This is a genomic window from Lysobacter sp. M2-1, assembly GCF_022662495.1.
GTDB lineage: Bacteria > Pseudomonadota > Gammaproteobacteria > Xanthomonadales > Xanthomonadaceae > JAKPBU01.
Map to the genome: position 1 here is coordinate 115,343 of NZ_JAKPBU010000001.1, position 57,671 is coordinate 173,013.

The following is a 57,671-nucleotide window of genomic DNA, read 5'->3' on the forward strand; positions in this document are numbered from 1 at the left end:
GCGGGTCGAGCACCCGTGCGGTATGCCCACGCTCGCGCGCGGCCTCGACCAGCCGCCGGGTGGAATACAGCTTACTGTTGCGCGAAAGGATGGCGAGTTTCATGGTGTCCCGGGGAGTGCCGAGCCGCGTCGGACGAAGGAGCGTGCCGGATCGACGGTGAACGCGCCTTGCAGCGCGGTCCGCCCCACCAGCATCGGGAACAGCATGCCGCAGCGATCGGTCAGATTGATTTCAACCGTCCGCTCCAGGCCGGCGATGCGTAATGCGGTGCGGATGAAAACACGGCGCGTCCGGTGGCCGCCGGAATCGGCGACTTCGCGCTCATCGTGGATCGGCGCGATGGCTTCGTGCACGTGCGACTGCCGCCGCCGCGGCCGCAGCCGGAAGCCCACCCAGGGCGCGCCGGCTTCGACGAACCGCCACTGCGCATCGACGTGCAATGACGAACTGCGCGCACCCGTGTCGATCTTCGCCCGCAACGATGCGATGCCGAGTTGCGGAAGCGCAATCCGCTCCCGCCACCCGATGACCAACGGCAATAACCCGTCGGATGCAGCAGCAAGGCCGGGCGGCGCGATCGTGGACATGGCACCTGCCTCGGGCCGCGAGCGGCGCTGCGTTCGCGGAAAACAAAGGCAGCGGACCGTGTCGATGCCGCTGCCTTCGGGATGGAGCGGGTGATGGGAATCGAACCCACGCTAGCAGCTTGGGAAGCTGCAGTTCTACCATTGAACTACACCCGCTGAACCACTCACAATTGCAGGCGCGAGTCTATGCCCGCCCCGATCGGTTGGCAACCGCGCTCCGACACATTGTGGTTGCGTCTGGCGGCGCAAAAAACAAGGCCCCGCAGGGCCTTGTTTGTCCGGCGCATTTCGGTGCGAGGCGGTCAGAATCCGCCACGCAGACTCAGGAAGACACTGACATCGTCGCCGCCCTTGCGCCCGACGCTGACCGAGCTGCCACCGAGCAGTTGCATGCCCCACAGCCCGGCCCGGGCGCCAAGAGTGAGCGTTCCGAAACTGTCGTCGAACTCCACGCCCGGCACCGCGTAGGACAGCGATCCCGGGATCGACTGCGCCTGCGCGTGCGCCTGGTCGGCGTAATCCTCGAATTCGCGGTCCCAGGTCGCGCGCAGGAATGGGGCGAAGCTGTCCATCGCGTAACTCATCTGCCAGCCGGCACTGCCGATCAGCGAATCGAAGCTCTGTTCGGGAAAGGCGAGCGACGTGGATTGCGAAGGATTGTCTTCGGCGAAGCTGTCGATCTCGATGCGCTGGGCCACCAGACCCACCACCGGACCGTGTTGCAGCGCGCCGTCGCCGAAGTTCCAGCCGGCGCTGACCGCAGCGCCGAGGTTTTCGCCGTCGACCGAGGTTTCGTAGCTGCGCGTGGCAGAGCCCAGCCGCACCTTGCGATCCAGGTCATAACCGAGCTGCGTATAGCTGAGCTGGCCGCTGACCCAGGCGTTGTCGTTGCTCCAGCCGATGTAGCCGCCCAATGTGGTGTCGTCCTGGCGGAAGTCTCCGCGGCGCAGACCCCAGTCCATGATCTGGTGGCTGTAGCCACCGAACGCTCCGTAGACCAGGTTGCCGCGGGCCCAGTCCACGCCCACGGTCAACGCGCCGCCGCCGCCGTCGTACAGGTCGGCCGAAGAGCTCGGTCCGTAGCGCTGGGAGTCGTACCGGCCGCCGACCCACCAGCGCGCGGCGTCTTCGTCCTCGACCCGCGCAAGCATCGACTGGGTCGCGACCGTGTCCGCGCGCGAGCGACCCACGGTAGCCGCCACGTGCGGCAGGATCGCCACCTGGCGCGGTCCTTCGATCATGGACACGGCCAGATCCGCGACCAGTTCGTGCGCGCGGGTGGTCGGGTGCACGCCGTCGGCGAACAGATAGGTATTGGGCGCATCGGGGCTGACGTAGCTAGCCGGATTGCAGGTCAGCGACTGCGCGGTGACCTGCGGCTGGCAGGCAGTGCCGGTAATGTTGCTGAAGCCGTATTCGGCCGGACTGGCGGCGACCTCGCGCAGGAAGGTGAAGGTATCGACCGGAATCACGCTCAGGCCGCTCTGGGCCAGGCCGCCGAACAACGCGTTGTTGTATGCGGTGGACAGCGCGGTGCCGCCTGCCATTCCGGCCGGTCCCTGCGCACGGAAGGAAGGCGTCAGGCCCAGGTCGGGCACGGTCGGCACCAGCACGTACTGGGCACCGGCGGCCTGCAGCGCGCCGACGATCCCGATTTCCGCGGTGACCGCGCCGACCACGATCGCCTGCTGCTGCGCCGGGTCGGCCGTGGCCGCGGCCGCGAACAGGTCGTTCGCGCCGCCCCAGACCGAGTACAGCGCGTTGGCATCCGCCTGGCCACCGTTGGCAGCCAGATAGGCGTTCACCTGGGTGGCCAGCGACGGCGTGTAGCCCAGCCCGCCGATCGTGTCCTGGCCGACCCGCGCACCGCCAACGGCGTAATTGGTGCCCGTGCCCGGGGTGGGCGTCGCGCCGGTCGCGCCCCATGCCGTCGAGGCGTCGGTGCCGTAGTAATCGGCCAGGTATTCCGACCAGACCAGGCCCGGATTGGTGGTAAACCGGCCGAGCACGGCGGCGGCGGGATTCTGCTGCACCAGCAGTGGGCGGAAGAACCCGGCGTCGCTCAGGCTGTCGCCAAAAAACACCGTCTGCGAAAACGTGCCGTCCTGCGCCAAGGCAGGCGTTGCCGCCAGCGCAAGCGCTGCGGCCAGCAGCGAACGGATCGGCCGGAACTTCATTTGCATGTCCTACTCCTGAGGATTGATCTTGAAGATCGATCTGGTCCCGGCATGGATACGCCGCCGGATGGTCGCGCATGGTTTCACGAAAACATAACGTTCTCAATCGTGCAGTGCGTCATCCACAATGGTGCCCATGGACATCACCTTGAACGGCGAAGCCCGCCACTTCGATCGCAGCCTGCTCACCATCGCCGCCCTGCTCGACACCGAAGGCCTGGGCCAGCGCCGGGTGGCCGTCGAGGTCAACGGCGAGATCGTCCCGCGCGGGCGCCACGCGACCCATGCGCTGCAGGCCGGCGACCGGGTCGAGATCGTGCACGCGCTGGGCGGCGGCTGAGCCGTCCCGGAAAGCGGATGAGCGGGCAAAAAAGAACCCCGGCCTCGCGGCCGGGGTTCGAAAGCATTCAATGGGCTGTCAGCGGCCGGCGATGATGCTGGCCGGCGACACCGAGCAATGGCCCGGACCGGTCTTGCCCTCGTTGTAGCTACCGAGGATCCCGGCCAGCGCGATCGCGTTGCTGCGATTGGTCGCATTGCTCCACCAGGCGTCATTCGGGTTGATATGCGCCCGGAACATGGCTTCGGCCTGGGTGATCGCCGATGCCACCTGCGCGGTCGTCCCCGCACCCGCGAGCGTGTTGAGCTTCGCCGCGATGTACTGGTGCGCCAGCAGGTAGTAGGCGTTGCCCTTCGGCGGAGTCCACATGACCTGGATGTAGCTGTAACCGCTGTTGTAGGTCGCGTCGATGAAGGGTGCGTTCTCGTTCAACGCGCCCGCTCCGTCGATCAGGTCCCAGGTCTTGTCGCGCTTCCTGGCGAACTGGGGCTTGGGCGCGTACTTCACGTGGGTCTTCCAGTACCCCTGCGTGTAGGTGCAACCCGGCAGCTTGCACAGCTTGGGCACGTTGACGCTGATCATCGCCAGATCGTGCTTCTGCTGGTCGTTGGCGAAGTCGACGAACAACTCGTTCGGCACCTGGAAGCGACAGGTCATGTCGGCCACCTGCGCCGGCTTGATCCAGCTGGCGTGGATGTCCAGGCTGCCCAGGACGATGACTCCGTTGGTGACCGTCCCGGTCACGTAGCGGGTGGTCGTGGCGCAGATGTTGCTGGCCACCGTCCAGCCGAAGCCCGCACCCAGGTTGAGCCCCAGCGCGCTGTCGTTGAACAGATCCTTCATGGTGGCGCACGCGTCGGTCTCGGTGGGCGTCCCGTTGAAATTGAACGCCGCCTGGTTGGACGTGTAGATCGACGTCCCGTTGCACGCGCTCGGCACGCCAGCAGCGGTGTAGCACTGCCGCGGCCGGTTCAACTTCGCCAGGTTGTATCCACCCGTCTTGTCGGTCACCGCCGCGCTGTAACGGCAGGTCAGCGAAGTGGCCGCCATGGTGGTGCAGGTCGGCACGACCGCCTGCGTCGTCGCATCGCTGAAATGCAGCGTATCCGACGGCACTGCCGGCGAGAACACCGGTGTTGGCGCGCCCGCCATCCATGTGGCCTGGATGTCACCGTACACCCGGAAGTCGCTTTCGCTCTGCACCGTGCGCGTGGCCTGCAGCCGATAGACCGTGTCGTAGAAACCGGTCGGTTCCAGCGTGAGCACCGCGTTGTTGCATAGCGCGAAGCCGTTGTACGGGCTGCCGTCGCTGATCGGCGCTGCCAGGCAGGTGCCCGGGCTCTGCACCCGCGCGTCGGCCAGATCCACCACGACCTTCTTGTCCGCGCTCCAGTCGTAGTCGCGCTTGAAGCTGGTCTTGGCCGCCTTCTTGAGGATCACCGTGTGGCATTGCACGTCGACGCTCGCGCTGCGAACGATCGGCGTTGCGTTGCCATAGGTGCCGGTGGCGGTATTGTCGATCTTGAAGCCGTACTCGGCCTTCTTTGCCGGGTCGCAGGTCGCCGTGCCGGGGTAGTTCCATGTGCCCGAATCGGCGAACACGTGCTGGCCGGCCATGGTGTCGTCCACGGTCAGGGTGTCGCCGGTCACCACCGGTGCCGCAACCGTAAAGGCCTGGTCGAACGACAGCGGATAGGTCTTGCTGCTGTCGGCCTTGGTCAGTTGCACTTCGACATGGTTGGAGCCGTTGTCGAAGGCGACGTTGGGATAGGCCTCCGGATCGATGGTCACCGAGTAGGGGCACTTGAACACGACCCCGTCGCCGGCCACGTTGTCGGCCGCACACGCACCGACGGTCGCCGGGAACTGCGCGGCACCGAAGCTCACCACGTCGCTCACCACCGGCGCCAGGAATGCGCGTTCGGCGGCATCGCGGATGGTGATCACACCGGACACGGTCACGCTGTTGTCGGCTGCACTGCGCGTGGCTTCCACGGTATAGCTGAGTGCGTGGCTGTCGCCATCGAACAGGCTCACGGCCGTAGGCGTGACCACCTTGGTCATATCCCACGTGTACTTGCGCGTCGCCTTGCCCTTGGCGGTCTTGTCCACCGTCGGCAGGGCGAAGCAGCGCCAGTTGACCGCGGCGCTGTCGGACACCATCTTCGGGCCGGTCGCGCTGCTGTAGGTACCGAGCACGGTGTTGACGCGCTGGTTGTCGCCCGGGACCGGGCACGCGACATTCATCGGATAGCTCCACGGACCATCGGTCGGGAACGTATGGTCGGGGTTGGCACCGAGCAGGTCGTCGTCCACCGCAAGCGTGTCGCCGTAGCTGGCATTGGGAGCCGCCGCGAAGACCTTGCCTGGTGTGGTGTACGACAGGACGGTGTCGGCGCCGTTGAAGCTGAGCGTGACCTCGACCTCGTTGACCACGGTATCGCCCGCGGCGATGCCCGGATATGCCGCGCTCTCCAGCTCGATGGCGTACTCGCAGTGGTAGATCGCGCTGGTCGCATCGCTTACCGGATCGCAATCGAACACGCTGAACGGGCCGTCGTCGGCCAGGGTGGCGACGAATACGTTGCCATCGACAGTCAGCGTGTCGGTGACCGCCGCCAGGGCGTAGCCACGCTCGAGCGGGTCGGACACCACGATGTCGCCTTCCACCCGGAAGCGCTTGCCCTGATTGATCGGGGTTGCGACCACGTCGTACTGCACCGCGGCGTTCTCGCCCACATCCAGGTCGAAGCTCACCGACGGCTGCCCGTTGACGGTCTTGACCAGCTGCCAATCCTGCCAGCGCTTCCAGCTCAGGTCCGCCGACTTGGTGACGGTGGGCTGCGGGTCGATGCAGAAGTCGACATGGCTGATGCCCTGGGTGATGTTGGTCGGCGAATCGAGGTCATCGTCCTCGTCCGCGGGTCCGGTGTACTCGTTTTCCGGATTGGGCCAGCCCAGCGCCTGCAGCGAGGCCACGTTCGGCGGACGCACATAGGCATAGACGCTGGCGGTCTGCTTGTCGCCGCCGCTGCCGGCCTTGACGATGACCCCGTTGACACCGAAGGTCGAGGTGAAGTTGATCGAATTGCTGTCGCCCACCACGTCGGTCACCGTGATGGTGCCGGCGAAAGCGAGCGCGCCGCCCGGAGCGGGGCCTCCATGCGCCACGGCCACGCCGGTGCCCGTGCCCGACAGGGGAAGATAGATGTCCCACACGCCCACGCCCTTGTCGTCGAGGCGCACACCGATGGGATAACCAAGGCCGAGCGTCTGCGCGCCTCCCGCGGTGCATTCCACCGGGTTACCGGTTTCCGGCTGCAGCGGCAACGCGAAGTAGACCGGATCCACGTCCGGCCCGATGTCGCCCACGGCGGCTACGGCGCCGCCGAGTGCGGCAACGCCGAACGCCGCCCATAGGGCGGTCTTTCGCCAATTCGAACGCATTGAAGTTCTCCCGTCGATCGAGGCGTCTGACGACGCCCGATGTACGCCCCTCGGCGGCCCGGCCGTGCCTGACGGCACCCGTTGGCTTTGCGGCCCCGGCTCACGCCGGGTGTGCTCTGGACGAGACCCAGTTCGACGCGCCGACGGGCGGTCCCTGGGATGAATCGGCTGGTGCCGTTGGCCTGCCTGGCCGCCGCGAGCGCTGATGCGTCGGGCGTTCCACCAGCGGACCGTGGTCCGCAGACAGTTCGCTCACATGGCCCGACGTCATTCGCCCCGGCAACCGGCCAGCTTTTGTACGCTTTCCGCGCCCGCACCGATGGCAGGCCACATTTCGGCGACCGGCGGCACTGTTAAGATTCGTGCATGAATGAAGCGGCGCAACCTGACCCGGCGGACCTGCTGCACATCGCCGGAAAATCCTATGTCTCGCGCCTGTTGACGGGCACCGGCAAGTTCCGTGACCTGAACGAAACCCGTGCCGCGACCGAGGCTGCCGGCGCCCAGATCGTGACCGTCGCGATCCGCCGCACCAACATCGGCCAGAATCCGGGCGAGCCGAACCTGCTCGACGTGCTGCCGCCCGACCGGTACACGATCCTGCCCAACACGGCCGGCTGCTACACCGCCGAGGACGCGGTCCGGACCTGCCGGCTCGCGCGCGAACTGCTCGACGGCCATGCCCTGACCAAGCTCGAGGTCCTGGGTGATCAGAGAACACTTTTCCCGGACGTCGTGCAGACGCTCAAGGCCGCCGAACAACTGGTCGCCGACGGCTTCCAGGTGATGGTCTATACCAGCGACGACCCGATCCTGGCCAAGCGACTCGAGGAAATCGGCTGCGTGGCGGTGATGCCGCTGGCCGCGCCGATCGGCTCGGGCCTAGGCATCCAGAACCGCTACAACCTGCTCGAGATCATCGAGAACGCGAAAGTACCGATCCTGGTCGACGCCGGCGTCGGCACCGCCTCGGACGCGGCGATCGCGATGGAACTGGGCTGCGACGGCGTGCTGATGAACACCGCCATCGCCGGCGCGAAGGATCCGGTGCGCATGGCACGCGCGATGCGGCTGGCCGTGGAAGCCGGGCGCGATGCGTACCTGGCCGGGCGCATTCCGCGCAAGCGCTACGCCAGCGCTTCCTCGCCGGTCGATGGCATGATCGGGTGATGTCGTGGAAGCCGATGGCATGCAGTTGAACCGCTCCCGGCGATGACCGACCCGTTCTCCAGCCTGGGCGCCAAGGCACCACCCAAGCCCTTCACCGCCACGCCGGGCGAGCGCCGGATCCGGAGTTTCGTGCTGCGACAGGGTCGCTTCACGCCGGCCCAGCAACGGGCTTTCGATGCGCTGTGGCCGCGCTTCGGCCTGGACTACACCGGCGTCGCGCGCGATTTCGACGCCGTGTTCGGGCGTCACGCGCAGCGCGTGCTGGAAATCGGCTTCGGTAACGGCGAGGCGCTGCGTTTTGCCGCGCAGCACGATCGCGAACGCGACTACATCGGCATCGAAGTGCACGCCCCGGGTGTCGGACGCCTGCTCAATGCCTTGGCAGAGGACGGCAGCGACCACGTGCGGATCTACCACCACGACGCGGTCGAGGTGCTGACCCACGAATTTGCCGACGGCTCCGCGGATGCAAGCGGGGCGGATGCAAGCGGGCCGGCTTCAAGCGGACTCGACGAGATCCGGATCTACTTCCCCGATCCGTGGCACAAGAAGCGCCACAACAAGCGCAGGCTCGTGAACCCGGCATTCGCCGCCCTGCTCGCCCGCAAGCTGCGCCCCGGCGGTCGCCTGCACCTGGCAACCGACTGGCAGGACTACGCCGAGCAGATGTGGGACGTGCTCGATGCGACCCCCGGCCTGCGCAACATCGCCGGCCCGCGTGGACACGTGCCGCGCCCCCCCTGGCGGCCGCAGACCCATTTCGAAAGCCGCGGCCAGCGTCTGGGGCACGGGGTATGGGACCTGCTTTACATCCGGGATTCGGGATTGGGGATTCGGGATCCGGAAAGTCCTGACCGTGTCGGATCATCCGTCTTCACCAATCCCGAATCCCGAATCCCGAATCCCGCCGCCTGATGGACACCCTCATCCTCACCAGCGACATGAAGCTCGTGCTCGGGCTGGTGGCGCTGACGATGGTGATGTTCCTGTTCGAGCGCGTGCGCCCCGACCTGGTCGCGCTGGTGGTGCTGGTGCTGTTGGGCCTGACCGGCCTGGTCGGCGCCGAGGACCTGTTCAACGGCTTCTCGGGCAACGCGGTGATGAGCGTCATCGCGACGATGATCCTGGGCACGGGGCTGGATCGCACGGGTGCGCTCAATCGCCTGGCCGCGTGGCTGCTGCGGCGCGCCAAGGGCGTGGAGCAGCGGCTGCTGCTGTTCACCAGCGCCATCGCCGGGCTCAACTCTTCGATGATGCAGAACCCTTCGGTGATGGCGCTGTACCTGCCCGTCGCCTCGCGCCTGTCTTCGCGTACCGGCCTGCCGCTCTCGCGCCTGCTGATGCCGATCGCGGCGGCGATCCTGATGGGCGGCGGGCTGACCATGGTCGGCAATTCGCCGCTGATCCTGCTCAACGACCTGCTGGTATCGGCCAATGCCAACCTGCCCTCGGGCGTGGCCACGCTGGAGCCGATGAACATGTTCGCGCCGCTGCCGATCGGCGTGGCCCTGCTGCTGGCATCGCTGGCCTACTTCCATTTCTTCGGCGAGAAGTTGTTGGCCGAGGACGGCAGCGATGGCGGCGTGACCCCGGCGCGGACCCAGAGCTATTTCGCCAAGTCCTATGGCATCGAAGGCGACGTGTTCGAGCTGACGGTGACCGCCGACAGCCCGCTGGTGGGCATGTCGATGGGCGAGGCCGAGGCGCTACACGGCGCGCCGCTGCTGCTGGCGCTCAAGACCGGCAACGAGTCGCGTCTGGCACCGCCCGCCGACAGCCGCATCTGGGTGGGCAGCGTGATCGGCGCCATGGGCTCGCGCCAGCAGGCGCTGGATTTCGCCCAGAATCACTTCCTCAAGCTCAATTCACGGCTGCGCGAGTTCGGCGACCTGTTCAACCCGAGCCGGGCCGGCATTTCCGAGGCGGTGGTGCCACCCACGTCCACCTTCATCGGCAAGACCCCGGGCGAACTCGAGCTGCGCAAAAAGCACGGCATCAGCCTGCTGGCGATCAACCGCGACAAGGAAGTGCTGCGCGATGACGTGCGCAATACCAAACTGCGCGCGGGCGACATGCTGGTACTGCACAGCATCTGGCAGGATCTGGCGCGGACCGCGGCCAGCCGGGATTTCGTGGTAGTCACCGATTATCCGAAGGGCGAGCAGCGTCCGCACAAATTCAAGATCGCGATGACCATCTTCGCGATCACCATGCTCCTCGCGCTGTCCTCGCGGATCCCCGCCTCGGTCGCGCTGATGACCGGGGTGGCCGGGATGCTGGTCACCGGCGTGCTGAAGATGGACGAGGCCTACGCGGCGATCAACTGGAAAACCGTGTTCCTGATGGCCTGCCTGATCCCGCTGGGTTGGGCGATGGATTCCAGCGGCGCCGCGGCCTGGGTCGCGGGCCACACCATCGAGCGTTTGCCGCAGGGCCTGCCGGACTGGATCCTGCAGCTCGCCGTTGGCCTGCTGACGACCGCGTTCTCGCTGGTGATCAGCCATGTGGGCGCCACCATCGTGATGGTGCCGCTGGCGATCAACCTGGCGCTGGCGGCGGACGCGAACCCCACCGCGTTCGCGCTGATCGTGGCGCTGTCGGCGTCCAACAACTTCATGACCCAGTCCAATCCCGTGATCTCGATGGTCGCCGGCCCAGCCAACTATTCCGCGCGCGAACTCTGGCGCGTCGGCGGGCCGCTCTCGCTGATCTACACCGCCGTGGTCGTGGTGATGGTCAACATGCTGTTCTCGCAATGGTGGTTGCGGCTGTTTTCGTAGGTAGCGCGGTGGGCGATGCCGGCAGCAGCCGACCTGTTGAGGCGGCACAGCCCGCGCTACGGTTCCGACCCTGGTGCGGGCCCGCCCAGCCAGACCTGGCCGTCGTGCACTTCGACCGGCACCGCGCGCAAGGCGTCGCCGCGGCAGGGGCCGGCGACGCAACTGCCCTGCTCAAGCTCGAACGATGCGCCATGCGCCGCGCACACCAGCAGACCGTCCCGGCTGAGCAGGAATTGCCCCGGCGCCCAGTTCAGGCGGCGCCCGGCGTGCGGGCAGACGTTGAGCCAGGCGCGCACGGCGTCGCCGCGCCGGTGCAGGATCAGCGATTCGGCGTCGCCCCCGAGCACCGCTTCGACTTCGAGCAGGGCGCCGTCCTGCAGCCTGTCCAGCATTGCCAGCGGACACGATCCGGCCATCGGTTAACGAACTCCTTACATTCGGCGCGGGTCGCAGCCGGATACTGCGCATCCCGGCCCTGCGCCGATTGTGGCACCGCCCCCGCCATGTTTGCCCATCGCCTCCGTCCCGAGCACGTCGATGCCGTGCGCAATCTGTTCGCCCCCCGCAAGCCACGCCATCCGCTGCTGCGGATCGCCGTCGGCCTGGTCGGCCTGGCGCTGCTTGCAGTGCTGGTGGTGATCGGCCTGTTTGTCGGTGTGGCGATGCTTGCCGGCGGCCTACTGCTGCGGCTGCTGCGCACGCGCGGCCAGCCGATCGCCCGGCCCGCACGCGACTCACGCGCGGTCGAGGCCGAGTATCGCGTGGTCGGCAAGACCGCTCTGCCTTCGGGTCGCTGAGCCCGCGTGTCCGCCGACCGGGATGTCGTCCCGGCGCTACCGCTGCCCCGCGTGGCGGTGCGGGGTGGCGCCACTTTCCCCGTGCACCGCATCTACTGCGTCGGTCGCAACTTCGCCGATCACGCAAGGGAGATGGGCGCCAGCGCGCCGGCTTCGAAGGCCGACCGCGGGCAACCGGTGTTTTTCCTCAAGCCAGCCGACGCCCTGGTCGTCGACGGCGTGGTGCCCTACCCGCCCGGCACGGCTGATCTGCATCATGAAGTGGAACTGGTCGTGGCCATCGGAAACGATGCGCCTGCGGGCGTGCTCGATGCGGGCGATGCGGCTGCGCTGGTCTTCGGCTACGGCATCGGCCTGGACCTGACCCGTCGCGATCTGCAGGCGGCCGCAAAGGCCAAGGGATTGCCCTGGGATACCGGCAAGGCCTTCGACCATTCCGCGCCGGTCAGCGAACTGGTTGCAAAAGACGATATGCCCGCGCTCGCTACGTTGTCGATCACGCTCGAGGTCAACGGCGCGCGTCGCCAGCACGGCAGCCTGTCCGACCTGATCTGGGACGTGCCCGACATCCTGCACGAACTGTCCAGACTCTATGCGCTGCGTGCAGGCGACCTCGTGTTCATGGGTACGCCGGCTGGAGTCGCGGCATTGCAGCCAGGCGATGTCTTCATCGCCCGCCTGGGCGATGTCGTCGCGCTCGAAGGACGCATCGTGGGCCGTCCACAGCTGCTGTAGGCTACGATCCGGCCGCGATCTGCGGCGTCCCCCGGGAGAACGTTGCGATGGGCATGGTCAGCGAATTCAAGGAATTCATCGCCAAGGGCAATGTCATGGATCTCGCCGTCGGCGTCGTGATCGGCGCGGCCTTCGGCAAGATCGTCACCGCGCTGGTCGATGGCATCATCATGCCGCTGATCGGGCTGCTGACCGGGGGCGTGAGCGTTTCCGACTGGAAGTACGTGATTGCGCCGGCCCAGCTGGACGCATCCGGCAAGGAAACCGCGGCCGAGTCGGCGATCCGCTACGGCCTCCTGATCCAGACCGTGGTCGATTTCCTGATCATCGGCTTCGTCATCTTCCTGGTGCTCAAGGCCTACAACCGCATGCGCACGCCGGCGGCAGCGGCAGCACCGGCTGAAGAAGTGCTGCTGCTGCGCGAGATCCGCGATTCGCTGAAGCAGTAATCGTCGCGCGCAGGACTTCCTGCACAGCAGGCGCGTAGCCGCGGGCTGCTACGCTCGCGGCTTCGCCTTTTTGCGCCGAAGGAACCCCCATGCGTCTTGCGCCGTTGCTGCTTGCCCTGTTTGTTGCCTCGCCCGCCCTCGCGCAGACGCCCGGGCAAACCACCATTCCCGACGCAGCGCTGCAGGCCGCATCGCAGCTGCGCGAACAGGCGCTGGCCGACGACACCGCGTGGAAGGTGACCGAATCGCTGACCACCGAGATCGGTCCGCGCCTGGCCGGCAGCGAGGCCGATGCGCGCGCCGTGGAATGGGCCCGGCGCAAGTTCGAGGCGCTGGGCTACGACAAGGTCTGGACCCAGCCGGTGACCTTCCCGAAATGGGAGCGGCGCAGCGAACACGGCGAGGTGCTGGGCGCGTACGCGCAGCCATTGATACTGGCTGCGCTGGGCGGCAGCCCGGGCGGCACCGTCGAGGGCGACGTGGTGCGCTTCGATTCGCTCGAAGCACTGCAGGCCGCGCCGGCCGGTTCGCTCGCCGGCAAGATCGCGTTCGTTGATTTCGCGATGGAGCGGGCGCGCGATGGCCGCGGCTACGGCACCGGCAGCCGCGTGCGCGGCAGCGGTCCTTCGGCCGCCGTGCGCGCCGGCGCCAGTGCATTCCTGATGCGCTCGGCCGGCACCGATTCGCATCGCGTCGCGCACACCGGCATCACCCGCTTCGAAGAAGGTCTGCAGCCGATCCCCGCCGCGGCGTTGTCGGTGCCGGACGCGGCACAGCTCTCGCGGCTGGTCGCGCGCGGTGCCACGCGCGTGCGCGTCGCGCTCGATTGCGGCTGGGACGGCGAGTACACCTCGCACAACGTCATCGGCGAGATCACGGGCAAGCGCAAGGACGAGGTCGTGGTGATCGGCGGGCACCTGGATTCCTGGGATCAGGGCACCGGCGCGATCGACGATGCCGCGGGCATCGGCATCACCATGGCGGCGGGCCATCTCATCGGCCAGCGCAAGGACAAGCCGCTGCGCACGATCCGCGTGATCGCCTATGCCAACGAGGAACAGGGCCTGCACGGCGGCGAGGTCTACGCGAAGTCGCAGGCACAGAGCATCGCCAGCAACCAGATCATCGCCGAGAGCGACTTCGGTGCCGGGCGCATCTACGCGTTCAACACCAGCAGCGCCAAGGAAGGGCCCGCACAACGGGCGTCGGAACAGATCGCCGAAGCGCTGGCGCCGCTGGGCATCGCCTACACCCCGGGCGAAGGCGGCCCTGGCTCCGACGCCGGCCCCAGCGCGGCGCTCGGCGTGGCCTGGGCATCGCTACGACAGGACGGCACCGAGTACTTCGACCTGCACCACACCCCCGACGACACGCTCGACAAGATCGATCCCGAAGCGCTGGCGCAGAACGCGGCGGCCTACACCGTATTCGCCTTTCTTGCGGCCGAAGCGGACGGCGGATTCGGCAGCGAAGCCAAGCCGGTCACGCCGCCGGAGGAATGAGCACTGGATTCAGCGTAGCGAGAACGCCCGCACCGGCCCGCCTTGCTCCGCACCCCGCATCCATCCCAGCCAGCCGCCTGCCTCCGGGTCTGGGATCGCAATGCCGCGGGCGACGCCATCGGCGTCGACCAGAACCAACCTTGCCTCGTCGGATGCCGCATGGAAGCGCACGCGGCGACCGGGCGGTCCCAACAGGTTCATGACAGGATCGATCGACACGCCGGCGATAGGTACCGAATGTCGGCGAGATGAATAGATCGAACTGCCTAGCAATGCCGTTTCCGGCCAGGCAAACATCGCTGCACCGGCACCCTGGATCGCCGGCAGCACATGGATAAGTTCGCTCGGCGCGGTCTCGCCCAGTTCGAGCGTTGGATCCACTACGCCAACCGCAACGGCAACAGATGTGGTGTTCGCGACCTCACGCATGGACTCGCCGTGCCGCCACATCCAGAACTGGCTTGGCAGGAGGCCTGCGGCGATGACGAGCACGACGAGAATCACGTTTCGTGGTCGGGGCGCATTCGCAAGCGTCGCAATTGCCAGGCCCGCCCAGAACAAGCTGGACCAGACCAGGTAACGCTGGGCGAGCAACTGGTCGGGATGCAGGTCGAAATAGTGCAGTCGCCCTACCGCGACCATGCCACCGACCGCCAAGGCGAACCACGCCATACCGAGGCCCAGCATGCCCGGGCGCGACGTTCCGAGGCGCGCGCGCCAAGTGACCGACGCCAACCAGCAGATTCCGAGAACACCAACGAGCAAATGCGGCCACCGCGCGAGCATGACCGGACCGAAAGCCTCATGCCAGGTCCTCGCCATCCATTCGGCCAGCGTACGCAACGGGGTCGTTGGCACGTGCGCCGCCAGCGCGGGATCGGTCACGGGCCAGATTGCGTAGACCAAAGGGCCTGCGAGCCATCTCAGCAGGAGATCGAGCTGGGATAAAGGTGCGAACTGCAGCATGGCCGTCTCTATGCCGGCGTTGCTCCAGCGTCGCAGTATGATCGTGCCGGCGAGTGTCAAGCCGAGAACAAGGTGGACGATTGCTCGCGCGCGCAGCAGCAAAGCGACGACGAGTAAGGCGACAAACGCCGCCAGGCCGCTGCTGAAGCTGAAGGCGGCGATCACGCCAAGTAACGCTGCGGTCGCGGTTGCGCGCACGCTTGGCGGTTCTCCGCCCCGAGATCCCAGCATCGCGATCCCAAGCGTGACGCATAGCGTCACCAGATAAGCATGGACGGTCTCATTGGCATGGCCCAACGTACGGATGTTGCCCAGCCAACAGAGCCCAAGCACGGCGACGAGCATGGCAGCGGCACGCCGATCTGGCGCTGATATCACACGAAGAACGCTCCAGACGCACGCCAGCGTGGCCAAAAGCAGACCGATTCCAACGCCCACCTGCAGCCACTGCTGGGCATCGAATACGCGCAGTTCGAACATGCGCACGGCGTGCGGCAGAACCTCATGGTGCCCGTTGTCCTCCCTGAGAATCTCCCGTACGACAGGCTTGGAGGCGAAATGACCCAGGAAGCCCCAGCCATCCGCATAGGGCACCCGAGGTGCGTGCCACATCGCTGCCAATGCAACCGCAACGTAAAGGATTGCGAGGCCCCAGCTCGCGGCAAGCGCGGCCCGGATCGCAATGCCTGTCCGTGTTCTTGGCACGTCGATCCCTGACATGACGGTCTGCTCGAACGCTTCCAGACAGTATTGTCCACGTTTCCGCGGACAGTGTGCCGCCCGCAGTCCCGGCAGGGCTCCGTCAGGACAGCCGTTGGCGGACCATGGCGAACATCCGCAAGTCGTGCACGTGGCCATGCTTGGTCACCGCGCGGCGCAGCAGACCTTCTTCCACGAAGCCGTTCTTCTCCAGCACCCGCGCCGATGCGGGGTTGGAGTCGAGCACGGTCGCTTGCAGCCGTTCCAGGGCCAGCTCTTCCATCGCCCATGGCGCGAACATCCCAACGACCCGGGTCATGAGTCCGTGACCCCAGTGGCGCCGCCCGATCCAGTAGCCGAGTTCGGCGCCGATGCGGCGCTCGCCCTCGAGCGGGCGCACGCCGATCCCGCCACAGGCCTCGCCGTGGACCTCGATCGCGAACACGGGATTGCGCAGGTCGACCACCCTGCCGGCCAGAAACGCCTCGCCGTCGGCACGCGTGTAGGGATGAGGAAACCGGTCGCTCAGGCCGCGTTCGACCTCGGCGTCGTCGGCGTGGCGCAGCAGCGCTTCCAGGTCGTCGCTGCGCCAGCGGCGCAATCTAAACCCGCTGCCGCGCAGCTCCGCGGCGAAGCGCTCGTCCGCGGGGTCAGGCATGGCCCGAAACCGGTGGCGTGCGCTGTTCCAGCTGCTCCAGCTCGTGCGCCAGCGCCTCGGGCGAGTGCGTGTACTTCGCCAGCAACGCGTAGAAGGCCGGTACCACGAACAACGACAGCAGGGTGGAAAACGCCACGCCGAAGACCACCACGATGCCGATGGTGGCGCGGCTGGCCGAACCCGGACCGCCGAAGATCACCAGCGGCAGCGCGCCCATGATGGTCGCGATCGAGGTCATCAGGATCGGACGCAGGCGCACCGCGCACGATTCGATGATCGCCTCGTGGATGCTGCGGCCTTCATCGCGCAGCTGATTGGCGAATTCCACGATCAGGATGCCGTTCTTCGCCGCCAGGCCCACCAGCATCACGATGCCGATCTGCGAAAACAGGTTCATCGTGCCGCCGGTGACCGCCAGGCCGATCAGCGCACCGAGCACGCCCAGCGGTACCGTCAGCATGATCACCAGCGGATGCAGGAAGCTCTCGAACTGCGCCGCGAGCGCCAGGTACACGATCAGCAGCGCCAGCGCGAAGGTGATCAGCACCTCGCTCCCGGACTGCTGCAGCTCGCGCGACTCGCCCTTCCAGCTGATCTGGGCGTAGTCGGGCAGATTGGTGCGCGCGGTTTCCTGCGCCCATGCGACCGCCTCGCCCAGCGGATAGCCTTCGGCCAGGCGCGCACTCAGGGTGATCGAACGCAGCCGGTTGAAGCGGTTGTAGGTGCCCGGCTCGGCGATCTCACGCAGCGTGACCAGGTTCGACAGCGGCACCAGGGCCCGCGTCGTTCCGGATGCGGTGCCGGTGGTGCCCGCGGTGGCGCCGGCACCGGTGCTGGTACTGGCGCTGCCGGCCCGGACCTGCAGCGCGTCCAGGTCGGCAACCGACGCGCGGCCACTGCGTTCGGCCTGCAGCATCACGTCGTATTCCTCGCCGTTGTCGACGAAGGTGGTCACCCGGCGCCCGCCCATCATGGTTTCCAGCGCGGTGCCGATCGCGGTCGCCGACACGCGCAGGTCGGCGGCGCGCGCCTTGTCGATCACCACCCGCATCTGCGGCCGGGTTTCCTTGTAGTCGGAGTCCGGGCCCACGAACCCGGGGTTGGCCTCCATCCTCGCCAGCATGATGTCGCGCCACTGCGCCAGTTCGGCGTAATCGGGCCCACCCAACACCATCTGGAACGGCTGGCCGCGGGTGCGCACCAGACCACCGCCGACCTGGGTGCGCACGCGCACGCCGGTCAGGCCGGCGAACTTCTTCTCCAGTTCCGCGGCGACTTCAGCCGTGCTCTGCTCACGCTTGTCCCAATCGGCAAGGAAGATGCTAGCGCGGCCGGTATGCATTTCCTCGCTGACGCCGAAGCTCCCGGGCACGCGCGGGTTGGCGCGCACGATCGGCTTGTCCTCGCCGACTTCGCCGGCCAGGATCTTCTCGACCTGCTGCATCTGCCGGACGGTGTAATCAAAGCCGGCGCCCTCGGGGCCTTCCATCGACAGCTGGAACGAGCCCCGGTCCTCGGCCGGCGCCAGCTCGCTGGGCAGCATCCGGAACAACAGCACCAATGCCACCAGCGCAGCGATCATCAATCCGCCGAACAGCCAGGTGCGGTGCACGTTGCGGTCGAGCACGCCGCGATAGCCGGTGGCCACGCGCATGAAGCGCGCATTCAACCAGGCGCTGGCGCGGTTCTCCTTGACCGCGTGCGGGCCGGTATGCGGGCGCAACAGCTTCGACGCCATCATCGGGGTCAGGGTCAGCGCCACGAACGCGGAGATCGCCACCGCCGCCGCCAGCGCGACAGACAGCTCGCGGAACAGGCGCCCGGTGTTGCCCTGCAGGAATCCCACCGGCAGGAACACCGCGATCAGCACTGCGGTGGTCGCCAGCACCGCGAACGCCACCTGCGCGGTGCCGCGGCGCGCGGCAACCAGCGGCGGCTCGCCCAGGTCGACCCGGCGCTGGATGTTCTCCACCACCACGATCGCATCGTCCACCACCAGGCCGATGCACAACACCAGCGCCAGCAGGGTCAGCAGGTTGATCGAGAAACCGAAGGCGTAGAGCGCGATGAACGATGCGATCAGGCACACCGGCACCGTCACCGCCGGGATCAGCGCCGCACGCACGCTGCCCAGGAACAGCCAGATCACGATCAGGACCAGGACGATCGCCTCGATCAGCGTCTCGTAGACGCGCTCGACCGAGGCAGAAATGAAGGTGGTGGTGTCGAAGGCGACGTAAATGCCGGTGCCCTCCGGCAGGCTCGACCCGATACGCTCGGCTTCCGCCTTCGCTTCCTCTGCCACCTCCAGGCTGTTGGCGGTGGAGGTCTTGACGACGCCGATGCCGATCGCGGGCTCGCCGTTGCTGCGGTAGTAGGCGCGGCGTTCGGACGATTCCAGCGCCACCCGCGCCACGTCGCCGAGCCTGACGATGTAACCGTCCGCGCCCTTGGCGACGGGCATCTGCGCGAACTGCTCGGCGCTGGCGTAGTCGCGGGCCACGCGCAGGATGAAGTCGCGGTCGGCGGACTCGATCCGGCCGGCGCCCAGTTCCACGTTTTCCGCGCGCAGGGCCTGTTCGACATCGGCATTGGTCAGCCCGCGCGCCGCCATCGCATCGCCGTCGAGCCAGATCCGCATCGCGTAGCGCTGGCTGCCGCCCACGCGGACCTGGGCCACGCCCTGCAGGCTGGAGAACCGGTCGACCAGGTAGCGCTGGGCGTAGTCGGATAGCTGCAGCGTATCCATGGTCGAGGAGCGCAGGTTGAACCAGATGATCGGGTCCGAATCGCTCTCGACCTTGCTGATCTCGGGCGGATCGGCTTCTTCCGGCATCCGGTCGGCGACCCGGCTGACCGCGTTGCGCACGTCGTTGGCAGCGCCTTCGATATCGCGCGAAGCCAGGAATTCGATGCTGATCCGGGAGCTGCCGTTCTGGCTGCTGGAGTCGATGGTGTTGATGCCCTCGATGCCCGAAAGCGCGTCCTCGAGCGTCTGCGTGATCCGGGTCTCGACCACGCTTGCCGACGCGCCGGGGTAATCGACCTGCACCGACACGATCGGCGGATCGATCGCCGGCAACTCGCGCAGGGTCAGGCGCAGGAACGACATGATGCCCAGCACGATCAGCAGCAGGCTCATCACCACGGCCAGCACGGGCCGCTTGATCGACAGGTCCGACAGCTTCATCCGCGCGCCCTACCGCGCCGCGCTGCCGGCGGGCCGTGTCGCGGTCTGGAGTCCATTCGCGGCGGCAGCGGCCGGCGCACCTGCCGCGATCTTTGCGCCGGCCTGCAGTTTGCCCACGCCTTCGGTCACGATGCGGTCGCCCGCCTTCACTCCTTCGCGCAGCATCACCTTGCCGGGAATGCGCCCGCCCACTACGACGTCCGCCTTCTCGACGGTGCTGTCGGCCTTGACCCGCCAGACGAAGGTCTCGCTGCCGAGCTGCTGGACGGCGATCTCGGGCACCACCAGCGCCGGTCGCTGGCCGCGGGCCAGACGCACCTCGACCAGCATGCCCGGCTTGAGCGCGTGATCGGGGTTGGCGAAATCACCGCGCACGATGGCGGCGCGCGAGCCGGCGTCCAGGCGCGCGGAGACGGTGTTCACCGTGCCGTCGAACTCGCGCTCGCCATAGGTGCCGCTGCGTCCGGCCAACGCCTGTCCGGGCGCGACCCCTGCCAGCTCGGTTTCCGGTACCGGAAAGTCCACGTATACGCGCGATACGTCGTCGAGCGTGGCGATCACCGTGCCCGGCGTCACCAGCGCGCCGGGGCTGACCTGGCGGATGCCGAGTACGCCACCGAACGGCGCGCGGATCACCCGATCGGACAGATTGGCGCGGATCTCCGCCACCTGCGCGCGCGCTGCATCGCGCATGGCGCGCTGGGTATCCAGGGAGGCGCGCGCGATCAGCTGCTGCCGGGCCAGCTGGCTCTGGCGCTGATACAGCTGCTCGGCTTCCTTGGCCGCAGCCTCGGCCGAAGCGAGCGCCGCGAATTGCTGCTGGCCGCTGAGGGTGATCAGCGGCGCGCCGCGCCTGACTTCCTGGCCGCTCTCGAAATGCACCTGCTGCACGGTTTCGCTCACCTTGGCCGTGAGCGTGACCGATTCACGGGCCTGCACGGTGCCCAGCGCGCGCAGGCTGTCGATCCACGGCTGCTCGCGCACGGTTTCCACTACGACCGGAATCGGGCGATCGCGGTCCGCGCGCTGTTCTTGCGCGCCGGCAGCGCGGTCGCCACAGGCGCCCAGGGACAGCAGGGCCGCGGCCGCAACGGGCAGGAGCAACGTGCGGCGGACTCGGAAAACGGGCATGTGCAGCGCACGGCGTGAGTGAATCCCGGGATTCTAGCGGCCGCCCGTGGACGGGACGTATGCCATCCGACCTGCCCGTGGAACGCGGCATTGCGGTCAACCGCTGGCGCGCGCGCGCGTTACGCGGCACTCTGGCCTGTAACGGCGCTGCAACGCGTCTGAATGTCCGTCCCCCAACGGAGCCGACCATGGCCATCTACGACAGCATCCTCGACACCATCGGCCGCACGCCCGTGGTCCGCCTGAATCGCATCGCCCCGCCGGGCGTGACGATGTACGCGAAGGTCGAATCCTTCAATCCCGGCGGCTCGGTCAAGGACCGGCTGGCGCTGGCGATCATCCTCGATGCCGAATCCAAGGGCCTGCTCAAGCCCGGCGACACGGTGGTGGAAGCGACTTCCGGCAATACCGGTGTCGCATTGGCGATGGTCTGCGCCGCGCGCGGTTACAAGTTCGTGGCGACCATGGCCGAGACCTTCTCGATCGAACGCCGCAAGCTGATGCGCGCCTATGGCGCCAAGGTGATCCTCACCCCTGCCGCCGAGCGCGGCAGCGGCATGGTGCGCAGGGCCGAGGAGCTGGCGAAGCAGCACGGCTGGTTCCTCGCGCGTCAGTTCGAGAATCCGGCCAACCCCGCCTACCACCGTCAGACCACCGCGGCGGAGATCCTGCGCGACTTCGCCGGGCAACGGCTCGATCATTTCGTCACCGGCTGGGGCACCGGCGGTACGCTCACCGGGGTGGGCGAAGTGCTCAAGGTCGCGCGGCCGGAAGTGAAAGTGACCACCTGCGAGCCCGCCGCCGCACCGCTGCTGCAGGGCAAGGACTGGTCGCCGCACAAGATCCAGGGCTGGACGCCGGATTTCGTGCCGGCCGTGCTCAACCGCGACGCCGCCGCGCAGGTGTTGTCGATCGAGGATGCCGACGCCATCGCCACGTCGAAGCGGCTGGCGGCGGAGGAAGGGATCTTCGTCGGCATCTCCGCCGGCGCGACGGTGGCGGCCGCCTTGCGGGTGGCGGCGCAGGCGCGGGACGGCGACGTGATCCTCGCGATGCTGCCCGATACCGGCGAACGCTACTTCTCCACGCCGCTGTTCGAAGGCGTCAACGAAGGCTCCGACGACGACTGGCTGGCTGGCCTGCCTTAGCCAGCGGCGCCAGGGCGTTGAAAGCGGGCGCTCAAGCCGACACGAACCACCACACCAGCGCCGCGAGCGCCGCTGCGAGTGCGAGCAGCACGATCGCGTAACCGCCATGATCGCCCTCGGTAACGGTGGGCGGGCGCGTTGCCGTAGCTGATACCGAGCGGTGACGCACGGCATCGGCCGCGGTCTGCGCCGCTGCGCCGTGGCGCATCGCGTCGACGGCCGCCTTCGCGGGCCGGAGATCCATCGCGGGATTGGCTTCGCGCAATTGCCTGAGCGTGTCGATCACCTTGCCCTTGTGCAGGGCCGCGCGCATCGCGTGCAGGTCGGCTTTCGGACCTCCTCCGGTTTGTTGCGCGGACCAGGCCTCCACCGCCGCAAGGGTCTCCTTCAACCCTTGCCCGCCGACTTCGCGCAGCAGCCGCACGGCCTGGATACGGTCGCCGCGCATCAGCGCGGCAACCACCTGGCCAGGGAGCGGGTTTGCGGACGTCATGTGCGGCTCCGTAAACGCGGAGAAGCCTGCAGCATACGCCGACGCTGTGCACGCGGCCCCAACCTCCCTGGCGCCATGCTCGCGCCATGCGGATCCAGGTGCAGATCGCCGACATCACCACGCTCGAAGTGGATGCCATCGTCAATGCCGCCAACGCCACCCTGCTCGGCGGCGGTGGCGTGGACGGCGCGATCCACCGCGCGGCGGGACCGGGACTGCTGGCGGCCTGCCGCGCGCTGCCCGAAACCGCATCCGGGGTGCGCTGCCCGACCGGCGAGGCGCGCATCACCGCCGGCTTCGCGCTAAGCGCGCGGCACGTGATCCACACCGTCGGCCCGGTCTGGCGGGGCGGTGGCGACGGCGAGCCGCGGCAACTGGCGGCCTGCTATCGCAACAGCCTGCGGCTGGCCGGAGACAGCGGCATCGTCTCGATCGCCTTCCCTGCGATCAGCTGCGGCATTTACGGGTATCCACCCGAGGCCGCGGTCGCGGTCGCGGTGCAGGAAGCGCGGCATTGGGCCGGGCCGCGACCGCTGCAGCTGATCTTCTGCTGCTTTGACGCGACCATGGCCGATCGCTACCAGCGCGAGCTCGCCGCCTGACCAGGCGCTGTCGTTAACGCGCACTCGTGTGGGAGTGGGCTTGCCCGCGATTACGGTCCGACATTCGCGCGCGCATTCGCAGCAGGACTGTTCCTGCCATAGACACTCAGCTGCTGGGAGTTGACATTATGTGGGAGCGGCCTTGGCCGCGATTGCCTTTCGCGCCCAAGTCAAACGCAGTCGCGAGCAAGCTCGCTCCCACAGGAGAGGCCGGGATGTGGGCATGCACATGGATGTGCGGGCTATCATCGCCCTACCCCGCCCAGGAGTCGCGCATGTCCGCGCCGTCACGCCAGTTGGCTGTCCTGACGCTGCTGTGCATGCCCGCATTGCAGGCTGCGAATCCTGCGGCTGCGCAGGAAGCCCCACGCGTCGAGGGCGAGGCGCGGCTGCTCGATGCGGTGGTGGTCACGGCGACCCGCAGCGAAGCCGATCCGTTCGAGGTTCCGGCCTCGATCGACTCGGTGGACGTAGAAGAGGCGCTGCGCCTGGGCGCAAGCCCGGCCGAACTGCTCGACGGCGTACCCGGCGTGGTGGCCCGCGACCGGCACAACTACGCCCAGGACACGCAGATCGCGATCCGCGGGTTCGGCGCACGCTCGACCTTCGGCATCCGCGGCGTGCGCCTGTACACCGACGGCATCCCCGCGACCCAGCCGGACGGACAAGGCCAGGTCTCGCACTTCAACTTGGATTCGGCGGCCCGCATCGAGGTGCTGCGCGGTCCGTTCTCGGCGCTTTACGGCAACGCGTCGGGCGGCGTGATCCAGCTGTTCACCGCCGATGGCGTGCAGCCGTCGGAGTGGCGGGTGGGCGCGGTAGGCGGCAGCGACGGCACGCTGCGCGGCGGGGTCAACTTCCGCGGCGCCAGCGACGGCTTCGACGCCAACCTCGACTACAGCCACTTCCAGACCAACGGCTATCGCGCGCACAGCCGCGCGCGCCGCGACTCCCTCAATGCAAAGGTCGGCATCGAACTGGGCAACGGCGGCAAGCTCACCCTGCTCGGCAACGTGCTGCGGCAACCCGATACCCAGGACCCGCTGGGTCTGACCTGGGAGCAGTTCCAGGAAGATCCGCACCAGACCGCGTCCCCGGCGAGCGAGTTCAATACCCGCAAGCGCGCCAGCCAGGCGGTCGGCGGCGCGATTCTGGACCTGCCGATGTCGGATCGCGATGCGCTGCGAATCATGGGCTACGGCGGCACGCGCGCGATCACCCAGTTCCTGTCGATACCGCAGGCCCCACAGGAGGCACCGCGCCATGCCGGTGGCGTGGTCGACCTGGACACCGGCTTCGGCGGTACCGACCTGCGCTGGGCGCGACGGATGGAACTGGGCGGACGGCCGCTGGAATTCAGCGCCGGCCTGGCCGCCGACCGGCTCGATCAGCGGCGCCGCGGGTTCGAGAATTTCGTCGGCACGACGCTCGGCGTGATCGGACGGCCGCGTCGCGACGAGGGCATCGACGTGCGCAGCTTCGACCAGTACGCGCAGCTGGACTGGGACCTCGCCGAACGCTGGCGCCTGCTCGCCGGCGCACGCCACAGCAAGGTGCGGATGGAGGTGGACGACGACTACATCGCACCGGGCAATCCCGACGATAGCGGCCGCGTCGAGTTCTCCGAGACCACGCCGGTCGCCGGGCTGATGTTCCGCGCCAGCGAAGCGCTGCACCTGTATGCGAGCTATGGGCGCGGGTTCGAGACGCCGACCATCACCGAGGTCGCCTATCGCGCCGATGGCGGCAGCGGCCTGGCGTTCGACCTGCAGCCGGCGACCAGCGACAACACCGAATTGGGCGCCAAGTGGCGACGCGGCGGGCTGCAGGCGCAGCTGGCGTGGTTCGAGACGCGCAGCGACGACGAACTGGCGGTCGCGACCAGCGGCGGTGGACGCACCACCTACCAGAACATTGGCAGCTCGCGCCGGCGCGGCGCCGAACTCGCCGTGGACTGGAGCTTCGCCAACGACTGGCGCCTCGCCTTCGCCTACAGCCACATCGATGCCCGCTTCACCTCCGATTTTCTCGGCTGCAGTGCGCGCTGCACCAGCCCGGACACGCCGATCGAATCCGGCGCGCGGATTCCCGGCGTGCCGCGCGACGATGCATCGCTGTCGTTGCGCTGGCAACCGGCCCAGGGCTGGAACGCCGGCGTCGACGCCAGCCACAGCGGCGACATGGTGGTCAACGACTTCGGCACCGCGCGCGCACCCGGTTACACGCTGTTCGGCGCCGAAGCGGGATACCGCTGGCAATCACAGGTCGGCGCGCTGCGTGCCTTCGTGCGCGTGGACAATCTTGCCGACCGCGCCTACGTGGGCTCGGCGATCGTCAACGACGGCAACGGCCGCTACTTCGAACCCGGACCCGGACGCAGCTGGTTGCTCGGGCTGGAATGGCGGTGGCACGAATGAGCCATCGGGGATTTAACGGTTCCTGCGCGCCGGACTTTGAACTGGCGCGCTGCGTCTGACGCGACGTCGCGCACTTGGCCTTCTTCCACTCGGGCGGGACGCGGGTAGCACGCACCGCGCGATGGCGCCCGCGTCGATGCCCAGACGACCAACTACGTGCTCAACGACACGCCTCACCGAATAATGACGCCCCATGGCATTTCACCGACGGGGATGTCCGCAACCTTACGCAGGGTGGCGGTGTCGATGACGCTGACGCTGTTCGAGCGTCCATTGGCCACGTAGACCTTGGCGCCGTCGGGCGTGACCGCGGGATTCCACGGCCGCTCGCCAACCGGGATTTCCGCGACCACCTTGCCGCTGGCCACGTCGATCGCGGTCACGCTGTGCGCACCGCCGTTGGAGGCGTACACACGTTTGCCATCGGGCGAGATCGCAACGCCCGCGGTGCGCAGTGCCGCGGGAACGCTGGCGATGCGCTTGCGCGCGCCGAGGTCGATCACGTCGACCACGTTGGCCGATTCCTGGGCCACGTAGGCCTTGCCGCCACCTTCGGCGAAGGCGATGCCGCGCGGGTGGCCGCTGGTGGCGATGCTGGCCACCGACCTGGCGCTCGCAACGTCGATCACGTCGATCGTGTCGGAAGCCTCGTTGCTGGTCAGCACCGACTTGCCGTCTGGCGTCCAGACGCAGTGCTCGGGCGCCTTGCCCTGCACGTCGACGTGCGCGCCCAGTGCGAACGTGGCCGCGTCGATGAACATCACCTGGTTCTGGCCCTCGATGCAGACCACCAGCTGCTTGCCGTCCGGCGAGACGCCGACGCCTTCGGCGCCCTGCCCGATGTCGACGCTGCGCTGCACGGTATCGCTGGCGATGTCGAGCAGCAGCAGGCGATGCCCTTCGGCATCCACTACGTAAAGCTGCTTGTGGTCAGGCGTGAGCGCGATCTGCTGCAGGCGCTTGCCGAGTCCGTCGCCGCCCGAGAGCGTGCGCACGACCCGGTCGGTGGACGTGTCGATGATCGAAATCGTGCCGCTCTTCTGGTTCGGGACATAGGCGACCACCACGTGCGTGGCTGGCGCCGCGGCCGGCGCCTGCGCGGACGTACCATCCTGCTGCGATGCAGGCGCCTGCGGCTTGCAGGCCATCAGCAAAGCAATGCCCGCCGCCAGCGCGATGACGCGCCAGACCCGGGCATTGCGCGCCCTTCCGCTGGCGGGCCGACGCAACCTCATCGCGCGCCCGCTGCGTCGGCCGCGGGCGGCTTGACCTTGCCCGCCGTGGGATTGATCGAATGCACGTAGGCCAGGATCTTGTTGATCTCCTCGTCGGTCAGCACCTGGCCGAAGGGCATCATCAGGCCGACCACGTTTTCCTTGCCCACGCGCGCGTGCCCGTAGGTCGTCTGCATCGCCTGCGAGCCTTCCTTGACCAGCGTATGCAGGGTGCTGTCGTCGCTGCCGTAGACCCAGATGTCATTGATGAGCGAAGGACACATCCCGCCGCCACCGGTGCCGCCGTGACAGGCATTGCAGCCGGCGGTGAAATAGAGCTTCTTGCCCTCCTCGACCAGTTGCGGCGTCGCCTCGATCGGCTCGATCTGCGGGATCGGCTTGGCCGGGCCCGTGGGCGCGGGCATCGCCGTATCCGGCGCGATGCCGCGCGCGGCCGCCTGTTCGCCCGGCGTCAGACCCTGGTCGGTGGCCGGGGGTGCGGGCGCGGTGGCGGGCGCCGTCGCAGATTCCCGCGCAGTGGCGTCGGGCGGGGACGAGGCCTGCGGCTCCGACTTGCCGCAGGCGCCCAGCGCCGTTGCGAACAGGCCGACCAACAGCAGGCATCGAAGATTCTGGAGAGGCATGGGCATTCCTGAAATGTCGGGGGACAACTAGTCAAAACGGAAAGCATGATTGGCGCATCGAACGTCGCAGGCGCGTTATGGCACGGGCTTGTTTGCCCCCGACACCAGCGCGAGCAGGGCGGGATCGCGCGCCTGCTGCGCCAGCGACAGCGCGCTCTGGCCCTTCGCATCGCGCAGCGCAGGATCCGCACCGGCATCAATCAGCTTGCGCACCAGCTCGGGCTTGTGCGCGGCCACCGCCAGCATCAGCGCAGTGACGCCGGCCTTGTTCGCATGATCGACCGGCACGCCCTCGACGATCAGCCGGTCGACGGTTTTCGGCAGGTCGGCGACCACCGCGAACATCAGGGCAGTGAAGCCGGCGGGGTTGACCGCGCGCGGATCCGCGCCTGCATCCAGCAGCCGCGCCACCAGCGATTCGTCGCCGTTGCGGATGGCAACGGTGAGCGGGGTCCAGCCGTCCTTCGACTGCACGTCGAGGCGTGGTTTCCGGGTCAGCAGCCAGTCCACGGTTTCGCTGTCGCCAACCCATAATGCGGTCATCAGCGCGGTCCAGCCGTCGCCGTCGCGCGCTTCCAGCTGCGCGCCACCGTCGAGCAGGGCATCACCGACGGCGAGCTGGCGCAGGCGGATCGCCTGCTGCATGGGGGTGCGCCCCTGCGTGTCCAGCGCATCCGGCCGCGCGCCGTTGCGCAGCAGCCACGCCACCCGCGCGGGATCGTTTGCCTTGATCGCGCTTTGCATTTCCTCGTCGGGCGAGGCACCTGTACCCACGCGCTGCTGCATCAGCGCCAACTCGCGCGGATCGGACACGGGCGTATCGCGGTAAGGCGGCGGCTCCGGATACGGCCCGTGCGAGGGTAGCGAACCGGACACCACGCAATCGGCGCATTGCACCAGGGGCACGTTGAATTCTTCCAGGATCGCGCGGATCGCATCGCGGTTCCGGGCAAGTGCAGCGTCGAGGCGGTCGCGAAGCGCAACATTGTCGCGATTCACGGCCAGCGACAGCGAATACTCCAGCACCGTATCGGTCAGGCGGTTTAGCGGCACCATCGTCAGGCCCGACTGCTTGACGTAATAGCCCGCGACGGGCCCCCAGGATTCGGCCGCATCGAGCTCGCCGGCGGCGACCTGCTGCACCAGCCGCGCAGGATGCTCTTCCGGATGGCGCGCCGAATCGTAGAACAGATACTGCACTTCGCCCTTGATGCCGTGCGCATACAGCGCCGCGCGCGCGGGCGAGCTCTGGAACACGCCGATGCGTGCCTGCCGGAGCGCGGCATCGTCCAGCGATGCCGGTCTCAACGGCTTGTCCCGCGGGCTCACCAGGACATAGGTGGAGCGGAAATAGGGTTTTGTGGTCAGGCCCTGTTCGTAATCCTCGGGCATGTCCATCAGCACGTCGCACTTGCCGCTGTTGATGGTGCCGCGCGCCAGGCCGCGTTCGTAATAGGTGCGCCAGTAATATTCCACCGGCATGCCCATGGACTTGCCGAGCAGCTGCGCGATCCGGTTCTGATAGCCCTCGCCCGCCTGGTTGGACAGCGGCATGTTGCCCGGATCGGCGCAGATGCGCAGCACGGCGCCAGTCGCGCCTTTGACGTCGACAGCAGCTTCGGGTTGCGATGCGTCCGGCGCTGGTTCCTGCTTTGCGCAGGCGGCCAGGGCGATTGCGAGCAACAGCGCGGCGGATCGCCGCTTGGACAGGCTGGGAGTGGCATGGAGCGGACGCGCCAGGGCGCCGCTCCATGCGATCTGCTTGGACGACATCAACTGCGCTTCGCAGCCTTTGCCGCGCCTGTGGCCGGCCCGGCTGGCGCATCCGCCGCCGGTGCCGCCGCCGGGACGCCGTTGGCGCCCAGGCGGAACACATGCAGCATGCCGCCCGTGGGGATGCTCTGGAAGTCGTTGCTGAAGGCCAGGCCTGCGGCACCGAGCGCGCCGTAGGGATCCGACGGATCCAGGCCGGCGGTCACCGGCAGGCCGATCCAGCCGCCGATGCCCGAATACACGGCCACGTACTGGTCGGAACCGATCTTGTAGGTAATCGGGTTGCCGATGATCCCGGAGGGCAGCTTGGTTTCCCACAGCTTCTTGCCGTTGTCCTTATCCACCGCGCGGAACCAGCCATCGAGCGTGCCGTAGAACACCAGCCCGCCATCGGTGACCAGGGTGCCGCTCCAGGTGGGGAACTTCTCCTCGATCGTCCAGACCTCCTTGCCGCTGATCACGTCGAAGGCCTTGATGATGCCGAGCGCGCCGGGCTTGTGCGGCTTCATCATCACGTTGGCGAACACGTACGGCATGCCCTGCATGGTCTTGCCGCGTTCCTGCGGGGTCAGCTCCATGTACCAGTTGTTGGTGCCGCAGAAGAACACGTTGGGCTTGGCCGGATCGACCGAACACGGCTGCTGGTCCTTGGTGCCCATGGCCGACGGCGACGACGACACCATCTTGCCGACCTCGAGCGGCGAATGCGCCGCCACCTTGACCGGACGGCCGGTCTTCATGTCGATGCGTTCGGCCCAGTCCACCGGTCCGTAGGTATGCGCGCGCAGCAGGGTGCCGTCGCGGCGATCGAGCACGTAGGCGAAGCCGTTGCGGTTGAACGTGACCAGCGAGGGAACCTTCTTGCCGTCCACGTCCAGGTCCACCAGGATCGGCTCGTTGATGCCGTCGTAGTCCCACTGGTCGAACGGCGTCATCTGGTAGCCCCAGACGGCCTCGCCGGTGTCGACGTTGCGGGCGAAGATCGTCATCGACCACTTGTTGTCCCAGTCGCCGTTGTTGCAGGCCTCCTGCGTCTGCGGCTGCGCACCGCAGCGATAGCTCGGGCTCCACAAGCCCGGGTTGCCGGTGCCGATGTAGACCAGCTTGAGTTGCGGGTCGTAGCTGTACCAGCCCCAGGCCGCGCCGCCGCCGCGCTGCCATTCGTCGCCCGGGAAGGTCTTGATGCCCAGGTCGCCGAGCTGGCCGTATTCCGGATGCGCCTTGTTGAAGTCGGCACCCAGGCAGATGTCCTTGTCGGCGCCGGTGGCATGACAGGTCCAGACGGTCTTGCCGTCGGCCAGGTTGAACGCCGCCACGCGGCCGCGCACGCCGAATTCGTTGCCGGAGATGCCGGCGATCACCTTGCCGCTGGCGATGATCGGCGCCATGGTCAGGGTCTCGCCCTTGGCCGGGTCGGCGAATTTCACCTTCCACGCTTCCTTGCCGGTCTTGGCGTCTAGCGCGATCACGTCGCCCGACAGGCTGTTGAAGACGAACTTGCCGTCGGCGTAGGAACCCCCGCGATTGACGGTGTCGCAGCACGCGACGGCGACCGAGCGCTCATCCTGCTGGGGCGTGTACTTCCACAGTTCCTTGCCCTGGTCCTGCTGCGAGACATCGATGGCGCGCACGATGTTGGGATACGCGCTGACGGTGTACATGATGCCGTCGATCACCAGCGGCTGACCCTCGTGGCCGCGCGTGGCGTCGCTTTTCATCTCCCACGACGTCTTGAGGTCCTTGACGTTCTCGCGGGTGATGTCGGCCAGCGGGCTATGGCGGGTCAGCGCGAAATCGCGACCGATGCCGCCCCAGTTCTCGGGCTTGCCGGCGTTGGTGAGGAATTCCTGGTCGGTATCGACCGCGGTCGCGGGCGCAGCCGACGTGTCGGCCGGCGCCTGCGCGGCAGGTGTCGATTCCTGGCGTTTGCATGCTGCCGGCGCAAGCACGAACGCAACGGCCAGAACCGGGGTGAAGAGGCGGGATGCTCTGGAACGCATGACAGACACTCCCTGAAGTTGTGAGCTGACGAGCACTGGCACTGACAGTCGGCGCATGCATCGCACGCATGGCGGCCGGGGCTAGCCTAAGCACGCCAGTCGCCCATTGCCAATATACCCCCCGGCAGTATCCGGCCCCGGGTCGCGGAAACGCAGAAAAGTCCTTGAAAACAGAGTCCAAATGGCTTTTCGTCGCGAGCCAGGATGGGCGCGGGATGTTGCAGTGCAACGAGTTTCCCGCGCGGTATCGCAGCGCAACATCGCCAATCTTGAAGCGGCTCGGCAGGCGCAAACGCATACAAAAAAACGCCGGCGCTAGGCCGGCGTTTCGATGGCTTTCCCAAGCCGCATGCGCCTCGCTCAGGCGGCGGCTTCCCACTGTCCCAGCGCGGCCAGGCCGTTGTCGCGGGCACGCTCGTACACGGTCTGCTGGGCCTTGGCGAAATTGCCGGCCATGTCCTGGGCCCACAGCTTCAGCGCAGCCTGCTGCATCGCACGGCCATAGGAGAAGCTCAGCGGCCACGGATTCGGGCCCATGCGGTTCATCGCATCCAGATGCGCGGTGGCGTCATGGTCGCTCTGACCGCCGGACAGGAACACGATGCCCGGCAGGATCGCCGGCACCGCCGACTTCAGGCACATCAGGGTGGATTCGGCCACTTCTTCCACGCTCGCCTGCTCCGCGCAATCCTTGCCGGGGACGACCATCGAGGCTTTCAGGATCGTGCCTTCGAGCATCACGTTCTGGTTGTACAGCGCATCGAACAGCGAGCGCAGCACCACCTCGGTGACCTCGTAGCAGGTCTCGATGTCGTGATCGCCGTCCATCAGCACTTCCGGTTCCACCATCGGCACCAGGCCCTGCTCCTGGCACAGCGCGGCATAGCGCGCCAGCGCGTGGCTGTTGGCTTCGATGCAGGTGCCCGAGGGGATGTCCTCGCCGATGTTGATCACCGCGCGCCACTTGGCGAAGCGCGCACCGAGCTTGTAGTACTCCTTCAGGCGATCGCGCAGCCCGTCCAGACCCTCGGTGATCAGCTCGCCCGGGAAGCCCGCCAGCGGATGCGTGCCCTTGTCGACCTTGATCCCCGGAATCATGCCGTTGTCGGCCATGTACTTCGCGAACGGCACGCCGGCCTTGGTCGACTGACGGATGGTCTCGTCGAACAGGATCGCACCGGACAGGTACTGGTTGGCGTTGGGCGCGGTCAGCAGCAGCTCCCGGTAGGCGCGGCGGTTTTCCTCGGAGGACTCGATGCCCACCCCGTCGAAACGCTTCTGGCAGGTGCTGGCCGATTCGTCGATGGCGATGATGCCCTTGCCCGGCGCGACCATGGCGCGGGCGGTTTCAGCGAGTTGTTCGATGCTCATGGCGAAGGCGTCCGGGCGGCGGAAAGGGACCCGAATTATAGCGACCACCCCAACCGCAGGTCCGCACCAGCGGAACCGCATGCAAGGCAGCAGCCTTCAAGGGTCTTATCGGCGGAGGACGGCCTTACGCGGCCGACGGACAGAGAGAGCATCGAGACAAGCACAATGTCGCGCGCCTCGCTGGTTTACAGCTCGCCCAGCCCCTCCGCCCTTCCGTCCTCGCCCACCTGCAGCAGGCGCAGGGTATTGGTGGCGCCGTGGGTCTCCATGCGTTCGCCGCTGGTGAACACCACGCGCTCGCCGGGCCCGAGCAGGCCGGCCTCGACCAGCACCCGGATGCTGCCACGACCGGCCTCGCCCGGGGTTTGGCCGCGGCTGTCGTAGTCCATGGGGAACACGTCGCGAATCAGGCCCATGCGTCGACGCGCGCCGGCATGGCGGGAGAACGCGTAGATCGGTGCCTTGGAACGGAACCGCGACAGATAGCGGGCGGTGCCACCGGACTCGGTCATGGCCACGATCGCGCCGACGCCGATGTGCTCGGTCAGGAACATTGTGGCCATGGCGATGGCCTGGTCGGCGCGCTCCAGGTCGCGCGCGGCCTTTTCGAAATTGGTGTCGGATTCGAACTGGCGCTCGGCGCCCACGCAGATGCGCGCCATCGCTTCGACCGCTCGCACCGGGTAGTTGCCGGCCGCGGTTTCCTGCGACAGCATCACCGCATCGGTGCCGTCGATCACCGCATTGGCGACGTCCAGCACCTCGGCACGGGTCGGAATGGGGCTGTCGACCATCGACTGCAGCATCTGGGTGGCGGTGATGACCACCTTGCTCTGCGCAAGCGACTCGCGAATGATCTTCTTCTGCAGGCCGGGCAGCTCGGCATCGCCGATCTCCACGCCCAGATCCCCGCGCGCGACCATCACCACGTCGCTGGCCTCAACGATTTCCATCAGGTTCTCGATCGCCTCGGCCCGCTCGATCTTCGACACCAGGGCCGCATCGCTGCCGTGGCTGCGCGCGATGCGGCGCGCGTCGTGCATGTCCTGGGCGTTGCGGCAGAACGACACGGCGATGAAATCCACGCCGATCTGCGCGGCCACGCCGATGAGCGTTTCGTCGTGCTCGGTCAGCGCGCCCAGCGACAGTCCGCCGCCCTGCTTGTTCAGGCCCTTGCGATTGGACAGCGCGCTGTCGTTGAGCACCCGGGTGGCGATGCGCTCGCCTTCGATGCTCTCGACCTGCAGCTGCACGACACCGTCGTCGAGCAGCAGCACATCGCCAGGTTTCAGGTCGTTGGGCAGGCCAAGATAGCTGACCCCTACCTGGTGCTCGTCGCCCGGAGGTGCGTCCGCGCTGGCGACCAGGTCGAAACGCTCGCCCTGGCGCAGCTTGACGCGATCGTTGGCGAATTTCTCGATCCGGATCTTCGGTCCCGGCAGATCGGCGAGGATGCCGACCTCGCGTCCGGCACGTGCGGCCGCATCCCGCACCGCCTGCGCGCGCGCCACCTGGGCGGACGGATCGCCATGGGAGAAGTTGAGCCGCACCACGTCCACGCCCGCGGCGAGCAGTGCATCGAGCACCCCGGGCGCATCGGTCGCGGGGCCTAGCGTAGCGAGGATCTTGGTGCGGCGTCGGTGTTCGGTCATCGTGTGTTCCCTCCACCGATCACGCTAGCACACACAGCATTGCAGGCGCCTCCATCGCGTGCTCGTCATGGCTGCTTGCGCACCGGCTCGATGTAACGTTTTCCCACACGGTACAGGGCAAGCCGTGCCTCGAAGTTCTCCGTGCGCTTCCGGTCCTCCGCAAGCTCTTCGGATGTCAGGCGGGCGATGACCTGGTTCTGCAAGTCCACCGCGCGGTCGTAGTCACCCTCCGCGGCCCGGCAAGCGGCGACCGTATCCAGGTGACCGAGCGGCAGGTCGGCGGTTTGCATCAGCTTGTCCGCTTCGACCTTGCCGGTTGCGGCATCGAAGATCTCCGGCTCCGGCGCGGTGCAATGCGCCCACGCCAGGTTGTTCAGCGCGGTCTGCCCACCGGCCTTGGCCGCCTGTTCCCACAGCGCAAGCCCGCGACGCCGCGACTCCAGCGTCGCTGGCGTGTGGCGATAGAAATACCACGCCCCATAATCCGATATCGCATCGACGTCGCCGGTTTTCACGGCCTGCTCCATCCATTCGTGTCCCTTCGCGTCATCCGCCTTGCCGAAGTCGCCATCCAGGTAGGCCATGCCCAGGATGATGCTCGACGCGCGGTCGCCGCGCGCGGCATCCTTGAGCAACCAGTGCTCAGCCTGTGCCGGATCCTTGGCCATGCCGCGCCCGGTCAGGGCCATCGCGGCCAGCCTGCGCCGCGCCTCGGCGCTGTCATTGCCCTGATCCAGCGCGCGATAGGTATCAATGGCCTGCTGGCGGTTACCTCGTATGCCGGGGCGTTCCCATTCGTATATGTGCGCCAGTTCCAGAATCGCGTCGACGTCCCCCGCGCGCGCCGGGCCCAGCAGCCAGGCCTCCGCGTCGGAGTACTTGCCGGCGCGTTGACTCCGGAATGCCATGTAGCGCGCGGCGAACGGGTTTCCGCCCTGGGCGCCCAGCGACACGATGCCCAGCGCCACTGCGCGTTCCTGTTCCGTCTTCGCCGCCTCATGGCGCTTGATGCCGTCGGTTGCCTGTGCGCCCGCATCCCCCGCCGCAACTGCCTTGTCGAGCCACTTCTGCGCAGTCGCGTCATCCTGCATGCGTTGGTAGTAGGTCGCCAGCAATGCATATCCCTTGCCGGTCGCGTTGTTCTCCGGGCGCGCAAGATCTGCCAGTTCCTGGGCGTCTAACACCACCTTGCCAGGTACCGTGAGCACCCGCAGCGCGTGGAGCATCGACATCGAAGGATCGCCGTTGCGGCGCGATGCGGCGATGCGTTCCGCGAGGAACGCGGGGTACTCCTGCTCACCGGAAGTGCTCCACAGCTGCGCGAAGCTGATCAACGCGCCATTGCGGTTCCAGCGTTTGCCCGCGGCATCCAGCAGCGTGGCCGCAGCGTCCGAGTCAGTTTCCACACCGACACCTTTCGCATAAGCCACCGCGAGCATCAGCATATGCGCCGCCTGCTTGCTTTCCGCGAATGGCAGCAGGCTATCGACCAGCCCGTCCGCGCAACCCTCGTAAGGCGTCATCGCACACACGAGCAACCAGGTCCCGGCTGCCTGCAGCCCACCCAACCCCGCAGCGTCGCGTACCGCCTTGACCTTCTGCCTGGGGTCGGCGACCTCGACGGCGGCCTTGACCGCCTGCCAATCCAATGCCTGGCTCTCGTTGGCCTTGGCCTGCGCCTCTATGAAGGCTTCGGCGAGCAGCTGGCGCTGGACGGGATAGCCGGAGAAAGTGTCTTCGCGATCCAGCGCATGCACCACGTCGATGTAATCGAATGTGAGGTGGCGTTCGGCGCCGAGTTCCTCGTCCCACGCGGCCACCACCAGCGGAAAATAGCGTTGTGCGTTCACATGCATGTAGTACTCGTAACGATACTGCAGCCCGCTGGTGGCAAGCAGCGCATAGATGTCGCTCGGTCCCAGCACGCGGATCGGCTTGGGGCTGATCACTTCCTTCCCGTCGGACAACGCCAGGCTTGAGAGCGCGCCCAACGCGGCGAGCGCCGCTTCCGCGCCGGCATCGTCGCCAAGGGCTTCGGCACACAGCATGCGCGCGCGATGCAATGCGATGCTGACCGGAGCCAGTTCGACTGCCTTTTCGAGCTCAGCGCGCTTCTCCTGGCAACGTTCGGGATCGACCGAGTTGAGGTCATATCCGACCTCGCCGAGCACGTCATAAGCGGCATAGGCTTCTGCGTAGGAGCCGTGCTCGATGAACCCGCCCCAGATTGCAGCTGGATCTGACCAGGTCGCTACCTGGGCATCCTTCGCCTGTAATGCGGCCGCTGGCAAGGACACCAGACATGCGAGCGCGACCACCACTCCGCTCATCGTCACCCGTCCGAGTGCGCTATTTCGCATCGCTGCCATCCTGGATCACCTCGCGCAACAGGTTCTTGAGCCGGGTTTCACGTTCGCCGCTGGAGATCGGACCGGTCGCGTGAAAACGCAACCGGGCCGAAAGATCGTCCTGCATGCGCCGCACTTCGCCGAGATGGGGGGAGGCCTGGTCGCCTGCGACATCGGGCTGCCTGACAGCCAGTGCGTGCACCATGCTCACCCGCCCGCCTGCTACCGCGACATCACGCCGGTAGTCAAATGCGGTGGACCCACGTGAAATGTGTTCCTCCGCGAAAGTGGGCTTCCATCGGTCCGGGAGCGCCACTTCAATCTCGTGCCTGTAATCGCCAGGATGTGTGTAATCGACCGGGCTGGTCCGGGAGATTGAACGGGGCAGTACAGCACCCGCCTGCAGCGCGTCGGCATGGACATCCAGCGCCTTGATCGCGACCCCTTCTGCCTCGAACGGGGCATGCAGCAGGTACTGCTCGGTAACGGTGACGATATTCCGGTCCCGGTCGTCGCTGATACGCGGCCCCCCCACTATTTCGAGGTCACCGTGGCGTTTGCGGTAGTAATCCGCATAGCGGCGCTGGAGGTCCTCGATCCGCTCGCCAGCGAACGCGCGACGTTGGCGATCCGCCGCAGTGCCACGATAGACGGTCTCGATCTCCAGTCGCGCGCTTTTGCCATCCGCTTGCGGCGCATAGGTTTCCTTGGACGCGATGCCATTGCTGGTCGCCGGCAAAGCATCGATCGCTTGCATGCGAACGACGCCCTGCTGTATAGGCAGTGCCACGCCATACGCGCTCAGATCACTGGTCTCGGGGCGACCTCCCTGGTGGGTAATCGTCGGATCGAGCCATAACGTCCTGCCGTCGAGCAGGACGCGTGCGATCACGTGGTTGAAGACAGATGCAGAGGGCACAAAGCCCGCGGTAGCCCGGCCACGATCGGTGTCCACCAGCGCCGGGACCGCACGCACACCCAGCCGTCGCAGCAGCGTTACCAGCAGGTAGACCTTGTCCTTGCAGTCGCCATAGCGACGACGCCAGGTCTCGGCCGGCGCGGTGGGACGATGGCTGTTCTCGCCCATCTCCACACCGAAGTACCGCACCTGATCCTGCACGGTGCGCAAGGCCGCCTGTACGCGCGTCTGCTCATCGGGAAGGCGCGACCACTCGTGAAGCTTGGCTTCCAGCTCCTCCGGCAGGGTATCGACCGGGGGATACAGGGGCAGCGCCCAGGCCACTACGTCGGCCCACGAACGATTTGCAGCCACCTGCGCGAGCGGATAGGGGCGGTACCAGGAAGGATAATGTTCCTCATCGACGATCGGGCCCGAGCCGTGCGCCGCCATCACCACCTCGACGGCATCCGGTCCGCGCGTGATCCTGGGTTCCGGCGTGGCATTCTCGCGATAGATGCGCGGCGTATCTGAGGGATCCATCAGCACCCGCAAGTGAACATCCAGCGCCGGATTACCCCAGGCGAAGCGGGTCCAATCGCTCACGTCGCCCTGCAGCACGGGATTGCTGCCGGCGATCGTGTAGCTGATGCGCAACACATCATTGACGCGGACATCGTCCAGCACGATCAGCGCCGTGACCACGCCGTCGGCCAGATCGTTCTCGAAGCCGCTTTCGCGCCTGGCCAGCGATACCTTCTCCGGCACCAAGCGGTCGTGCCATACGCCTTCGCGACGCAACTCGGCGCGATGCAGAGTCAATTTCTGGAAAGCGGGATTGAACTGCACCTGGAACCGGCCCGCCTCGCCGATCATCGATTCGGCGCGCGGCTCGAACACATGCTCCACGTAGAGCAGATCCTGTCCGGCACGACGGTCGGCTTGCATGTCGTACAGCCAGTAGCGCCAACGGGTGTCATTGGCGCCCGGCGCCCTCGCCTCCCATTCCTCCGCCACCGGCTGCCGCACGGCGAAGCCAGGTTCGCTGCCCACTGAAAAACTGAAATCGCCGCGCTGGTAGCTGGTCGTAGCCGCGCCCGCGCTGCCGGCGCACAAGGCCAGCAATGCCAAGATGAAGATCCTCATCTAATCCTTCCCCCTTCCCCAGGCGAAGGGTACTACGCATGCGCCACGACGGCACCCAGCCGGGGGATGCCGCGAAGGCCGGGCGCGCCAGGCCCCGGGGGCCCGTCAGCATCGACCGTCAGGACGCCCGCGCCTGCAGCGCAGCGACGGCGGGCAAGGTCTTGCCCTCGAGGAATTCCAGGAATGCACCGCCACCGGTGGAGATGTAGGAAATGTCGTCGGTGATGCCGTATTTGGCGACCGCAGCCAGGGTGTCGCCGCCGCCGGCGATCGAGAACGCGCTCGAATCTGCGATCGCACGGGCCAGGGTCTGCGTCCCCTTGCCGAAGGCGTCGAACTCGAACACCCCGACCGGTCCGTTCCAGACCACGGTGCCGGCCTTGCGGATCAGTTCGGCATAGCGCGCCGCGGTGTCCGGGCCGATGTCCAGGATCATGTCGTCGGCGCCGACCGCGTCCACCGGCTTCACGGTGGCAGGCGCATCGGCTTTGAACTCGGGGGCCACGACCACATCGGTCGGAACCGGGATCTCCGCGCCGCGCGCCTTCGCCTCGGCCATGATCTGCCGCGCGGTGTCGATCAGGTCGGATTCGACCAGCGACTTGCCGACGCCATGGCCCTCGGCGGCGATGAAGGTGTTCGCGATCCCGCCGCCCACGATCAGCTGGTCGACCTTGCCGACCAGCGAGGACAGGAGCTCGAGCTTGGTGCTCACCTTGCTGCCGGCGACGATCGCCAGCAGCGGCCGCGCCGGATGCTCGAGCGCCTTGGCCAGTGCATCGAGCTCGGCCATCAGCAGGGGGCCGCCCGCGGCCTGCTTCGCGAAGCGGATGACGCCGTGGGTGGAAGCCTGCGCGCGGTGCGCGGTGCCGAAGGCGTCCATGACGAAGACATCGCACAGGGCCGCGTACTGCTTCGACAGGGTCTCGTCGTCCTTGCCCTCGCCCGGATTCATGCGGCAGTTCTCGAGCAGCACGAGCTGGCCCGGGGCGATCTCCACGCCACCCAGATAGTCGCGCAGCAACGGCACCTCCCGGCCCAGCAGCTCGGACAGCCGCGCGGCCACCGGCGCCAGCGAGTCGGCTTCGCTCCACTGCCCTTCCTTCGGCCGCCCCAGATGCGAGGTGACCATCACCGCGGCACCGGCATCGAGCGCCATGCGCAGGGTGGGGATCGAAGCGGTGATGCGCTGGTCGGCGGTGACCTTGCCGTCGGCGACCGGGACGTTGAGATCTTGGCGGATCAGCACACGCTTGCCGGCGAGATCGAGGTCGGTCATGCGGAGGATGGACATCAGGAGGCTCGCGATGGGGGATCGGGTCGCCATTGTCCGCGGCGCGCGAAACGCAGGCAAACTGGTGGCTGGCCTGGATCACCGGCGCCGATGAACCAGGAGCCCGCGATGCCAGCCGATTCAGCGCCGATCACGACCCTGCCGCGGATCGCCTGGCGCTGGCTGCTCGCGCTTGCGCTCGCGCGTCTGGCGTTGCATGTCGCGACGAACGGCCAGTATGGTTTCCATCGCGACGAACTCGCGGTGCTGGACGACGCCCGACAGCTGGCCTGGGGCTATGTCGCCTATCCGCCGCTGACGCCATTCCTGGCGCATGTGTCGATGCAACTGTTCGGCGAGACGACGTTCGGGTATCGGCTCCCGTCGGCGCTGGCGCAGGCGCTGGCAACGCTGCTGGCGGGCCTCATCGCACGCGAGCTGGGCGGAAACCGGACCGCGCAGTGCCTGGCGGCGTTCGTCATCGCATGCGTTCCGTTCTCGATGCTGGCCGGCTCGATGCTGCAGTACACCAGTCCGGATTACCTGTGGTGGGTGCTGGCCGCCTGGCTCCTGCTGAAGCTGGCCACCGGTGGCGACCGGCGCTGGTGGCTCGCACTGGGACTGGTGATCGGCCTGGGCATGATGACCCGCTACACGATGCTGTTCTGCGCGGCCGGGATCGTCGCCGCGGTATTGGCAACGCCGCTGCGCCGCGATCTGCGCAGCCCGTGGCTGTGGGGAGGCGTGACGCTCTCGTTGCTGGTGTTCGCGCCGAATGCGTGGTGGCAGTGGCGGCATGATTTCGTCTATCTCGATTTCGTTGCCCACATCCATGCGCGCGATATGCGCATTGGTCGCACCGAGGGGTTCCTGATCGGCCAGCTGCTGGTCGGCGCGGGCCCGCTGCTGGTGCCGTTGTGGCTAGCAGGCCTGGCCTGGCTGGCGCTGGCGAAGCAGGCCATACGCGGTCGCGTGCTGGCGTGGCTGTACGCCGTGCCCCTGCTGCTGTTCTGGCTGGCCGGTGCGCGCGACTACTACCTGGCGCCCGCATATCCGATGCTGCTGGCGGCCGGCGCGGTGGCGCTGGAAGCCGGGATGTCGCGATTGCGCCCGGCCTTCCGACGCTGGGCCAGCGCCGGCGCGGCAGTGGTGTTGCCGGCGGCGTTCGCCGCCGCGGTCGCGATCGCGTTGCCGGTCTCGCCCATCGGCTCGGCCGGTTGGCGCATCAGCCGCAGCGTGCACGACAATTTCGCCGAGCAGGTGGGCTGGCCGGAACTCGTCGCCCAGGTGGCGCGGGTCTACCACGCATTGCCCGACGCCGAGCGAAAGCATGCGGCGATCTACGCCAACAATTACGGCGAAGCCGGCGCGATCAACCTCTACGGACCACGGCTGGGCCTGCCACGCGCGATCAGCGCCATCAACAGCTACTGGTACCGCGGTTACGGCGACCCGCCCCCGACCACGGTGATCGTGCTCGGCGACGATGCCCAAGGCATCAGCGACACGCCCGGAGACTGCACGCTGGCGGGCCGCGTCCGTATCCCCCACGGCGTGGAAAACGAGGAAAGCGGGCATCCCGACATCTACCTCTGCCGCAACCTGCGCATCGACTGGGCCAAGGCCTGGCCGCTGATGCGCAGCTTCGGCTGACCGCGGAAACGAAGAAGCCCCGCGCTGGCGGGGCTTCGACGGACGGGGCTTCGACGATCGGGCGCGGCCTTGCGGTTTATTTGCCAGCGACGACGCGCACCATTTCCAGGCACTTGTTGCTGTAGCCCCACTCGTTGTCGTACCAGCTGACCAGCTTGACGAAGGTGGGATCCAGAGCGATGCCGGCGTCGGCGTCGAAGATCGAGGTCCGCGCGTCGCCACGGAAATCGGTGGCCACCACCTTGTCCTCGGTGTAGCCGAGGATGCCCTTGAGCGCGCCCTCGCTCTGGGCTTTCATCTCGGCCTTGATCTCGTCGTAGCTGGCCGGCTTCTCAAGCTCGACCGTGAGGTCCACCACCGAGACGTCGCTGGTCGGCACGCGGAAGCTCATGCCGGTGAGCTTCTTGTTGAGCTCTGGGATCACCACGCCGACGGCCTTGGCGGCGCCGGTGGACGAGGGAATGATGTTCTCCAGGATGCCGCGCCCACCGCGCCAGTCCTTGTTGCTGGGTCCATCGACCGTCTTCTGGGTGGCCGTGGCGGCATGCACCGTGGTCATCAGCCCGCGCTTGATGCCCCACTTGTCGTGCAGCACCTTGGCCAGCGGCGCCAGGCAGTTGGTGGTGCACGACGCATTGGAAATGATCGCCTCGCCCTTGTAGGTCTTGTCGTTGACCCCGTAGACGAACATCGGCGTGTCGTCCTTGGACGGCGCCGACAGGATCACCTTCTTGGCGCCGGCATCCAGATGCTTCTGCGCGGTGGTCTTGTCCAGGAACAGGCCGGTGGACTCGATCACCACCTCGGCGCCGACCTCGTCCCACTTCAGGTTGGCCGGGTCGCGCTCCTGGGTCAGGCGGATCTTCCTGCCGTTCACCACCAGCGCGCCGTCCTCGATCTTCGCCTCGCCCTTGAAGCGGCCGTGCACCGAATCGTAGGCCAGCATGTAGGCCAGGTAGTCCGGCTCGAGCAGGTCGTTGATCGCGACGATCTCGATGTCGTCGGCGAAATTCTCCACTGCCGAGCGCAGCACGTTACGTCCGATGCGGCCGAAGCCGTTGATGCCTACCTTGATCGCCATGGAAGTTCCTGTGAGGGGGAGGGACAGGGGAAAAGACAGATTTTACGCGGTTTTTGGCGGCTTCAGGGCTGCGGCTGCGCTACTCCGCCCGGCGCACAGCCGGATTGACTCTAGTCAAATCCGGCACGCCGGCGAAATGGACACTGGCGCCAGTTCACATCGCCCACGAGGGCCACTCATGTCCAAGCAACTGCTCCCACTCTGCGCCGCGCTCGCGCTCGGCACCCTGGCCACACCGGCCCTCGCCCAGTCCGCCGGCGACTGGACGTTCGGTGTCGGCGTCCACCAGGTCAACCCGAAGTCCGACAACGGATCGCTCGCCGGCAACACCCTCGAGGTCGAGGTCGACGACGACATCAAGCCCACCATCACCGCCGAATACTTCATCCGCGACAACCTGGGCATCGAGGTGCTGGCCTCGTGGCCGTTCGAACACGACATCGCCATCGTCGGTGTCGGCACGGTCGGTTCGACCAAGCAGCTGCCGCCGACCGTGTCGCTGCAATACCACTTCGACGCGGGCAGGGTGCGGCCGTTCGTTGGCGCCGGCGTCAACTACACGATGTTCTTCAGCGAAGACACCCGCGGCGCGCTGGAAGGCACCCGGCTGAGCCTGGACGATTCCTGGGGCCTGGCCGCCCATGCGGGCCTGGACTTTGCGATTGGCGAACGCGGCGCGGTGCGGGTGGATGTGCGCTGGATGGACATCGACACGGACGTCGAGCTCGACGGCGCCGACCTGGGCACGGTGCAGATCGATCCGCTCGCCTACGGCGTCGCCTACGTGTTCCAGTTCTGACGTTCGCCCGGCGGTGAATCGCCCCCGTTCCAGTCGGAGCGGGGGGCTGCTCCGGTAAAGTGGCGGCATGGACCAGACCCCGGCAATCCCAGGCATGATCCAGGCCCCGCCGACGCGTTCACGGCGCCCAGCGCGCCTGCTGTCGCTGACCGTTTTGATCCTGCTGCTTCTGGCCGGCCCGGTGGGCGCGTGGAGCGCGCTGGGCCATCGTCTGGTCGGCGAACTGGCCCAGCGCCACCTGACGCCTCAGGCCCTGTCACAGGTGCAGGCGCTGCTGGCCGACGAGCCCGATCCCAGCCTGGCCGGCGTGGCGACCTGGGCCGACGACCTGCGCAACAGCGATCCGCCGCGCTTCAAGCTGACCTCGAAATGGCATTACATCAATGCCAGGGGCGGAGGGTGCGGTTTCGATGTCGCGCGCGACTGCAGCGAAGGTTGCGTCGTCACCGCGATCGAACGCCAGCGCGCCATCCTGGCCGACGGCAGCCAGCCGCTCGCGGCCCGGCGCGACGCGCTGAAGTTCATCGTCCACTTCGTCGGCGACGTGCACCAGCCGATGCACGCCGGCAACCGCACCGATGCCGGCGGCAACGGCTACCAGATCAGCCTGCGCACCGGCCTTGCGCCCGAAGCCTATGCGAAGGACAAGTACGTCGACGGGGTGATGGGTACCAACCTGCATGCGGTCTGGGACTACTACGTCCTCGGCGAGCGCGGTCTCACCCTGCCGCAGTACGCCGACAAGCTCGACGCCCTGCCCTGGCCGCCCTTGCCGGACCAGCCGCTGTCGCCGCCGCTGGCCTGGGCCGGCGAGTCGTGCCGGCTGATCGACGCGCGCGGCCTGTACCCGCCTGGCCACAAGATGGACCAGACCTATCCCGACGCGATGCGACCGCTGGCCGAGCAACGCGTCAGGCAGGCGGCGTACCGGCTCGCCACCGTGCTGAACGAGACGCTCGGGTCCGCGAACGCAGCGCGATGAAGCCGACGGTCGCCCCGTTCCATCACGCCGGTACCGGCACCTGGAGCTATCTGGCCTGGGATCCGGCCACGCGCGAGGCGGCGATCGTCGATCCGGTGCTGGACTACGACGGCGCCTCCGGCCGCGTCACTTTCGTCTCCGCCCAGGCGTTGGTCGACGCCGCGGCCGCCAGCGGCCTGCAGGTGCGCTGGCTGCTGGAAACCCATGCGCACGCGGACCATCTTTCCGCCGCGCACTGGCTGAAATCGAACCACTACCCGGATGCCGTGCTCGCGATCGGCGCCGGCATCGTGCGGGTGCAGGACACGTTTCGCGCCATCTACAACCTCGACCCCGGGTTTCGCGCCGATGGATCGCAGTTCGACCGGCTGTTTGTGGACGGAGAAACCTTCCGCATCGGCGACCTGCAGGCACGGGTCCTCTCCGTGCCGGGTCATACCAGCGACAGCAGCGCCTATCTGGTCGGCGATGCGCTGTTCACCGGCGATTCGCTGTTCATGCCCGACGGCGGCACCGCGCGCTGCGATTTTCCCGGCGGCGATGCGGCGATGCTGTACGCCTCGATCCAGCGCCTGTACGCACTGCCCGACGAAACCCGGGTGTTCATCTGCCACGACTACGGCCCGGGTGGCCGCGCCCCCGCCTGCGAAACCACCATCGGCGCGCAGAAGCGCGGCAACATCCACGTGCGGGCGGACACCGGGGAAGCCGAGTTCGTGGCCCTGCGCCGGGCGCGCGACGCGACCCTGCCGATGCCGGCGCTGATCATCCCTTCGGTGCAGGTCAACATCCGCGCCGGTGCGTTACCGCAGCCCGAAGACAATGGCGTGCGCTATCTGAAGGTGCCGCTGGACACGCTATGACGGTAACCGTGCGTGCCGAACCGTCGATGTCGCATCGCGGACGCCGGGCTGCGGGATGAGCGAGATCGAACTGCTGCTGACCGCGCTGTTCTTCGCCGTCGCCGTGCTCTATTCCTCGGTCGGCCATGCCGGCGCCAGCGGTTACATCGCCTCGATGGCGCTGCTCGGTTTCGCGCCCGAACAGGTGCGGCCGACAGCGCTCGCGCTGAACCTGCTGGTTGGCGGCATCGGCCTGCTGCGCTGGTGGCGCGGCGGGCACGTGCGCTGGCGCAACGTGCTGCCCTTCGTACTCGCCTCCGCACCGGCCGCGTTCTTCGCCGCACAGATCAGATTGCCGAAGGAGAGCTACTCGCTGCTGCTGGGCCTGGTGCTGCTGGCGGCGGCGATCGGCGTGTTCCGCAGCGCCTCGCGCGCCGAAGCCAGCGACGCGCACGATGCGGGGCGCACCGTTCCGTGGCTTGCGGCGCTGCTGATCGGGGCCGCGATCGGCCTGTTGTCGGGCCTGACCGGCACCGGCGGCGCGATCTTCCTGACCCCGATCCTGCTGTTCGCGCACTGGATGCCCACGCGCGAGGCCAGCGGCACTTCGGTCGCATTCGTCTGGATCAATTCGCTCACCGGCCTGGCCGGGCTGATGCATGCCAGCGGCACCCTGCCCCAGGCCCTGCCGCTGTGGCTGGGCGCGGTCGCGCTGGGCGCGCTGATCGGCACCCAGCTCGGCCTGCGCTGGCTGCCGGTCAGGGGCCTGCGCTACGCCCTGGGGATCGTGCTGCTGATTGCGGCGGGGAAGTTGCTGTTCGCCTGAGTGAAAATTAACAGGACAGCGACGATGATGCCGGCATGACGCAGTCCCGCTTGCCGGCGTTCTTCGACTCCCTCGACGATGCGGTCGCCTCCCTGCTCGCCAGCATTGAAGGCCCGCTCCGGGTCGGCGCGCCGTTGGGGATCGGGAAGCCGCACCGCTTCCTCAACGCCCTGTACGCACGCATCGAAGCCGACCCCTCGCGGTCGCTGACGCTCTACACGGCGCTGTCGCTGGATCCCCCCTCGGGGTCGAGCGCGTTGGAAAAGCGTTTCCTCGCGCCGTTCGTGGCACGCCTGTACGGCGATGACTTCCCGCGCCTGACCTACGTGCAGGCACAGAAGCGCGACGCTCTGCCGGCGCATGTCCACGTCGAGGAGTTCTACCTGCAGTCCGGCGCGTTGCTGGGCTCGGCGCAGGCGCAGCGACGCTACTCCAGCCTGAACTACACGCATGTGGCACGTGCACTGGCCGATCGCGGCATGAACGTACTGGTGCAGAAAGTGGCGAGCAACCCGGACGACACCCGGCTGTCGCTGTCGTCCAATACCGACCTCACTTTCGATGCGATCGACGCGATCGTCGCGCGTGGACTGCCGCGGCCGGTGCTGGTCGCCGAGATCGACCCGCAGCTGCCGTGGCTGGACGGCGTGGCCGCGGTGGACGCCGGCTTCTTCGACATGGTGGTCCTGCCGCCTCCGCTGCATTCTGGCGCGTACCCGCCGCTGTTCGCGCTGCCACGCCAGCCGGTCAGCGACGCCGACTACGCCATCGGCTTCTACGCCAGCGCGCTGGTACGCGACGGCGGCACCCTGCAGATCGGGATCGGCGCACTGGCCGATGCGCTCTGCCATGCGCTGGCGCTGCGGCATACGGACAACGCCGCCTACCGGCGCGTGCTGCAGGCGCTGGATTCGGAACTGGAACGCAATGGCGCGGTGGTCGCCAGCGGGGGTCTCGATCCGTTCGAGCGCGGGCTGTACGGCTGCAGCGAAATGATCAACGAGGGCTTCAAGCGCCTGGTCGAATCCGGCGTGATCCGGCGCAAGGTGGTGGACAACGAAGCGCTGATGCGGCGCGTCGCCGACGGCACCGCCGACCTGTCGGACAAGAAGCTGCTCGAACGCGACGGCGAGTTTCTGCATGGCGCGTTCTTCCTGGGCTCGCCCGACTTTTACGACTGGCTGCGCAACCTGGACGCCAGGACCCGGCGCGGCATCGGCATGCGCCGAGTGAGCGAGGTCAACGAGCTCTACGGCGGCAACGAAACGCTCGAACGCCTGCAGCGCCGCGACGCGCGCTTCTTCAACACCTGCATGATGGCCACCGCGCTCGGGGCCGCGGTGTCCGACGGCCTGGAAGACGGCCGCGTGGTCTCCGGCGTCGGCGGCCAGTACAACTTCGTTGCGATGGCGCACGCCCTGCCCGATGCGCGTTCGGCGCTGCTGCTGCGCGCCACGCGCGACGAGGGGGGCAGGCCGAAGCCCAACATCCGCTGGAACTACGGCCACACTACGATCCCGCGCCATCTGCGCGATCTCTACATCACCGAATACGGCATCGCCGACCTGCGCGGCATGGCCGACGAGGACTGCGTCATCGCCATGTCCGCGATCAGCGATGCGCGTTTCCAAACGCAGCTGCTCGATCGCGCAAAGACCCATCTGAAGCTGGACAAGGACTTCAAGGCTGCCGACGCGTGGAAACGCAATACGCCTGGGCGCCTGCGTGATGCCCTGGCGTCGCTGCGCGCCGACGGCACCTTGCCGGACTATCCGCTGGGCAGCGATTTCACCGCGGCCGAACAGCGCCTGGTCAAGGCATTGGGCTGGCTCAGGGCCAATACGGCCACGCCCTGGGCGAAGGCAATGACGCTGTTCCGCTCGACCTTCGCGGGCCGGACCGCCGACCGCGAAGCGCTGGCGCGCATGCAGCTGGACAAGCCGCAGGGGCTGCGCGAGAAGCTGCTGACCCGGCTGGTGGCGTACGCGCTCAACAGCACACGCGGCTGAGGCGGGCCGTGTTCAAGCGATCGCTTGTCGCCGTGCCACGCTACGGCCGCGGGTTCGCGCGCATTTCGCGCCGTGCGCGGCCATCGGCCGCGACGCGCGCAGCCTCAGCGGTTCCGGCGCCGCCGCGGTTGCCATGCGGCGCGCAGCCGCTCCAGGCCCTCGTGCCTGTCGGCCGATTCCAGCAGCGCGTAGCCGAGCGTCGCCGCGGTCATCAGGCTCTCGCTCAGCGCCGAATGCGCGTGCGAGGCGCGGTCGCCCAACCGCTGCAGGCGCTCCAACCGCGGGCGCAGCTGGTCGAGCGCGCGCAGCATCTCGCCGGCGTCGGCCACGCCCATGCCCTCGGCGTCGAGCTGCGGGTTGAGCACCAGACGCATCAGCGTCTCGCGGCAGAACCGCTCGGCATCGCCCTGCAATCGGGTTTCCGGCATCGGCTGGAACGAGCGCAGGGTCGGCCGTCCCGGCAACTCCTCATCGTCCTCGTCGCATTCCTCGTCGACCGTGAGCAGGCGCTCCAAGTGCGATTCGACGACATCCATCGCCTCGTCGATTGCCCGCAGCTTCCGCAGGCTCATGGTGAGGGAAAGCCGCTGGTCGTCTTCGTTCATGTGCAAGTCCCTTGCATGTGGCACGCGCCGCCCTGTGATCTGCGATCGCGGCGACCGGATTCTGGCAGATCGGCGCGATCACGGCGCGCTGGGACCGGGCAACCGGGGCAGGCGCAATCGGATCGCACGCAGTGCGGTGGCCGCCTCGTCGCACAACCATTCCCTGAAACAGGCGATCTTGTGCGCCTGCCTGCGTACGGCCGGATAGGCCAGCCAGAAGCGCCGTCCGTCGGTGGCCACCAGCGGATGCGCGGGGACCAGGCGCCCGGCTTCGATGTCGTCACGGAACAGCACCGGTGAACCCATCGCAATGCCCTGCCCTGCGATCGCTGCGGCGATGTCCAGGTATTCGGCCGAAAAGGTGGTGCCGAAGCGGTCAGGGCGGGGCACGCAATCGGCACCGAGCGCGCGATACCACAGCGCCCACCAGTCGGGCCGACCCAGCAACGGCAACTCGGGTCGCGCCTGCGGATCGGCCAGATCCGCGCAGGCGCCGAGCATCGCCGGCGCGCACAGCGGCATGAACACGCTGGGGAACAGTTCCACAGTCGCCAGCCCAGGCCAGTCGCCAAGGCCATTGCGGATGGCAGCATCGAACCGCCCCGACGCCAGGTCCTGGGGCTCGGGCGAGAGATCGAGTTCGAACGCGATGTCCGGATGCCGGGCGCGGAAGCGGCCCAGCCTGGGCGTCAGCCAACTCGTGCCCAGCGTGGGCAGGGTGGTGACCGACAGTCGCAACGCATCGACGTCCGCCGCCTTCGCGAAGCTCGCCCGCAGCAGGGCGAAGGCACGGGTAGCCTCTGCCGCCACCAACTCTCCGGCCGCAGTGAGCTCGACGCGCTGTGCATGACGCCGGAACAACTGCATGCCGGTCTGCGCTTCCAGCCGGCGGACGTGGTAGCTGACCGACGCCGCGGTGGTGTCGAGTTCCTGCGCTGCGGCGGCGAAGCTGCCCACGCGCGCGGCCGCCTCAAAGGCACGGATCGAGGCAAGCGAAGGGAGACGCCGATCGTCGACCATAAGTCTGACTTAGGCTGGCGGGTCGACTTCGGGTGGTCAAGGGCCGATGGTCTTGCCACGCTCCAGCGCATCGGAACAACGGAAGAACAGCATGCGCAGACGGAATTTTCTCGCGTCCCTGGCCGCGACGGGAGGATTGACAGCCCTCGGCGTGCCCATGTGCGCGCCTGCCTGGGCAGCGGACCCGGCGATGACGCATGCCCGCGACTGGGCCTGGCTGCGCGGTACGTGGAAGGTCTGGCATCGGCGGCTCAAACACCGCCTTGCGGGTGACCACACCTGGGAGGAATTTCCCGGGCGTAGCGCGATGTGGCTGACCATGGACGGGCTGGGCACGATCGACGACAACATCGTCGAATTACCTGGCGATGCCTATCGCGGCCTGGGCATCCGCGCGTTCGATGCCGCAGCCGGTTCGTGGTCGATCTGGTGGCTGGACGGTCGCGACCCGACCCGGATCGACCCGCCGGTGCGCGGCACCTTCCAGGGCGACACCGGCACGTTCATCGGCCACGACACGCTGCGCGGAAAGCCCATCGTCATGCGCTTCCGCTGGCGCGACATCAACGGCCCGCGGCCCTGGTGGGAGCAGGCGTTCTCCCCCGACAACGGCGCGAGCTGGGAAGTGAACTGGCGCAACTGGTTCACCCGCACCGCGGCCGAGTCCGCGTTCTTGCCCCTGCGCGACGACGCGCCGCACGACTTCGATTTCCTGGTGGGCCGCTGGCAGGTCCGCCACCGGCGTTTGCGGCAACGATTCGCCGGCAGCCAGGCCTGGGACGAATTCGACGGCACCCTCGTCAACTGGCCGGTGCTGGGCGGCCACGGCAACGTGGGCGACAACCTGATGCGCTTTCCCGACGGCCCGGTGCGGGGTATCGGAATCCGCGCCTTCGATCCATCGACGAAACAGTGGCTCAGCTGGTGGCTCGACGGCAGGTTCCCTGGCGCGATCGGCGCCCCGGTACGCGGCGGGTTTGCCGATGGCATCGGCACCTTCGTCGGCGACGACACCCACGAGGGACGTCCGGTGAAGACGCGCGTGATCTGGTCGCGGATCACGCCGCATTCGGCGCGCTGGGAACAGGCCGGTTCGACCGATGGTGGTGCCACCTGGGAATCGAACTGGATCAGCGACTTCACGCGGCAGTCCTGAGGACGATTCGTGCACCGAACAACCAGACCAGCCCAACCCATGCGCAATGTCCTGCTCGGCCTGGCGCTTGCCGTCGTGGCCAGCGCCGGCGTCGCCGGACCAGCCCCGGAGCCGATACTGGAGATTGTGGGCGAAGCAACGCCGTTCGCGCCTGGCATCGCTTCGACAGTGCACGCCGAGATCCGCCTGACCTTGAGCCCCGACGGCAATACCGCACTCTGGTTCAGCCGCGACCGCCCCGGCGGCGCCGGCGGTTACGACATCTGGATGTCGCGCCGCACCGCCGGCGTCTGGGGCGAGGCATCCCCCGTTGCGTTCAATTCGCCTACCCGTGATTTCGATCCGGCGTTCTCGTCGGATGGCCGCTTCGTTTATTTCTGCTCGGACCGGCCCGGCGGCATGGGCGGCGACGATCTGTACCGCGTCGCGGTGACGGGTGCCGGCTTCGGCGCGGTCGAGCATTTGGGCCCAGCCGTGAACAGCGCGGCCAACGAGTTCGCCCCCATGCTCGCACCGCTGGGCGGCCGGCTGCTGTTCTCGAGCGACCGCTCCGGCGGCAACGGTGGGCACGACCTGTTCTTGGCTGCCCGCACCGGAACGAGGTTTGCGCCCGCGCAGCGCCTGCCCGGAGCGGTGAACACCACGGCAAACGAATTCGATGCCACGTTCCTGCACGATGGTGAAACCATCGTGTTCGCACGCGCACAGGATTTCCGCCGCGACCGCGTGGACATGTTCGTCTCCTCGCCGCGTGCCGGCCATTACCTCGCAGGCGAACGGCTGCCATCGCCGGCCAACAGCCGTCGTTACGACAGCTACGGCGCGATGCTCGACTGGTCGACCCCGGACACCATCACACTCTCCGCCGAACGTGCTGACGGACAGGGCATGGACCTGTACCGGCTGCGCTACCGCCTGCGGGCGATTGCCCACGACGCTGCCGACTAGACCTGGCCCACGGGCGGCGCTGCGTCGAGCGCAGTCGCCATCCGCAGCTTATGTCCCCCGCTACAGCGCGTTCGCCGCCTGCACGACGTGGTCGACCGTGAAGCCGAAATGCGGGAACAGTTTTTCGGCCGGGGCGCTAGCGCCAAAGCGGTCGATGCCGATCACCGCCCCGTCCAGGCCAACGTATTTGCGCCAGAAGTCGCCGACGCCGGCTTCGATGGCGACGCGTTTGCGCACTGCCTTCGGCAGCACCGCCTCGCGATACGCGGCATCCTGGCGGTCGAAGACATCGGTCGAGGGCATCGATACCACGCGCACCCGATCGCCGAGCTGCGCGGCCGCGTCCATCGCGAGGCCGACTTCCGAGCCGGTCGCGATCAGGATGAGCTCCGGCGTGCCGTTGCTGTCCTTCAACACGTAGCCGCCGCGCGCGATGTCGGCGAGCTGGGCATCCCTGCGTGGCTGGTGCGGCAGGTTCTGGCGGCTGAAGACCAGGCAGCTGGGACCGTCGCGGCGTTCGATGGCTGCTTTCCACGCCACCGCCGATTCCACCGCATCGCAGGGGCGCCAGAGGTCGTTATGCGGGATGTAGCGCAGGCTGGCGAGGTGCTCGATCGGCTGGTGGGTGGGGCCGTCCTCGCCCAGTCCGATCGAATCGTGCGTATAGACGTGGATGGCGCGCGCGCCCATCAGTGCGCTCATGCGCACCGCGTTGCGGGCGTAATCGCTGAACACCAGGAAGGTCGCGTCGTAGGGAATGAAGCCGCCGTGCAGCGCCAGCCCGTTGCTGATCGCTGTCATGGCGAATTCGCGCACGCCGAAGTAGATGTAGTTGGCGTCCGCGTCGTCGGTGGCGACCGACTTGCTGCCCTTCCACAGGGTCAGGTTGGAATGCGCAAGGTCCGCCGACCCGCCGACCAGTTCCGGGAGCAGCGGCGCGAAGGCCTCGATCGCCATCTGCGAGGCCTTGCGCGAGGCGACCACCGGGCCATCGGCCTGCAGCCTGGCGATGTAGGCATCGGCGGCCGCAGCAAAACCTTCCGGCAAATCGCCGTGCGAACGGCGCGTGAGTTCATCCGCCTGCTGCGGAAAACGCGCCGCGTAGGCGTCGAACAGCTCGTTCCACTGCGCTTCGCGAAACCGCCCGACATCGCCGACCTTCCAGCCATCGTAGATCGCCTGCGGGATCTCGAATTCGCCGTGCGTCCAACCGAGCGCGGCGCGGGAGGCCGCGACTTCGTCCTTGCCCAGGGGCGCGCCGTGGCTGGATTCCTTGCCGGCCTTGTTCGGCGAGCCGAAGCCGATCGTGGTCCGGCAGCAGATCAGGGTGGGCCTGTCGCTCGATCTCAAAGCGGTATCGATCGCGGTCTTGATCTCCACCGCATCGTGCCCGTCCACGTTGCGGATCACGTTCCAGCCGTAAGCCTCGAAACGCGCGGGCGTATCGTCGGTGAACCAGCCATCGGTGTTGCCATCGATGCTGATGTGGTTGTCGTCCCAGAACGCGACCAGCTTGTGCAGGCCCCAGGTTCCGGCGAGCGAGGCGGCCTCGTGCGAGATGCCTTCCATCAGGCAGCCGTCGCCCATGAACACCCAGGTGCGGTGATCGACGATCGCCAGCTCGGGGCGGTTGTAGCGCTGTGCCAGCAGCTTCTCGGCCAGGGCGAAACCGACCGCGTTGGCGAAGCCCTGCCCCAGCGGCCCGGTGGTCGTCTCCACCCCGCAGGTCATGAAGTTCTCGGGGTGGCCCGGGGTCTTCGACTCCAGCTGACGGAAGTGCTTCAGGTCATCGATCGTCAGCGGGTAGCCGGACAGATGCAGCAGTGCGTACTGCAGCATCGAACCATGCCCGTTGCTGAGCACGAACCGGTCGCGGTTGAACCACTTGGGATTGGCCGGGTTGTGCTGCAGGTAGTCGTTCCACAGCACTTCGGCGATGTCGGCCATGCCCATCGGCATGCCCGGATGGCCGGAGTTGGCGGCCTGCACCGCGTCGGCGGCGAGGAAACGGATGGCGTTGGCAAGGTCGCGGCGGCTGGGCGTCGTCATGGGTCACTAGGCAATGGGGAATGTCCCGCGGACGGTGCGGGCGGCCTATTGTCCCATGGCCGGGCGACCGACCGGCTCAAACGGCCAGATCGCCTTCGTCGGCCAGGGAGGGCGCGTCGGCCTCGCCCTTCGACACCAGCGCGGCAATGCCCAGGTCGCCGGTGACGTTGACCGTGGTGCGGCACATGTCGAGCAGGTGGTTGACGCCCAGCACCAGCCCGATTCCCTCCGGCGGCACGCCGACCATGGCGCAGATCAACGCCACCACCGGCAGCGAGCCCGATGGCACGCCGGCGGTGCCGATGCCGCCCAGGATGCACACCAGCATCACCATGACCTGCTGGCCGATCGACAGGTCCACGCCGAAGAACTGGGCGAGGAACAGCACCGTCACGCCTTCGAACAGGGCGGTGCCGTTCTGGTTGGCGGTGGCGCCGATGGTCAGCACGAAGCGCGAGATCCGTCGCGGAAGGCCCAGCTCGCTATCGGCGATCCGCAGCGCCGTGGGCAGCGTGGCGTTCGACGAGGCGGTGGAGAACGCCATCAGCATCGCTTCCTGCGAGCCGCGGAAGAACCGGACCGGCGAGTAGTTGCCGAACACCTTGAGCGCGATCGGATAGATCACGAACAAATGGATCGCCAGCGCCCCGACCACCACGAGCACGTATGCGCCGAGCCGGAACACCAGGTCCCAGCCGAACAGCGCGGCCAGGTTGAACATGAAGCAGAACACCGCGTACGGCGCCAGCCGGATCACCAGCCCGATCAGGGTCATCGAAACCTCGAACAGACCCTCGATGCCGCGCTTGAGCGTGGCGATCGCCGGCGTCTCCCTGCTCATCACGATGCCGATACCGAACATCAGCGCGAAAAACATCAGCGCCAGGATGCTGGCGTTGCTTGAGGCCGCGCCGATCACGTTCTGCGGCACGATCGCCAGCAGCATGTCCATGCCCTTGGGCTGCTCTGCGCTGTCCTTGACGATGGCTTGCGCGCGTTCGGCGCTTTCGCTCAGCAGCTGCTGTGCCTGCACCGGGTCGACGCCGGCACCGGGCTTGAACACATTCACCATCACCAGGCCCAGCAGCACCGCGATGCCCGAGAGCAGGACGGTGTATGCCAGCGTGCGCCAGCCGATGCGCCCGAGCGAGCGGATGTCGCCCATTTCCGACACGCCCACCACCAGCGCGGAGAACAGCAGCGGCACGATCAGCATGAAGATCAGGCTGAGGAACAGCGTCGAAAAGGGCTGGGTGACGTAGCGGGTCAGCGTCTGCACCCATGGCGCCTCGGTGCCCACGCTGTAGTACACCAGCAGGCCGAGCGCCAGGCCGGCGACGAAGCCGATCGCGATCTTCCAGTGCAGCGGCATGCGCGGCTTGGCGGCGGATGCGGACATGCGGAACTCCGTGTGGATCGAACCGCGGCAGCTTAACCGACCGCGCCGGGGTGCGATCACATCACGGGCTGCGTACGCTCGGGCTCGCGCTGGCGAGCGCCTCAACCGTCAATCGCGACCCGGATACAGCGGCGCCAGCAGCGGTGCGGCGCGCTTCCCCACCCTGCGCCATGCGGGCGCACGCTTGAAAGCATGGCGCAACTGCGACAGCGCAGCATCCGGATCGCCGTTGCCCCAGCGCGCCTGCTGCAACGCACGCACGGCGGCCACCTGTGCACGATCCTCGAGCCGGTCGCAAACATCATCCAGATCGGGGGCTGCTGGCGTCGCGGAGGCGCGCAGTGCCTCGGCCACGGCGCCTAGATCGCCGCCCGCAAGCGCCTGTTTGAGGTCGACCGTGCGTGTGTGTGTGCTGGCCGCTGCGGCGGGCGCCGGGTCGCTTGCCTGCTCAGCCGTCGTGGCGTGCGTCCGCCGATGCAGGCCCCACCACAGCGTCGCCAGCCATAGCAATGCGAACACCACCGTGGCCAGCGCCCAGGCATGCACCGCGCCCTGTACGAACGGCACCTCGATCCAGCGCTGGCGCGGATGCTCCGTTGCCGGCGCTGCCGTGACATCCGCAGCCTGAGCGTTCGTCCCAGGCGCGACGTCGAAGCTCGCGTCCGGCAGCGACGCCGTGCGTAGGACTCCGGCCTGCACGTCCCACCAGTCCATCCGCGGGCCGGGCACGCGCAACGGGCCCGCGCGTGACGGCACCACCGAGAACTTGCGCACCACGCGCACTTGCGGACGACCCTGTTCGAACGACTCGGCGATCTGCGGGGGATCGGCAAAGACCTGCGCGCCGGCGACGCTGCCCAGCTGCAACTCGGGCAGCTGGGTGGCGCTGGCGCCGTCCACGCGCGCTTCCACCGAGATGCTCACCGCTTCGCCCGCACGAGCGGCCTGTGGCGTGGAGAGATATTGCAGCTCGAGCCCGCGCAACGGCAGCCACGGCTGCGGCGCGTTCGCCGGCATCGGCCGCACCTGCAGCGTGCGTGGCGCGCCGCGTGCGTCGAGGTCGCGGCGGCCATCGCCAAACAGGTCGTCGAAGAACCCGCCCACGCCGACCCCCCGGAAGCGCGCACCGGGAATTGCGAGCGCACCGCTGCGTTCGGGAATCAGCAGGTAGCGTCGTTCGACGACGGTATAGCGCTTGCCGGCGACCTCGCGCTGGAATTGCAGGTCATCGCCTACCCGCTGCAGCGTGGCGCCTTGTGGGGCATCCTGGTCGAGCTGGCCGGAAATCAGCGAAGTCGCGTAGTACAGGCGCACGGTGTAGCCGACGGCCTGTTGCACGTACGGCGAATCCGCATCGGCCTGCGACTCGATGAACACGGTGCCGCCCGCGCGCGCCGGCGCGGGCGCGGCCGCCGAAACGCGCAGCTGCAGCGGCTGGGTGCGTTCGCCACCCACCGCCAGCGCAGGGATGCCAATGACCCCTCCGCGCAATGGCCGCAGCGCGACGGCGAACAGCACGCGACTGCGGCTGGCGCCGTTCACGATTTCGACCCGTCGGCTGCTGGTGTTGCCGGTCACCTCGAAATCCGGATACAGCGGCGAATAATCGGGGGTCGCCGCCGTGGCCTGGTCGGTTTCGATGTTGAGCGTGGCCGTCTCGCCCGCACCGATGCGATCGCGGTCGAGCCAGGCGCGCACTTCGGCGAACGCGGGGCTCGACAGCAACCATAGGGCCAGCAACGCACAACGCAGCAAACGACGCGCCATCAGTCCTCACCTCGCGCCTGGCGGCGCTCGTATTCCAGCTGGAACTTGGCGCGCAACAGCGCGCCCGGATCGTCGGGCACGCGGCGCAGCCAGGCTTCGTTGGCGATACCGCGCTCTCGCTGCGCAGCCTGTTCGGCGCGGTCCGGCTTTCCTTTTACGTCCTGGCCGCTGTTGGTCTGCCTCTGCTGTTCCAGCGCGCGCTGCATGCGCTGGCGCTGGGCCGCATCGGCGGCACGCTGCTGGGCCGGATCCTGCGTCGGCGGCTCTGCCGGCGAGCCCGTGTCTGCCTTGCCTTCCTGCTGGCTGTCCTGCTGCGGCGGCTTGCGCGCCTGCTGCGCGTCCTGCCCGCCCTCGCCAGGATCGCCCTGCGAGCCGGGGCGCGCCTGCGACTGCCCCGGTTGCGATTGCCGCGGATTCGGCTGGTTCTTGTTCGCGCCTTGCGGGGGCTTGCGCTTCATTGCCGCTTCGACCGCCTTGCGGTTCGCTAGGGCATCCTCCATGCCCGGCCGCCCTGCCAACGCGCGGTCGTATGCGGCGATGGCTTCTTCGTACCGGCCCTGCCTGGCGAGCGCGTTGCCGAGGTTGTAGGCGCCATCGGGGTTGTCCACGTCCGCAAACGCGCGGGCGGCAGCGGCGAAATCTTGCTTGCGATACGCCTGCTGGCCCTGTTGCATCCGCGCGTAGGCCTGCTGGTCCGGGCGCCGCCACAGGCTGGAGCGATTCGACGCGTCGTCCTCAGCATGCACCGGCGGCACAGGCAGGCACAGGCATAGCGCGAAGACCGCCAGAACCCCACCGCGCCGGAACGCCAGCGCCGCCAGCAACAGGAGTGGCGGCAGCAGCCAGTAGCCTTCGTCCAACCAGGTCGCCTGCTTCTCGCCCTGCGCCGAGCGCGCACCGGCCTGCACCGGATCCAGCACGCCGAGC

The 57,671-nt window shown here is 67.7% G+C and carries 45 protein-coding genes, 1 tRNA gene and 1 riboswitch (2 of these 47 running past the window's edge); of the genes, 19 read left to right on the forward strand and 27 right to left on the reverse strand.

What is annotated here, in order from left to right; all coding sequences use genetic code 11:
* From rimK to MC375_RS00475, 4 genes are all read right to left on the reverse strand, one after another.
* A protein-coding gene (gene rimK / locus MC375_RS00460; RefSeq protein ID WP_242101322.1) for a 30S ribosomal protein S6--L-glutamate ligase crosses the window boundary here: on the reverse strand, positions 1–103 show its 5' portion. The gene continues 809 nt to the left of window position 1, outside the view; 103 of the gene's 912 nt are visible here — the first part of the coding sequence; the start codon lies at positions 101–103; its stop codon lies off the left edge, out of view.
* Complete coding sequence (locus MC375_RS00465) at positions 100–588, reverse strand: RimK/LysX family protein (protein ID WP_242101323.1); 489 nt, start codon at positions 586–588, stop codon at positions 100–102. The genes rimK and MC375_RS00465 overlap by 4 nt, the downstream gene beginning before the upstream one ends.
* A gap of 82 nt (positions 589–670) precedes the next feature.
* Positions 671–744 (reverse strand) — tRNA-Gly (locus MC375_RS00470).
* Positions 745–890: 146 nt separating this feature from the next.
* The gene (locus MC375_RS00475) at positions 891–2,771 is read right to left on the reverse strand and encodes an autotransporter domain-containing protein (protein WP_242101324.1); all 1,881 of its coding nucleotides are present in this window, start codon (positions 2,769–2,771) and stop codon (positions 891–893) included.
* Between the two features lie 130 nt (positions 2,772–2,901).
* Here MC375_RS00475 and thiS point away from each other — a divergent pair, with 130 nt between their 5' ends.
* On the forward strand, positions 2,902–3,105 hold the full coding sequence (gene thiS / locus MC375_RS00480; RefSeq protein ID WP_242101325.1) for a sulfur carrier protein ThiS: 204 nt from the start codon (positions 2,902–2,904) through the stop codon (positions 3,103–3,105).
* A 78-nt stretch (positions 3,106–3,183) separates the two neighbouring features.
* On the opposite strand, the gene MC375_RS00485 is transcribed toward thiS, so the two are convergent.
* Positions 3,184–6,552, reverse strand: a complete 3,369-nt coding sequence (locus MC375_RS00485) for a hypothetical protein (protein ID WP_242101326.1) — start codon at positions 6,550–6,552, stop codon at positions 3,184–3,186.
* A gap of 49 nt (positions 6,553–6,601) precedes the next feature.
* Positions 6,602–6,678, reverse strand: a riboswitch (cyclic di-GMP riboswitch).
* Between the two features lie 240 nt (positions 6,679–6,918).
* Between MC375_RS00485 and MC375_RS00490 the strand changes: the two genes are divergently transcribed.
* From MC375_RS00490 to MC375_RS00500, 3 genes are read left to right on the forward strand one after another with little or no spacing between them, the layout of a single operon-like run.
* On the forward strand, positions 6,919–7,722 hold the full coding sequence (locus tag MC375_RS00490; protein ID WP_242101327.1) for a thiazole synthase: 804 nt from the start codon (positions 6,919–6,921) through the stop codon (positions 7,720–7,722).
* 42 nt (positions 7,723–7,764) lie between these two features.
* Complete coding sequence (gene trmB, locus MC375_RS00495) at positions 7,765–8,637, forward strand: tRNA (guanosine(46)-N7)-methyltransferase TrmB (RefSeq protein WP_242101328.1); 873 nt, start codon at positions 7,765–7,767, stop codon at positions 8,635–8,637.
* The gene (locus MC375_RS00500) at positions 8,637–10,502 is read left to right on the forward strand and encodes an SLC13 family permease (RefSeq protein ID WP_242101329.1); all 1,866 of its coding nucleotides are present in this window, start codon (positions 8,637–8,639) and stop codon (positions 10,500–10,502) included. The genes trmB and MC375_RS00500 overlap by 1 nt, the downstream gene beginning before the upstream one ends.
* A 56-nt stretch (positions 10,503–10,558) precedes the next feature.
* Here the strand turns inward: MC375_RS00500 and MC375_RS00505 are convergent, their stop codons facing one another.
* Positions 10,559–10,918, reverse strand: coding sequence for a Rieske 2Fe-2S domain-containing protein (locus MC375_RS00505; RefSeq protein WP_242101330.1), 360 nt, complete (start codon positions 10,916–10,918; stop codon positions 10,559–10,561).
* Between the two features lie 87 nt (positions 10,919–11,005).
* On the opposite strand from MC375_RS00505, the gene MC375_RS00510 reads away from it, so the two are divergent.
* The 4 genes from MC375_RS00510 to MC375_RS00525 all read left to right on the forward strand — a co-directional run bounded on the left by MC375_RS00510 (position 11,006) and on the right by MC375_RS00525 (position 13,985).
* A complete protein-coding gene (locus MC375_RS00510) occupies positions 11,006–11,299 on the forward strand; it encodes a hypothetical protein (protein WP_242101331.1) in 294 nt (97 codons plus the stop codon).
* 6 nt (positions 11,300–11,305) lie between these two features.
* The gene (locus tag MC375_RS00515) at positions 11,306–12,034 is read left to right on the forward strand and encodes a fumarylacetoacetate hydrolase family protein (protein ID WP_242101332.1); all 729 of its coding nucleotides are present in this window, start codon (positions 11,306–11,308) and stop codon (positions 12,032–12,034) included.
* A gap of 47 nt (positions 12,035–12,081) precedes the next feature.
* Positions 12,082–12,483: a large-conductance mechanosensitive channel protein MscL gene (mscL, locus tag MC375_RS00520; RefSeq protein WP_242101333.1), complete on the forward strand. Its 402-nt coding sequence runs from the start codon at positions 12,082–12,084 to the stop codon at positions 12,481–12,483.
* A gap of 89 nt (positions 12,484–12,572) precedes the next feature.
* Complete coding sequence (locus tag MC375_RS00525) at positions 12,573–13,985, forward strand: M28 family peptidase (protein WP_242101334.1); 1,413 nt, start codon at positions 12,573–12,575, stop codon at positions 13,983–13,985.
* Between the two features lie 9 nt (positions 13,986–13,994).
* Here the strand turns inward: MC375_RS00525 and MC375_RS00530 are convergent, their stop codons facing one another.
* From MC375_RS00530 to MC375_RS00545, 4 genes are all read right to left on the reverse strand, one after another.
* Positions 13,995–15,671, reverse strand: coding sequence for a hypothetical protein (locus tag MC375_RS00530; protein WP_242101335.1), 1,677 nt, complete (start codon positions 15,669–15,671; stop codon positions 13,995–13,997).
* A gap of 82 nt (positions 15,672–15,753) precedes the next feature.
* On the reverse strand, positions 15,754–16,308 hold the full coding sequence (locus MC375_RS00535; protein ID WP_242101336.1) for a GNAT family N-acetyltransferase: 555 nt from the start codon (positions 16,306–16,308) through the stop codon (positions 15,754–15,756).
* Positions 16,301–19,498, reverse strand: a complete 3,198-nt coding sequence (locus MC375_RS00540; RefSeq protein WP_242101337.1) for an efflux RND transporter permease subunit — start codon at positions 19,496–19,498, stop codon at positions 16,301–16,303. Before MC375_RS00540 ends, MC375_RS00535 begins: the two co-directional genes overlap by 8 nt.
* A 9-nt stretch (positions 19,499–19,507) precedes the next feature.
* A complete protein-coding gene (locus MC375_RS00545) occupies positions 19,508–20,629 on the reverse strand; it encodes an efflux RND transporter periplasmic adaptor subunit (RefSeq protein WP_242101338.1) in 1,122 nt (373 codons plus the stop codon).
* Between the two features lie 188 nt (positions 20,630–20,817).
* Here MC375_RS00545 and cysK point away from each other — a divergent pair, with 188 nt between their 5' ends.
* The gene (cysK, locus tag MC375_RS00550; RefSeq protein ID WP_242101339.1) at positions 20,818–21,777 is read left to right on the forward strand and encodes a cysteine synthase A; all 960 of its coding nucleotides are present in this window, start codon (positions 20,818–20,820) and stop codon (positions 21,775–21,777) included.
* A gap of 31 nt (positions 21,778–21,808) precedes the next feature.
* Here the strand turns inward: cysK and MC375_RS00555 are convergent, their stop codons facing one another.
* Positions 21,809–22,270 carry a hypothetical protein gene (locus MC375_RS00555; RefSeq protein ID WP_242101340.1) on the reverse strand — a complete coding sequence of 154 codons (462 nt, stop codon included), beginning with the start codon at positions 22,268–22,270 and terminating at the stop codon, positions 21,809–21,811.
* Between the two features lie 86 nt (positions 22,271–22,356).
* Between MC375_RS00555 and MC375_RS00560 the strand changes: the two genes are divergently transcribed.
* Together MC375_RS00560 and MC375_RS00565 are read left to right on the forward strand one after the other, a co-directional pair.
* Positions 22,357–22,872 (forward strand): O-acetyl-ADP-ribose deacetylase, encoded by a 516-nt coding sequence (locus tag MC375_RS00560; RefSeq protein WP_242101341.1) that lies wholly within the window; start codon positions 22,357–22,359, stop codon positions 22,870–22,872.
* Between the two features lie 275 nt (positions 22,873–23,147).
* Positions 23,148–25,289, forward strand: coding sequence for a TonB-dependent receptor (locus tag MC375_RS00565; RefSeq protein ID WP_242101342.1), 2,142 nt, complete (start codon positions 23,148–23,150; stop codon positions 25,287–25,289).
* A gap of 173 nt (positions 25,290–25,462) precedes the next feature.
* Here the strand turns inward: MC375_RS00565 and MC375_RS00570 are convergent, their stop codons facing one another.
* The 9 genes from MC375_RS00570 to MC375_RS00610 all read right to left on the reverse strand — a co-directional run bounded on the left by MC375_RS00570 (position 25,463) and on the right by MC375_RS00610 (position 39,629).
* On the reverse strand, positions 25,463–26,524 hold the full coding sequence (locus tag MC375_RS00570; RefSeq protein WP_242101343.1) for a beta-propeller fold lactonase family protein: 1,062 nt from the start codon (positions 26,522–26,524) through the stop codon (positions 25,463–25,465).
* The gene (locus MC375_RS00575) at positions 26,521–27,147 is read right to left on the reverse strand and encodes a cytochrome c (RefSeq protein WP_242101344.1); all 627 of its coding nucleotides are present in this window, start codon (positions 27,145–27,147) and stop codon (positions 26,521–26,523) included. The genes MC375_RS00570 and MC375_RS00575 overlap by 4 nt, the downstream gene beginning before the upstream one ends.
* A 75-nt stretch (positions 27,148–27,222) precedes the next feature.
* Positions 27,223–28,920 (reverse strand): quinoprotein dehydrogenase-associated putative ABC transporter substrate-binding protein, encoded by a 1,698-nt coding sequence (locus MC375_RS00580; RefSeq protein WP_242101345.1) that lies wholly within the window; start codon positions 28,918–28,920, stop codon positions 27,223–27,225.
* A complete protein-coding gene (locus MC375_RS00585) occupies positions 28,920–30,920 on the reverse strand; it encodes a methanol/ethanol family PQQ-dependent dehydrogenase (RefSeq protein WP_242101346.1) in 2,001 nt (666 codons plus the stop codon). The genes MC375_RS00580 and MC375_RS00585 overlap by 1 nt, the downstream gene beginning before the upstream one ends.
* A gap of 360 nt (positions 30,921–31,280) precedes the next feature.
* The gene (locus tag MC375_RS00590; protein WP_242101347.1) at positions 31,281–32,291 is read right to left on the reverse strand and encodes a class I fructose-bisphosphate aldolase; all 1,011 of its coding nucleotides are present in this window, start codon (positions 32,289–32,291) and stop codon (positions 31,281–31,283) included.
* 185 nt (positions 32,292–32,476) lie between these two features.
* A complete protein-coding gene (gene pyk, locus MC375_RS00595) occupies positions 32,477–33,943 on the reverse strand; it encodes a pyruvate kinase (RefSeq protein WP_242101348.1) in 1,467 nt (488 codons plus the stop codon).
* Positions 33,944–34,008: 65 nt separating this feature from the next.
* A complete protein-coding gene (locus tag MC375_RS00600; RefSeq protein ID WP_242101349.1) occupies positions 34,009–36,303 on the reverse strand; it encodes a tetratricopeptide repeat protein in 2,295 nt (764 codons plus the stop codon).
* Entirely contained in the window at positions 36,293–38,335 is a 2,043-nt protein-coding gene (locus tag MC375_RS00605) for a DUF3857 domain-containing transglutaminase family protein (protein ID WP_242101350.1), read from the reverse strand. The genes MC375_RS00600 and MC375_RS00605 overlap by 11 nt, the downstream gene beginning before the upstream one ends.
* Before the next feature lie 118 nt (positions 38,336–38,453).
* Complete coding sequence (locus MC375_RS00610; protein WP_242101351.1) at positions 38,454–39,629, reverse strand: phosphoglycerate kinase; 1,176 nt, start codon at positions 39,627–39,629, stop codon at positions 38,454–38,456.
* A gap of 108 nt (positions 39,630–39,737) precedes the next feature.
* On the opposite strand from MC375_RS00610, the gene MC375_RS00615 reads away from it, so the two are divergent.
* The gene (locus tag MC375_RS00615; protein WP_242101352.1) at positions 39,738–41,261 is read left to right on the forward strand and encodes a glycosyltransferase family 39 protein; all 1,524 of its coding nucleotides are present in this window, start codon (positions 39,738–39,740) and stop codon (positions 41,259–41,261) included.
* A 76-nt stretch (positions 41,262–41,337) separates the two neighbouring features.
* Here MC375_RS00615 and gap read toward each other — a convergent pair whose 3' ends face one another.
* Positions 41,338–42,342 (reverse strand): type I glyceraldehyde-3-phosphate dehydrogenase, encoded by a 1,005-nt coding sequence (gene gap / locus MC375_RS00620; protein WP_242101353.1) that lies wholly within the window; start codon positions 42,340–42,342, stop codon positions 41,338–41,340.
* A gap of 178 nt (positions 42,343–42,520) precedes the next feature.
* Here gap and MC375_RS00625 point away from each other — a divergent pair, with 178 nt between their 5' ends.
* The 5 genes from MC375_RS00625 to MC375_RS00645 all read left to right on the forward strand — a co-directional run bounded on the left by MC375_RS00625 (position 42,521) and on the right by MC375_RS00645 (position 47,800).
* Positions 42,521–43,141, forward strand: coding sequence for an OmpW family outer membrane protein (locus tag MC375_RS00625; protein ID WP_242101354.1), 621 nt, complete (start codon positions 42,521–42,523; stop codon positions 43,139–43,141).
* Between the two features lie 94 nt (positions 43,142–43,235).
* Positions 43,236–44,123, forward strand: a complete 888-nt coding sequence (locus MC375_RS00630) for a S1/P1 nuclease (protein WP_242101355.1) — start codon at positions 43,236–43,238, stop codon at positions 44,121–44,123.
* Positions 44,120–44,986, forward strand: a complete 867-nt coding sequence (locus MC375_RS00635) for an MBL fold metallo-hydrolase (RefSeq protein WP_242101356.1) — start codon at positions 44,120–44,122, stop codon at positions 44,984–44,986. The genes MC375_RS00630 and MC375_RS00635 overlap by 4 nt, the downstream gene beginning before the upstream one ends.
* Positions 44,987–45,041: 55 nt before the next feature.
* Positions 45,042–45,791, forward strand: coding sequence for a sulfite exporter TauE/SafE family protein (locus MC375_RS00640; protein ID WP_242101357.1), 750 nt, complete (start codon positions 45,042–45,044; stop codon positions 45,789–45,791).
* 35 nt (positions 45,792–45,826) lie between these two features.
* Entirely contained in the window at positions 45,827–47,800 is a 1,974-nt protein-coding gene (locus tag MC375_RS00645) for an acetyl-CoA hydrolase/transferase C-terminal domain-containing protein (protein ID WP_242101358.1), read from the forward strand.
* A 104-nt stretch (positions 47,801–47,904) separates the two neighbouring features.
* On the opposite strand, the gene MC375_RS00650 is transcribed toward MC375_RS00645, so the two are convergent.
* Positions 47,905–48,405, reverse strand: coding sequence for a hypothetical protein (locus MC375_RS00650; protein WP_242101359.1), 501 nt, complete (start codon positions 48,403–48,405; stop codon positions 47,905–47,907).
* 78 nt (positions 48,406–48,483) lie between these two features.
* Positions 48,484–49,425 (reverse strand): LysR substrate-binding domain-containing protein, encoded by a 942-nt coding sequence (locus MC375_RS00655; RefSeq protein WP_277929261.1) that lies wholly within the window; start codon positions 49,423–49,425, stop codon positions 48,484–48,486.
* 190 nt (positions 49,426–49,615) lie between these two features.
* Here MC375_RS00655 and MC375_RS00660 point away from each other — a divergent pair, with 190 nt between their 5' ends.
* Both MC375_RS00660 and MC375_RS00665 read left to right on the forward strand, forming a co-directional pair.
* Entirely contained in the window at positions 49,616–50,581 is a 966-nt protein-coding gene (locus tag MC375_RS00660; RefSeq protein ID WP_242101361.1) for a DUF1579 domain-containing protein, read from the forward strand.
* A 39-nt stretch (positions 50,582–50,620) separates the two neighbouring features.
* Entirely contained in the window at positions 50,621–51,529 is a 909-nt protein-coding gene (locus MC375_RS00665) for a hypothetical protein (protein ID WP_242101362.1), read from the forward strand.
* Between the two features lie 60 nt (positions 51,530–51,589).
* Here MC375_RS00665 and tkt read toward each other — a convergent pair whose 3' ends face one another.
* The 4 genes from tkt to MC375_RS00685 all read right to left on the reverse strand — a co-directional run.
* The gene (gene tkt / locus MC375_RS00670; RefSeq protein ID WP_242101363.1) at positions 51,590–53,578 is read right to left on the reverse strand and encodes a transketolase; all 1,989 of its coding nucleotides are present in this window, start codon (positions 53,576–53,578) and stop codon (positions 51,590–51,592) included.
* 76 nt (positions 53,579–53,654) lie between these two features.
* Complete coding sequence (locus tag MC375_RS00675) at positions 53,655–54,977, reverse strand: dicarboxylate/amino acid:cation symporter (RefSeq protein WP_242101364.1); 1,323 nt, start codon at positions 54,975–54,977, stop codon at positions 53,655–53,657.
* Positions 54,978–55,085: 108 nt separating this feature from the next.
* A complete protein-coding gene (locus MC375_RS00680; protein ID WP_242101365.1) occupies positions 55,086–56,744 on the reverse strand; it encodes a BatD family protein in 1,659 nt (552 codons plus the stop codon).
* On the reverse strand, positions 56,744–57,671 hold the 3' portion of the coding sequence (locus MC375_RS00685) for a VWA domain-containing protein (protein ID WP_242101366.1). Its footprint extends 830 nt past the window's final position; only the last 928 of its 1,758 coding nucleotides appear in the window; the start codon falls outside the window, past its right edge; it ends in the stop codon at positions 56,744–56,746. The genes MC375_RS00680 and MC375_RS00685 overlap by 1 nt, the downstream gene beginning before the upstream one ends.

Coding starts and splice junctions, on each gene's coding strand:
- MC375_RS00465 (WP_242101323.1), bottom strand. CDS start 588: ATGTCCACGATCGCGCCGCCCGGCCTTGCTGCTGCATCCGACGGGTTA.
- MC375_RS00475 (WP_242101324.1), bottom strand. CDS start 2,771: ATGCAAATGAAGTTCCGGCCGATCCGTTCGCTGCTGGCCGCAGCGCTT.
- thiS (WP_242101325.1), top strand. CDS start 2,902: ATGGACATCACCTTGAACGGCGAAGCCCGCCACTTCGATCGCAGCCTG.
- MC375_RS00485 (WP_242101326.1), bottom strand. CDS start 6,552: ATGCGTTCGAATTGGCGAAAGACCGCCCTATGGGCGGCGTTCGGCGTT.
- MC375_RS00490 (WP_242101327.1), top strand. CDS start 6,919: ATGAATGAAGCGGCGCAACCTGACCCGGCGGACCTGCTGCACATCGCC.
- trmB (WP_242101328.1), top strand. CDS start 7,765: ATGACCGACCCGTTCTCCAGCCTGGGCGCCAAGGCACCACCCAAGCCC.
- MC375_RS00500 (WP_242101329.1), top strand. CDS start 8,637: ATGGACACCCTCATCCTCACCAGCGACATGAAGCTCGTGCTCGGGCTG.
- MC375_RS00505 (WP_242101330.1), bottom strand. CDS start 10,918: ATGGCCGGATCGTGTCCGCTGGCAATGCTGGACAGGCTGCAGGACGGC.
- MC375_RS00510 (WP_242101331.1), top strand. CDS start 11,006: ATGTTTGCCCATCGCCTCCGTCCCGAGCACGTCGATGCCGTGCGCAAT.
- mscL (WP_242101333.1), top strand. CDS start 12,082: ATGGGCATGGTCAGCGAATTCAAGGAATTCATCGCCAAGGGCAATGTC.
- MC375_RS00525 (WP_242101334.1), top strand. CDS start 12,573: ATGCGTCTTGCGCCGTTGCTGCTTGCCCTGTTTGTTGCCTCGCCCGCC.
- MC375_RS00530 (WP_242101335.1), bottom strand. CDS start 15,671: ATGTCAGGGATCGACGTGCCAAGAACACGGACAGGCATTGCGATCCGG.
- MC375_RS00535 (WP_242101336.1), bottom strand. CDS start 16,308: ATGCCTGACCCCGCGGACGAGCGCTTCGCCGCGGAGCTGCGCGGCAGC.
- MC375_RS00540 (WP_242101337.1), bottom strand. CDS start 19,498: ATGAAGCTGTCGGACCTGTCGATCAAGCGGCCCGTGCTGGCCGTGGTG.
- MC375_RS00545 (WP_242101338.1), bottom strand. CDS start 20,629: ATGCCCGTTTTCCGAGTCCGCCGCACGTTGCTCCTGCCCGTTGCGGCC.
- cysK (WP_242101339.1), top strand. CDS start 20,818: ATGGCCATCTACGACAGCATCCTCGACACCATCGGCCGCACGCCCGTG.
- MC375_RS00555 (WP_242101340.1), bottom strand. CDS start 22,270: ATGACGTCCGCAAACCCGCTCCCTGGCCAGGTGGTTGCCGCGCTGATG.
- MC375_RS00560 (WP_242101341.1), top strand. CDS start 22,357: ATGCGGATCCAGGTGCAGATCGCCGACATCACCACGCTCGAAGTGGAT.
- MC375_RS00565 (WP_242101342.1), top strand. CDS start 23,148: ATGTCCGCGCCGTCACGCCAGTTGGCTGTCCTGACGCTGCTGTGCATG.
- MC375_RS00570 (WP_242101343.1), bottom strand. CDS start 26,524: ATGAGGTTGCGTCGGCCCGCCAGCGGAAGGGCGCGCAATGCCCGGGTC.
- MC375_RS00575 (WP_242101344.1), bottom strand. CDS start 27,147: ATGCCTCTCCAGAATCTTCGATGCCTGCTGTTGGTCGGCCTGTTCGCA.
- MC375_RS00580 (WP_242101345.1), bottom strand. CDS start 28,920: ATGTCGTCCAAGCAGATCGCATGGAGCGGCGCCCTGGCGCGTCCGCTC.
- MC375_RS00585 (WP_242101346.1), bottom strand. CDS start 30,920: ATGCGTTCCAGAGCATCCCGCCTCTTCACCCCGGTTCTGGCCGTTGCG.
- MC375_RS00590 (WP_242101347.1), bottom strand. CDS start 32,291: ATGAGCATCGAACAACTCGCTGAAACCGCCCGCGCCATGGTCGCGCCG.
- pyk (WP_242101348.1), bottom strand. CDS start 33,943: ATGACCGAACACCGACGCCGCACCAAGATCCTCGCTACGCTAGGCCCC.
- MC375_RS00600 (WP_242101349.1), bottom strand. CDS start 36,303: ATGCGAAATAGCGCACTCGGACGGGTGACGATGAGCGGAGTGGTGGTC.
- MC375_RS00605 (WP_242101350.1), bottom strand. CDS start 38,335: ATGAGGATCTTCATCTTGGCATTGCTGGCCTTGTGCGCCGGCAGCGCG.
- MC375_RS00610 (WP_242101351.1), bottom strand. CDS start 39,629: ATGTCCATCCTCCGCATGACCGACCTCGATCTCGCCGGCAAGCGTGTG.
- MC375_RS00615 (WP_242101352.1), top strand. CDS start 39,738: ATGCCAGCCGATTCAGCGCCGATCACGACCCTGCCGCGGATCGCCTGG.
- gap (WP_242101353.1), bottom strand. CDS start 42,342: ATGGCGATCAAGGTAGGCATCAACGGCTTCGGCCGCATCGGACGTAAC.
- MC375_RS00625 (WP_242101354.1), top strand. CDS start 42,521: ATGTCCAAGCAACTGCTCCCACTCTGCGCCGCGCTCGCGCTCGGCACC.
- MC375_RS00630 (WP_242101355.1), top strand. CDS start 43,236: ATGATCCAGGCCCCGCCGACGCGTTCACGGCGCCCAGCGCGCCTGCTG.
- MC375_RS00635 (WP_242101356.1), top strand. CDS start 44,120: ATGAAGCCGACGGTCGCCCCGTTCCATCACGCCGGTACCGGCACCTGG.
- MC375_RS00640 (WP_242101357.1), top strand. CDS start 45,042: ATGAGCGAGATCGAACTGCTGCTGACCGCGCTGTTCTTCGCCGTCGCC.
- MC375_RS00645 (WP_242101358.1), top strand. CDS start 45,827: ATGACGCAGTCCCGCTTGCCGGCGTTCTTCGACTCCCTCGACGATGCG.
- MC375_RS00650 (WP_242101359.1), bottom strand. CDS start 48,405: ATGAACGAAGACGACCAGCGGCTTTCCCTCACCATGAGCCTGCGGAAG.
- MC375_RS00655 (WP_277929261.1), bottom strand. CDS start 49,425: ATGGTCGACGATCGGCGTCTCCCTTCGCTTGCCTCGATCCGTGCCTTT.
- MC375_RS00660 (WP_242101361.1), top strand. CDS start 49,616: ATGACGCATGCCCGCGACTGGGCCTGGCTGCGCGGTACGTGGAAGGTC.
- MC375_RS00665 (WP_242101362.1), top strand. CDS start 50,621: ATGCGCAATGTCCTGCTCGGCCTGGCGCTTGCCGTCGTGGCCAGCGCC.
- tkt (WP_242101363.1), bottom strand. CDS start 53,578: ATGACGACGCCCAGCCGCCGCGACCTTGCCAACGCCATCCGTTTCCTC.
- MC375_RS00675 (WP_242101364.1), bottom strand. CDS start 54,977: ATGTCCGCATCCGCCGCCAAGCCGCGCATGCCGCTGCACTGGAAGATC.
- MC375_RS00680 (WP_242101365.1), bottom strand. CDS start 56,744: ATGGCGCGTCGTTTGCTGCGTTGTGCGTTGCTGGCCCTATGGTTGCTG.